The following is a 57,671-nucleotide window of genomic DNA, read 5'->3' on the forward strand; positions in this document are numbered from 1 at the left end:
GGACCTGCAGGCAGGTACTCTTGAACTTCAGCTTTCCATGGTCGGATATGATGATATCAATGAAACAGATGCGGAGGACATATCAGCTTTCCATAAGATTCAGGGTGCGTGGAGCCTGGAACTGCCGTTTGAAGTGGACACGGAGGCAGTAAAGGAGATACCTGTAAACAAAGAGGAAAACGGATACAGCCTGAATAAAGTATTTGTATCGCCGTATCAGGTGATCACATATACAGACGCGCCCTATACGGAGAGAGAGATCACCAGGGAAGAGTACGAATCTGTTATGAGGGAAAAGACAGGAGGTTCGGATGATTTCGGCATTACATATGAAGAATTTGCTGAGCAGATGGGCCGGACATACGAGCAGTGTCAAACCATCATATTTAATCAGGACGGGGAGAGACTGACACCCACGGCGGAATTTTACGGGAAATCTGTGAATGCTGTCCGGGGAATGGATATATCGGAACTTAAAATTTATGTTTTCGATGACATGGATCTGTGGGTACAGGCAGCAGAAGAGGGCGCAGACAGTGAAGCGTTGAATCAGGCGGTTTTATCAGCGGATATTGATGTAGAATCCCTTCGGTAAACTAACAAAAATTTCTCCATTTCTTTAGTTCTTTTTTCTATTGACGATTGTCAGCATTTGGTATATAAAGGGTGAAAGATGCATGATGATCGGAAGGATAAGGATGAGATGAAACGGATAAAGAGTGTGCAGGTGCGTCATCAATATACACTGCTTCAGTGTTTTTACTGGGTATCAAGCTGCGCGATCATGGGATTTGCAGCGGTGTTTCTGCAGTATAAGGGATTATCCAACACGCTTGTGGGAATGTCCGTGGGCGGTGCGGCATTTATCAGCATATGGATGCAGCCGTTTCTGGCCGGAGTGGTGGAAAAGGTCCGGGGGCTGAGCTTAAAGAAAATGATCCTGCTGATCATACTGGCAGTGACGGCGGGGTATCTTGTCCTGGGGACGGTACCCCTGCCGAAAATGGCCATTGTAGGGCTGTATCTTGTGCTGAACACCCTGTACAACTCTATTACGCCGCTGATCACGGCAATGGGAATGGAATACATGAACCAGGGATACGAGGTGAATTTCTGCATTTCCAGAGGGCTTGGCTCAGTCAGCTATGCTGTCAGCGCCGTGATCCTGGGGCAGCTTGTGGAACATTTTTATCCGGGGATTCTCACCTTTGCCTTTGCAGGTATGGAATTTCTGCTTTTTGTGGTGGTGCTCTCCATGCAGGACCCCAAATCTTCCGTGGTCAGGGAAGAACAGGAGCCGTCCAGCAGTGTGATGGAGATCCTCAGGGGAAACAGGCCTCTGCTGCTGTTTGTAGCCGGGTTCGGAATCTGCTATATGACAAGCTCCATCCTCGGTACCTATATGATCAATATCGTGCGTGAGCTTGGGGGAACGGACGGTACCTTCGGGATCGCAGCGTTCTTCTGTGCAGCCAGTGAGATGCCCGCCATGTTTTTGTGCAATTATCTCATCCGTAAGATATCCTGTAAGAAACTGCTGAAGCTGAGCAGCGTGTTCTTTGTTCTTCGTCCGCTGGTGATTTTTCTGGCGCCGAATCTGGCGGTGGCATTTCTGGGATTTGCGCTGCAGTCACTGTCCTTTGGTATCTTTACACCGGTCTCTGTGTTCTTCATCAACCAGGAATTGAAGGAGAAGGACAGGATCGTGGGACAGACCATCTTTGGTATGGTGACAGTCGGAGTGGGAAGCTGTGTGGGGAATCTGGCGGGCGGGTTTCTCATGGACAGGATCGGACTGAGACCCACGCTGGGGCTTTGCGTTGTGTTTGCCGCTGTGGGATTTTTGATCACCCAGAGGGTAAAGGTGGAGGATACAGGTCCAAGGCGGAGAATTCTTCAGGTGGAAACAGCAGGGCCGGGAAAAGAGAGAGGCAGGAGATAGCAGAGGGAGTATTTCGGCAGATAAGAGTCAGAATACGCTTCGGTAGGATATTTCATAGAAAGGGAGAAAAATGAACGATAATATCTGGAAAAAATGTGTGGAATTTCATGGTCATGAGTGCGGCGGCCTTACCATTGGCTATAAGGCAGCTCTTTACGCCATGGAACTTTTGGACATTAAGATGGGGAAAGACTGCTGTGTCTCCCGGGATGAACAGCTTGTGTGTATTTCAGAAAATGACGCCTGCGGCGTGGATGCCATTCAGGTAATACTGGGATGCAGTGTGGGAAAGGGGAATCTGCTCTTTCATATGTGCGGAAAGCAGGCATTTTCCTTCTATAACAGAGATACCGGCAAATCCGTACGCCTGGTTCTGAAACCACGCCCGGAAGGCCTGAGCAAAGGGGAATCCTTCCGGTATTATCAGGCGTGCAGTTTTGAGGAAATGTTTGATGTAAAGGAGACAAAGATTGCACTGCCGGAAAATGCAAGGATCTTCAAATCCATCTGCTGTTCCCGCTGCGGGGAGACTGCATCGGAAAATATGATGCATCTGCAGGGGGATGAGATTCTCTGCAGGGACTGTTATCGTGAATATAACAGATTTCAGGTTTGACAAAGCCGCGTCCGGCGGTTATAATGCAGGAAGAACAGTAACGATTCAGCAGGTCTGCCCGTAACTGTAAGGCCGCTGAACAGTTACAGTAAATAAATATCAATTTAGAAATGAGGTGTCTTTGTGCTGAGGGTTTCCGTAGTGGAGATTACAGAATAATCGAATAATCTGTAGGGATAGTATATCATTTTTTCTGATACCCTATCCTTGTATCAGTGTACCCTGATGGCTGATACATTCGCTTACGAACCCTTATCATACACTTCAAATATATTGGAATGATGGAGAGAATACAGTGCTTGGCTGCTTTGAAGGCGGCTTGTTTTTGCGCTGCTGTATGGATTTTTCTCATGGAAGACCACAGAAGTCGTATACCCGTTCGGGGCGATGTATCTGTGGTCTTTTTGTAATAGTTCAGACGGGTCTGTGTTCAGCTTGTCGGAACGGTTACGTCTTTTTTAGAGAGGAAAAAACATGAGCAGAAAATCATTGGAAACAATTGGATATTATCATATATTAGAAAAATTAAAAGAATGCGCCGCCACAGAGAATGCGGGAAACAGAATCATGGAAATGGTTCCCATCCTGTCAGAGACGGAATTGAGAAAGCAGCAGCGGGATACCACCCAGGCGAGAGCTATGATAGAGCTGGCGGGAACTCCGCCCATACCGGCCATGGAGCATGTGGAGGAATATCTGCAGAAGGCGGTCAGAGGTGATATGCTCCTGCCGGAACAGCTTGAGGAGACCGGCATGTTCCTGAGTGCCGTGCGGCGGCTGAAATCCTATCTGCTAAGAGGTGAGGAGGGACGGATCAGCCTTGCCTATTATAACCAAAACCTGGCCTTTCCTGAGGAACTGCAGGAAGAGATAGAGCGCTGTATCAGAGGCGGAAGAGTGGATGACTATGCCTCCGCCTATTTAAAAGATATCAAAAAACAGATTCAGATCCTGGAGGAAAAAGTAAGTGAGAGGGCAGAGAGGGCACTGAAAACCAACAGGCAGTATCTGAACGACTCCTTTGTAGTCACCAGAAACGGAAGATTCTGTATCCCTGTGAAGAAAGAGTGCAGGTCCATGGTTCCGGGCAGCGTTGTGGAGCAGTCTTCCACAGGCGCCACACTGTTCATAGAACCGGAGGCAGTGGCAAACCTTCGGGAGGAGCTGGAAATATACAGGATCGAGGAGGACGCGGAGGAGCGGAAAATCCTGTACACTCTCACCAATATGACTGCTGAGAGGGAAGCAGAGCTGATGGAGGACATCCGGGTCATCCAAAAGCTGGACTTCATGTTTGCCAAGGGAAAACTGAGCCTGGAAATGGATGCCGTGGAACCGAAGATCAACCTGGAACAGTATATGGAGCTGAAAGGCGCCAGACATCCCATGCTGGAGAAGGAGAGCTGTGTACCGCTGGACTTTCAGATCGGCAGGGGAATCCGCGGCGTGATCATTACGGGACCGAATACCGGAGGTAAGACGGTGGCTATCAAGACAGTGGCGCTGATGAGTGCAATGGCCTGCTCGGGCCTGCACGTTCCCTGCAGGGAAGCCGATATATGTATGCAGAACCAGATCCTGTGTGATATCGGTGACGGGCAGAATATTTCGGATAATCTGTCAACCTTCTCAGCCCACATTAAAAATGTGCTGGACATTTTAAAACGGGTAAGACCGGACAGCCTTGTGATCATGGACGAACTGGGTTCCGGAACAGATCCTCAGGAGGGAATGGGAATCGCCATTTCCATACTGGAGGAACTGCGCAGGAGCGGTGCTCTCTTTCTGGTCACCACCCACTATCCTGAGGTGAAAGAATACGCGGACAGGTACGGGGACGTGCAGAATGCCAGAATGGAGTTTGACAGAGACAGCCTGAAGCCTTTGTATCGGCTGAAAGTCGGAGAGGCGGGGGAGAGCTGTGCCCTGTATATTGCAAAGAGACTGGGATTTCCGGACAAAATGCTGGCTTCTGCAGCCAGGGAGGCATATGGGGAGAGAAGTGAGGCTCTGATTCAGAATATGCACCTGCACGGCGGCAGCAGCAGGCTGGAAAAGCTTCACGCGCCGCGTATTGAAAAAGCAGCCGTGGTCAGGGACAGCATGGACGCTGTGCGTAAATTTACCAGAGGCGACAGTGTGACCATACTGCCGGATGAAAAGATCGGAATTGTGGTGAAACCGGCAGACAAGAACGGAAATGTCCTGGTACAGCTCAGAAATGAAAAGATGCTCATCAGCCATAAACGGCTTAGGCTGAAGGTGGCAGCTGCGGAACTCTATCCTGAGGACTATGATTTCTCCATTATATTTGACACTGTGGAGGTCAGAAAGGCTCGTCACAAGATGGGAAAACACCACATGGAGGGCCTGGAAATAGAAGTGGAGGAATAGGGAATAGGCTGCAAACCTGAGGGAAGTTTCTTTGATGTTTACTGAGGAATCTGTTATAATCCTTGATAAAGTATAAAGTACCAGGAGATTTTTATGCAGAGAATACTAGTGATAGAGGATGACACGGATATAAACAGGCTGCTGTGCCGAATTCTTGCGAAGGCGGGATATGAGACAACGGCTGCGTATTCGGGAACAGAGGCACAGCTGAGGCTTGAGAGGGAAACGCCGGACATGATCATGCTGGACCTGATGCTTCCTGGAATCAGCGGGGAGGAGATTATCAAAATGGCGCGTACGGAGATGGGACTGCAGATTCCAATCCTTGTCCTGTCTGCCAGGACTGCCCTTAAGAACAAGGTGGAGACCATCACGCTTGGGGCAGATGATTATATCACAAAGCCCTTTGAGCCGGAGGAGGTGCTGGTACGCGTCATGGCTGCTTTCCGGCGCTGCGGCAGTCCGGGTGCCGGAACGGAATCTGAACGATACACGTATAAAGACCTGATACTGGATCAGGCATCCAGAACCGTCACGGTAAAGCAGAGGGAGATTTCCCTGACCAGATACGAATATGAGATTCTGTGTATTCTGATACAGCAGCCCCGGAAGGTATTTTCCAGGGAAAGCCTCTATGAACAGGTATGGAAAAACGGGTATTACGGGGAGGATAACACCGTCAATGTCCATGTGAGTAATATCAGGAAAAAGATAGCAGCCATAGACCCGGAGGCGGAATATATCCGTACAGTCTGGGGCATCGGATTTAAAATGGCGTGAATCCGTCTTTACGATTTCTTTAAAGTTTCTTGAAGACTTATTAAAAAGCGGCCGATTATAATATAGCCACATGAAGAGATAAGTTCAGGAAAGGATGAAAAAGATATGACAGCATATGCAGCGGAAGCGAGAAAAGTCACCAAGCGGTACGGCAGTTTTACTGCACTGGATAAGGTTGACATAACTGTAAAAAGAGGAGCCGTTTACGGATTGGTAGGGGACAACGGGGCAGGAAAAACTACATTTCTGAAACTGTTGTCAGGCCATATTTATGCGGATGAAGGGGAACTTACCTTATTCGGCTGCCACAGCCGGAAGGATATGGAGGAACAGAGGAGAAGGACCGGAGCTGTCATAGAGGCGCCGGGATTCTATCCCCAGATTTCCGTGGAGAAGAATCTGGAGTATTACCGGATATTAAAAGGGGTTCCGGGCAAAAGGGCAGTGGATGAAGTCCTGGAGCTGGTGGGGCTTGCTGACCGGAAAAAGAAGCGGTGCAGGGATTTATCCCTGGGCATGAAGCAGCGGCTTGGCCTTGCCATTGCCCTGATCGGTGAACCGGAGCTGCTGATCCTGGATGAACCGATCAACGGCCTGGACCCAAGCGGGATCATAGAGATCAGGAATCTGCTGCAGCGGCTCAGCCGGGAGAAGAATATTACCATTATCCTGTCCAGCCATATACTCACAGAGCTGGAGCAGCTTGCCACAGTCTATGGGTTCCTTACGGACGGAAAACTGGCTGAGCAGATCACTGCGGAGGAGATAAAAGAAAAGTGTTCGGACTACATTGAGATCAATGTGTCAGAACCGGAGCGGTATACTGCTGTTTTGGAAAAGAAATTTCACACGGAAAGCTACAAGGTCCTTCCGGACAAGACCATTCATATTGTCAATCCCATGATGGATATCGGCGCGTACAGCCGCCTTGCCAGCGAGAACCGGATGGATATCTCAAGGCTGGAGAGAAGACAGGTGACGCTGGAGGAGTATTATATGGATTTGAAGAACGGAGGGCGGAAATATGCTTAATTATATAAAAGGTGAGGGATACCGCATTACACACAGCAGGGGAATGTACGTGGCAGCAGGAATCGCATCAGGGCTGCTGGTGCTGATGAATCTGGTGCTGTATATAAGCAATCAGAATATTACAAATTTTCCATACGGCCTTATGAGCTTTTCACTGAATAATCTGATCGCTAATCTGCAGATTCTGTTTATATCGGGTTTTGTCGTAGCGGCGCTGCTGTTTGGTGATGAGAGAAAAAACGGTACTTTGAAGAACGTGGTGGCTTATGGGATTCCAAGGACACATATTTTTATCGGAAAATGTGTTGTCAGTATCGCCACAGCTCTCTGCTGTATGGCAGTTATCCTGGTCTTTTACGTGGGAAGTGCCTATCTGCTGCTGGGTGGTCCCGCGGCCGAGCCTGTGGGAAAGATGGCAGGGGGAATCGGAGCGGCAATGCCCAGTGCCTTTGCGGCTGTGATTCTGGGTGTGGCTTTACTCACCCTTTTTGAAAAGGATGTGGTGGCTGCGATCGTCTGGTTTGCGGTTATGAATGTGATTCCTGTCATCTGTTATTATGCGGGGTTTAAGGTGGAAATTCTGCGTAAGATCGCTGGATGGATGCCCTGGAACATCTTCCGCTTTGAGGTGAGTGCCAATATGTCAGGATACCACTGCCTGTGGGATACTCCCTCCGGACTGACAAAATGCATTATAGCAGGGGCTGCCGGGATTCTTATCTTTGGCGCAGCGGGTATTTTAGTAAGCAGGAAAAAGTAAATCTGATAGGGATTGTCCGAACTGTGTGAAGGAAAGGGGTGTGGAAAGTTTGCTGTATTTCGTGTTAGGCCTGCTGAGTCTGGCTTCTCTGTATTTTTTCCTGCGCTGCAGAACCATGGCAGGAGCAGTCAGACAGACCAATCGTGCGCTGAAGGAAATCAGCGGCGAACTGGAGGCCAACCGGGTGCTGAAGCTGCCTGCGCCTGACCGAGAGATGGAGGAACTTCTTGTTACCATCAATGATGCGCTCAGGAAGATTCGGGAGCAGCACCTGGAATATGCCAAAAGAGAGCAGGAATTCCAGAGACAGATTGAAAATATCAGCCATGACCTGCGCACGCCTCTTACCTCCATGATCGGATATCTGGATATTATGGACAAAACAGCTCTGGACCCGGAGGACCGGGAGGCACTGGAGGTGGTAAAACGAAAAGCCCGCTTTCTGCAGCAGCTTGTGGGCCAGTTCTATGAGTTATCCAGGTTCTCTGGGGAAGACTACACCCCCAGGGTGGAACATGTGGATATTGCACGTCTTCTCAGAGAGACCATTGTGGATTACTATCCGGAATTGACTGCCAGGAATCTTCTGGTTGACATAAATATTATGGAGGGGCCGGTGAATGTCCGGGCAGACAAGGACGGGTTAGAGCGCGTGTTCCAGAATCTTCTGCAGAATGTATGCAGATATGCCGGAAGAGAGCTGTCCGTCCGCCTGGATAGAGAGGGCGGCAGGGCAGTCATATCTTTTACGAACGATGCGGAGGGAATGTCAGAGGAGACAGCGGGAAGGCTGTTTGAGCGTTTTTACACTGCGGACAGTTCCAGAAACCAGGGAAGCACAGGGCTGGGACTCACCATCGCCAAATGTCTGACAGAGAAAATGGGAGGTACGCTGACGGCTGCAAAAGAAGGAAAGTATTTAAAATTTATATTGACGTTATAAAGGTATGCGATTCTTTCGTGTACCTTTTTGGCGGCTGAGACAGCAGACATTCTGCCATAAGAAAGGAGAGAAAAAACTTGAAATATATTCTCATACTGGAAGACGACGCAGATCTGGCAGCGGGGATGGAGATGGCACTCATGAGTGATGACTTTTCCTTCACGATCTGCAGTACCATAAAAGAGGCAGAGGAAAAGTTCCGTCAGCAGACATTTGATCTGCTCATACTGGATGTGAACCTGCCGGACGGCAGCGGCTTTGAACTGTGCCGGAAGATAAGGAAGAGCAGCAAGGTATCCATTATCCTCCTCACTGCCAGGGATATGGAGCTGGATATTGTGCGGGGGCTGGAATGCGGCGCGGATGACTATATCACAAAACCATTTTCAACCATGGTCCTGCGGGCAAGGATACGGGCGCTTCTTCGGAGGACGGCCCCGGAACAGGAGACGGATTATGCACAGGGACCATTCCGTTTTCAGTTCGCAACCATGGAGTTTTTAAAGAACGGGATACCCGTAGATTTGAGCAGGACAGAACAGCGCATTTTATATCTGCTGGTCTTTCATCCGGGACAGATTCTGACCCGGGAACGCCTGATGGAGTGGGTGTGGCCGGACGGTACGGAGTATGTGGAGGACAATGCTCTTTCTGTCGGAATCCGCCGCCTCAGGGATAAGCTGGAGGATAATCCCTCCAAACCGGAGCATATCAAGACCGTATATGGAAAAGGATATCAGTGGGAGAACTCCTTATGAGCGGGGCGCTGATATCTGCCGTCGTCCTTTCCTGCGCTGCATTTGCGGGGGCTGCCGGTTATACTTTCCGGTACCGGAGGCGTATCAGAAGGCAGATGGACACAGTGTTGGAGCAGCTTGACCGGGCAATCGGCGGAACCATCCAGGAGTGCAGTTATGATGAATCTATGGATTCTGCTGTCATACAGCGGCTGAACCAGCTTGTGGAGATGTCACGGATGAACTGTGAACAGGCGGACAGAGAACGGAATCTGGTAAAGGCACTGATCTCAGACATTTCCCATCAGGTACGTACGCCCCTGACGAATATTATGCTCTATGCAGGTCTTCTGGAGGAACAGGAGCTTCCGGAACAGGCGGGGAAAATGGCTTCCCAGATTCACAGACAGGCCGATAAGCTGGACTTTTTTATGAAGGAACTGGTGCGTTCCTCCTATCTGGAAACAGAGATGATCGCCGTACATGTGGAGAAATCTCCCGTGGATGAGCTGATCGCCAGGGCATGTCAGGCTGTGGAGATGCAGGCACTGAAAAAGGGGATTGTCATAGAGGCGGAGTCTTCCCCGGAAAGCGCATTCTTTGATATGAAATGGACTGTGGAGGCACTGGTCAACCTTCTGGACAATGCGGTGAAGTATTCACCGGCCCAGTCTGTGATCCGTGTCCTGTCGGTCCCCTATGAATCCTTTTTGTGTGTTCGTGTGAAGGATGAGGGAATCGGCATATGTGAGGAAGAACAGGGACTGATCTTTCAGAGGTTCTACCGATCCCCGGAAGTATCCGGGGAAAAAGGCCTTGGAATCGGTCTGTATCTTGTGCGGGAAATCATAAAAAAGCAGGGAGGTTACATCAAGGTAAAATCAGAACCGGGCAGCGGAGCGGAATTTTCTGTTTATCTGAGAAGGAATTGAGAATAAATTGAGAATATTACAATCTTGTCATATTTGAGAAAGGATGTGGAAAGCTTTCTCTGTTATATTGTAGGGGAATCAAGAACGAGGAGGACTTTTCATATGGAAATACTGGTTACGGAAAATCTGAGGAAATATTACCAGTTGGGAGACGCAACAGTCAGGGCACTGGACGGAATCAGCCTTACGGTGGAAAAAGGTGAATTTATAGCCATTGTAGGCAGGTCCGGGAGCGGGAAATCTACTTTACTCCACATGCTGGGCGGTCTGGATGTGCCCACATCCGGAACGGTGATCGTGGACGGCAGGGACATATCCGGTATGACAAAGGATGAGCTGACCATATTCAGGCGCAGAAAGATCGGGTTTGTATTTCAGAACTACAATCTGCTCCCGCTTATGAATGTATACGAGAATATCATACTTCCCATCCAGCTTGACGGCATCAAACCCGACAGGAAATTCGTGGACAATATTCTGGAGATGCTGGGTCTGGGAAAGAAAAAGTTTGCCATGCCGAATCAGCTCTCCGGCGGGCAGCAGCAGAGGGTAGCCCTTGCCAGGGCGCTGGCAGCAAAGCCGGCCATTATCCTGGCTGACGAACCAACCGGCAACCTGGACAGCAGCACCAGCCAGGACGTCCTGGGACTCATCAAGGTATCCGGCGAGCAGTTGGGCCAGACGGTGGTCATGATCACCCACAACGAGGAAATCGCCCAGATGGCAGGCAGGATCATACGTCTGGAGGATGGAAGAATCTGCGGAGGTGATGTTGTATGATGAAGGTGAACAATCGGAAAATCATCGCCTCTGTGGCAATGAGGACTTACAGGGCAAATAAGAAACGGAATGCGCTCACTGTTTTTGCAGTTATCCTCACTACATTTCTGATAACGGCAGTGCTGGGAATCGGTATCAGTTACTGGGATGCCGTATCCCAGCGCGCTATCCGCATGAACGGAATGGATTTTGACATGGAACTGACGGAACCCCGCGCAGACCAGGTGGAGCTGGTAAGGGATATGGAATCCGTAAAGTATGCGGGAGTCGCTGTCAAATGTGCCATTGCTGAGACATACCGGGATGTATCCCTTGATAAAACAAGGCTTTACTGGGTGGACGATACCTGCTGGGAAAAGCAGTGCATTCCGGCATACGAGTTTTTTAAAGGGAGTTATCCGAAAAAAGAGGAGGAACTGGTACTTTCCACTGCAGCTCTGGAGGACATGGGAATCAAGGAGCCGGAGATCGGAATGGAATTACCCCTCACCTACTATTCTTTAGCCGAGGACCCCGAGAGACAGGAGCTGGAAGATCCGGTGTCTGCACAGCAAAATATCAGCAAAACGTTTATTTTAAGCGGATATTACAGGGACTATTCCGGAAAGCAGTATGGCTATGTGTCACAGGCGTTTTATGAGACGACAGGTGTGAAGCAGACAGATTTTACCCAGGGAGTGCTGAAGATCACCTTAAAGAAATCTCTTTATTCCGCGAAAGATATTATGAACATACAGAAACCCCTGGATTTGCAGGACAGGCAGATGCTCATAGCAGATGACCATATTATGCAGAATTTTATCAGGATGGCAGTGGGCGTTGGGGGACTGCTTGTGATGATTCTTATAAGCGGCTATCTCTTTGTCTATAATACGCTTTATATCTCTGTCTCAAAGGACATTCGGTATTACGGGCAGCTTAAGACTCTGGGCATGACCTCTGTGCAGTTAAAACGTCTGGTCTATCTTCAGGCGCTTTGGAATTCCTGTATGGGCATACCGGTTGGGATGGCGCTTGGAGCAGCGGTTTCGGCCGGACTCATCCCCACGGCGCTAAGATTGATAGACCCCGGAATGTCAGGAATGAAGATTGTTACGGTACATCCTCTTATTTACGTGGGAGCGGCCCTGTTTTCGTCAGCTACAGTCATTGCCGGCTGCCGAAAACCGGCTGTTATCACAGGGGAGTGTTCCCCCATTGAAGCTGTCAGCTACACGGGGCTTACAAAAGGCAGGGAGAAGCAGAAGGAGCGGGAGAGAGGTCTGAAGGACATGGCCCGCAGGAATATGTTCCGGGACAGGAAGCAGGCCGCCGTGATCCTGGGCTCTTTTTTCGTAGTGCTGACTGTATTTCTCTGTGTCAATGCAGTGATCAGGGGAAATGACGCGAAAAATATCCTGAATCAGATCCGTTCGTGTGATATTACGGTTAATAATCAGACAACCCTGGAAGAAAAACTGCCTCTTATTACGGAAGAGAGACTGGATGAGATCCGCGCCATAGAGGGCGTGAAGGAGATAAGGCCGGTGACTACGGCACAGATGATTGTCCCATATCAGGAGGAGTTATTAGGTCCGTATTATAAAAGACTATATCAGAGCAGATACTCACCGGGGGACTATGAAAAAGATATAGAGGAATACAAAAAAGATCCGCGTGCGTTAAACTGCATATTCGACGGGCGTTTCGTGGGAATCAGTCCCGAGGAATTCCGGAAGATAAATGATACTCTGGGAGGGAATTTAGACGAGGAAGCCTTTGAAAAGGGAGAGACTGCCATCGCAGTGCCATTCTGGGCATCTGCAGAGGAGGCAGTAGGAAAAAAAATTCGTTTTTTCCTTCCGGATGGTCAGGAGCCGGAGAAAGAGCATGAGATAACTGTTGCAGCAACCGGAGAAAGCAGTATGGACGGAGGAAATGTAATAGATGACCCGTCTGAATATTCCGGAGGCTATTGCCCGAATCTGCTGGTCAGCAATACTTTGGCGAAGAAACTTATGGGGGATAATATTTTAACTGAAGTGGTACGGATAGAGTATGAGAAGCCGTATGACAAAGAGACGGAGAAAGCAGTAAAAAGTGTCTTCCGGGATGAAAAACAAATTTCCTTTGATTCAAAATTGACCCGGTACCAGGAGATGAAGTCATCGGAGCAGCAGGTGAAAGTCCTGGGCGGCGGACTGGGCATAATCCTGGCAGTGCTCGCCATTCTGAATTATATCAACATGATGGCAGCCGGTGTCCAGAACCGGGCAAAGGAGTTTGCCACTCTGGAGAGCCTGGGCATGACGCCGGGGCAGATAAGGAAGGTATTGGTCCAGGAGGGACTTGGTTACGGAATACTGTCTATCCTGCTCTCTATGGCCGTGGGACTGCCCCTTAGTTATATAGTCTTCCAGAGTGTAAAGGTGTACAATATGGGGTACTCTCTGCCTGTCCTCTATAACCTGATCTTATTTGCGGTCATCATCGCGGTATGTGTTATGGTTCCGCCTCTTATTTATCAGATGACACAGAAGGAAAGCGTGATTGAGAGGCTGCGGGCGGATGTGGATTAGCTACAGAGCGTTTCCGATGAGTATGACCACGGTAAAAGAGGTATCATCATAGGAAATGTGCAGTGTTCCATTGTATTTTTCCACAGTCCTCTGTACATTGGAGAGACCCAGGCCGTGTTCGGATTTGTTTTTCTTATCTGAGATATAGTTTCCTTTTTCCATGAGGACTTTATTTCGCTTTTCATTTTTGATCTCATAGCTGAAGAATCCGTTGTCCGCTATTCTGGCCTTGACGGAAATGCTGCGCTTTTCCGGTTCAGGTATTTTCCGTGAGGCCTCAATGGCGTTGTCCAATGTGTTGGCGAATATGGAACACAGGCTGACCTGGTCAATGGCTGTGACTTCCGGCAGATCAATGTGGAAAAAGCAGTCAATGCCGCTGTCTTCAGCCTGGCTGTATTTGGCGTTCAGTACGGCATTCAGAACGCTGTTTTTACAGAAGCACCGGTTTTTGGGCGTTATCTGGGATTCCAGTTCCCGAAAATAGGCATGGGCGGCCTCCCTGTCTTCCCGGTCAAACAAATCCCGGATGACCAGCAGTTGGTGGTTCATATCATGGCGGAATCTGCGTATTTCTGTCTGGTTTCTCTCCAGTTCTTCATAATAAACACGCTGAAGCTTCAAGTTGTCCTGCTCCATTTCCTGTTGAATGGTATTCACAAAATACCCTGCCAGATAGAGGCTGCCTATATTAGTTGCCATGCAGGCAATGGCGCAGGGCCATATTTTATAGGTCTCCTCCGGGGGATAATAAATATACCCTGTGATGCTCACAAGGGAGGCAAGGCAGATGATTCCCAGAAGAATCCAGGTATTGCGGCTGTACAGTCGGCTGGCCTGCCGGACTCTGCTGACAAAGGTTCTGTAGATTAGATACCAGAAGAGAATGTGAATACAGCCGTCCAGGAGAGTGACTGCCAGATCTACCGGGAAACTCTTCCCGCTGGCAAGCCAGATGCTCAGGGAAATGTCGGATACCAGGAAGTTCAGGGCAATGATCAGAGGATAGATGACAGCCGTCACAGAGAACTTGGAGACTACAGAGCCTTTAAAGCAAAAAAGCGTCAGAAGCAGCAGCCAGACCAGATCCAGTGTGACATTGAACATGTCCTCAGGGTCAATGACCATGCCGGGAATGAAAATGCCGGATATAAAAATGAGAATATCATAGAAACGTCCCTCTTTTTGAGGGAGGATACAGCAGAGCATACGGCAGAAGAAAAACGACGTGACCACATACAGCCCCATGCTTATGAGCCGCCCTGCGCTTTCCATGATGATTTGACTGTCCATACTTTTTCCCTCCCTGTTTTATTTCAGCATTGCCCTGGCAAAGGCCGTTTCCAGTTCCTGCCGGAAGGCCCTGCTGACCGGAAAGGAACGGCTGCCCAGTATGCACCGGTCCCTCTCCAGCGTAGTCACATAATTCAGATTTACGATATACCGGTTATGGATCCGTATAAAGCAGGAGGGAAGTTCCCGGCATACTTCATCTATCCTGCCGTAAAAGGCAACAAAGTCTTCCTCCAAAAGGGCCTCCACCTTCCTGCGGTCGCTCTTAAAGGCAATGGTCTGACTGAGGGGGATGCGGATGACTCTTGCTTTCTGTTCTATTACGAAATACCGTTCCTTTGACAGATCCAGCTCATGCAGGGCCTGTCTGAGAACCTCTTCTATTTTTTCTTTCCGGTAAGGTTTCAGAATGTAATGAAAGGCATGGACTTCATAGCCCTGGAAGACAAAATCCGGGTATGCGGTTACGAATATGATAATGCCTTTCATCCCCTTTCTGCGCAGCAGTTTGGCTGTCTCTATGCCGTCCAGGCTCCTCATTTCAATATCCAGAAAGAGAATGTCAATATCAAGACAGGAGATTCCGGCAGTGAGTTCCTCACCGGATTCCGATTCAGAGATCAGATATTCCACGCCCTGAAGCTGTAAGACCTGTTCCAGTATTTGACGGAGAGGTTTTCTCATCTCCGGTTCATCATCACAGATCCCTATTTTTACCATAGCAAGTCACTCCTTTATAATCCTGTTATCTGCATTTTACAGGAAGTCCGGGCGGTTGTCGATTCTTTCCCGGAACTTTACAAAATCAGTGTCAAACTTTACAATGGGCCGAATGCGGGTTTTTCCTTTCTGTATTACCATTTAAAGTGTAAACAGACAGCAGGTTTTTTATCAGTGAAAGGAGAATATTATGCTGCAGGTGGAACATTTGTCAAAGAGCTACAGGATTGGTAACCAGGTATACCCGGTTCTGAAGGATATATCCATAGAGGTGGAGAAGGGGGAATTTGTGGCTGTCATGGGGCCTTCCGGCAGCGGAAAGACCACCCTTTTAAACTGCATTTCCAGGTTCATTCCTTATGATGAGGGGGCAGTTCTTCTGGGAGGGGAGGATATATCCAGACTGAAGGAGGATGAACTGGCTAAGGTGAGAAACAGGAAGATGGGGTTTGTCTTCCAGGATTTTATGCTGCTGGACGGCCTCACTGTCTTTGAAAATATCTGTCTTCCCCAGATCATTGATGAGCGTCCGGCTGCCCAGATGGAGTCAAAGGCGGAGAATATCTGCCGGGTATTCGGGATTGATAAGATCATGCAGAAGTATCCGGCTGAGATATCCGGAGGGGAGAAGCAGAGGACCGCTGTGGCAAGAGCGCTTATGAACCACCCGCTGGTGATTCTGGCGGATGAGCCAACGGGAAATCTGGACAGCAAATCCTGCAGGGCAGTGATAGATGCGTTTCTCAAAGCAAGGGATACCATGCAGGCAACCGTATTTATGGTGACCCACGACAGCTTCGCGGCTTCCTTCTGCGACAGGGTCATTATCCTGAAGGACGGACAGGTCAGCGGAATACGGGAGAACAGAGGAGACAGAAAAGCGTTTATGGATGAGCTTTTGGATACGATACGTGTATTGGGAGGGGACTTTGATGACAATGAATAAAATTATGGGGCAACTGCGGCGGCACAATAAGAATCAGTATACCCTGCTGGGAATATGCGTGTTTCTCTCCGTGCTGCTGGTGACTTCCTTTACACTTATGTATTTTTCCCCCACCGTGCAGGGGCTGCTGCCGGAGGGAGGAGATACCAGAAAGCTGTCATGGCTTATGATGGGAGTCACATTTGTGGGGTGTACGGTTTTTACGGTCTACGGTGCAAATCTGTTTTTCCGGCATAAGAGCAGAGAAATCGGAGTGCTTTTAGCCCTGGGCGAGAGAAAAAGAAAATTGGGAAAATGCCTTGCCGTGGAAGTGGGGATAGTGACGGCCCGGTACGCGCTCGGGGGGCTTGTGCTGGCGGTTCCCCTCTCTTTTCTTATATGGAAGGGATTTGAGGCACTGATCCTCACCCAGGCAGAGATGAAATACCGGGTGGGGCCTGGCGGACTGGTTATCGGCATTGTATTTGCACTTTTTCTGGTCCTGTGCATTTTTTTGCTGGGTCTGCGATTTATCCGGCGGGTCAATCTTATAGATATATTAAATGAACAGAGGAAGACAGAGATGGTGAGAGAGATAAAGCCATGGACGGGCAGGGCCGGCATCTTTCTCATCCTTGCAGGGCTTTTGCTGGCAATGGCGGTGCCTGCAGTCTGCATGAGATGGTTTCTGTTTGTCATGCCCTCTTTCTGGAATGTCACTTACTGTATCAGCGCGGCCGGATTGTATCTCTTTATGCTGAGTGCGATAGGGCGCACAGGAAAGGGCAGGAACCCGGAAAAATACTATAAGAATATTGTGTCTGCCAATCTGATGCGTTTTACGGCAAGACAGACGACAAAAAATATGTGTGTGATCACACTTCTGGTATTTGTGCTGCTCTTGTCCGCGTTTTGGGGAGCCATGTATTACCGTTCTGCCTATGCCGGGGGAGAGGACGCGCCGTATGACTATTCCATGCATTATCCCGCAGAAGAAAAGCAGATCACCAGGGATGATATTTTCGGGCTGGCGAAAAAGTATAACGTGGATATAGAGACATATGAGGAGGCAGAAGCAGTGGTGCTGTATGTGGATTACCGGATGCGGGATTTGACAGACAGCGGGAAATATGTGGATCTGAATTCCGGGAAACTGGCCTCGTTTGTCCGGGCATCTGATTTTTCCAGGATTGCCGGGCGCGGGACAGAGCTTAAACCCGGGGAATACAAGACCATCGTTCCCAGCGGATACCACCCGTCCATATGGGTGAAACCGGACTGTCTGCTGTCTGTAGAGAACAGGGAACTGTCCTATCAGGGGACGGAGGAGTTCGATAATTTGACAAATACCAGTGAGCCTTTTACTTTTATCCTTTCCGATGAGGATTACCGGCGCTTTGCGGAAGCGGGTAAAACCGACAGGGAGAAGCTGGTCTTCTTCCGTGTGAAGGATGTATACAGCACATATGAGTTTGCCGTGGAACTGAAAAAGGAATACATTGCCCATGCGGGAGCACTGTCGGACCATCTGGCGCTGTACGATGCCTATGAGGAAAAATGCGCCGAACAGGAGGGACAGGAATACTTTTACAGCGGAGAAGCCGGTCTTTCCGTGGATAATGCGGAGCTTATGAGTGACTGGAAATATGCACCCTTTTTTAAAGTACTGATAAAGGCTGATGCCATGCAGATGGTTGCTGTTTTTGTGCTGCTGAGTGTGTATATTGCGGTGATCTCCCTGGCAGCCGTGGGTGTTATGACCTATGTGAGAAGCGTGACTATCGCAATGGACAACAGGCAGCTCTTCAGCGATCTGGGAAGACTTGGAGCGGACAGGAATTATATAGAAAGGGTGATTCGCCGACAACTGCGGAAGATCTTCACATATCCGACGGCTGCCGGGAGCACGATTGTTCTTGTGTTTTCCATGCTGCTGATTTATTTTAATGATATGCACCTGGATGCAGCGGAGGTACAGTTGTTTGTGATGGAACTGGGGCTGATTTTTGGAGTGGCATTGTTTATGTATGTGATGTACAGGGTGTCACTGCGGAGGATGGAGAGGATTGTATTGTGACGGACTGTTCCGTATTGACCGGAGATGAACAGAAATATATAATGTACTTGTAGGTATATTGCCATGTCATAACAGGGAAGGCGGTACAGGGAGTGTCAAAGGAAAAGAAATGGCAGTTTGAACTGGAAAATTATATTCGGCAGGGAGAACCTGATAAGGCAGAGAAAAGTGAGTCCTGGCAGACTGCTATTGGTCTTCAGGATGTAGACGGACTTAAGATATCGGAATATTTGTTGGAAACAGCAAAAGAACATATTGAGGGAAAAATAAATATTGATGCAGCGCAAAAGAGAATTCAAAGCTACTATGAAGAGCGGGACGAACGCAGAGACTTAGAAGATGATACAAAAGAGGCGGATATTGTTTCAACACGGATCACAAGAATTTTGGGCGAGCATACTTTTCAGTTTTCACCTGCTGAATGGCTGACGATACATCGACGTCTATTTGAAGGTGTATTTGATCATGCCGGGAAAATCCGACCATATAATATTACAAAAAAAGAATGGGTGCTAAAAGGAGAGACGGTATTTTATGCATCATGTGACAGTATAAAAGATACATTGGACTATGATTTTAATATGGAAAAACGGTTTTCTTATGAGGGAATGACTGTATCAGATGCAGTGAAACATGTTGCAAAGTTTACATCTGATATTTGGCAGATTCATCCCTTCTGCGAGGGAAATACCCGGGCAACAGCAGTATTTATTATAAAGTATCTAAAGACTCTGGGATTTGAGGTAAGTAATGAAGCATTTGCCGAACACTCATGGTATTTCCGCAATGCTTTAGTGCGGGCTAATTATAATGATTTAAAAAATGATATCCATGCAACAACGAAGTATTTGGAATTGTTTTTTGAGAATTTTCTGATGGACAGGCATCATCAATTAAAAAATCGTTATCTTCATGTAGATTATTCAGATGAAAAGGAAATCAAAAGTGCAGCAGAAGAGATTTCAAGGTGCAAAAATTGCACTTTGGATTGCACTTTGGATGAATTTGAAATTCTCAGAAACATTTCTAAGAATCCTGTTATAACGCAGAAGCAGTTAGCTGAAAAGCTTGGAAAGTCAGAACGAACCGTGAAGAACAGGACAAAAGTGCTGCAGGAAAAGGGTTACATCAGACGGCTGGGCGGAAAGCGGAATGGCAGATGGGAATTGCTGGTGGAACTGCAAAGATAAATATCCTACAGCTTGTCAGTATGAATTTTCAAACACGCTCTTGTACATTGAAGCACTTTGTATCAAAAGATACAGAGTGCTTTTTAGTGCGCCCGGCGGGCGCGCGTTCTATAGGGTGAAAGTCTCGAAATCCGCCCGGTAGTGGGAAGGATAAGCCCAACCCAGTCCGAAGGGTAGAGATACCGACGGTTGTAGACCGTGTCATTCAACAAGCAGTCACGCAGGAACTGACCCCGTTGTTTGAGCCCCAGTTCTCAGAGAACAGTTATGGGTTCAGACCGGGAAGAGGTCAACACGACGCACTGAAAGCCTGCGAGAAGAACGTGGAATAAGCAATGAAGACCGGAGGCAGACGAATGGCTACGGAGAAAAATCCGAACCATGTACTGGAATTAATGGAAAAGGTAAAGACAAAATAGAGAAATTTGAAAGCCTTGAAACTGCCGGAGTGGAAGGTGCATGAACTTGCAAACAGCCGAAAAGGATATTGGAGGATGGGGCAGGTACTTAGCTGTGGCCTGACGAACAAAATAATAGCCCCAGGTGGTGTGGGAGGTCGGCTAATTCATCCGCAAAATATGATATACAATACGTGGCACACTTGCTGGGCCTTAAGTTACGGGATGCCATTAATGGTATATGGTATAATCAAAAAGAAAAAATTTCACGTTTTCTGTAACGAAAACTCTATTTCCCGGATATATGAGTAAAGAGAGGTGAGGAAGAGATGTTAGACATGGATGTCATTTACAGGGAATACGCAGATTCGGTGTTCCGTTTCCTGATGACCCTGTGCCGTGAGGAGTGTACCGCGGAGGAGCTGACCCAGGAGACATTTTACCGGGCAGTGCGCTCAGCCCATAAATATGACGGAACCTGTAAGGTGTCTACCTGGCTCTGCCAGATCGCCAAGCATTTATGGTATCAGGAGCTGGACAAACGAAAGAGAAAGGGTACATCCATGCTGGAGGAAAGTATGGTCTCCGACAAGGCCGGACCGGAGGATGAGCTCTGTATCAGGGAAGAGAAGATGGATGTGTTTAAAAAGGTGCATATATTGGACGAGACTGCAAAGGAAGTGGTGCTTTTGCGCATAACAGGTGCATTTTCTTTTAAGGAAATAGGGGAGATATTCGGTAAAAATGAAAATTGGGCCCGCGTGACTTTTTACAGGGCAAAGCAGAAAATCGTGAAAGGAAGGTAAGATTATGAAGTGCGAAATTATCAGGGATTTGCTTCCAAGCTATGTGGACGGGCTGACCAGCAGGGAGAGTGACAGGGCGATTGAGGAGCATTTGAAGGACTGCAGGGAATGCAGGGCGTATCTGGACGAGATGAAACAGGAAGTGCAGAAACCGGAAATGACAGAAGCGAATAAGAAGGCAATCCGACCGTTTAAGAAGGTAAAAAGGATAATCTGGAAGGCCGTCGGACTGACGGTTCTCATATGCGCGCTGATATTCGGCGGACTCAGTTACTATTACGGAAAGAGCTGGAATGTAAAGTCCGGGGACGTGAACCTTTCAAAAGAGTATGTTGGAAAAATTGTGACGATCAAGTTTGCGCCAAAGGATAAAAATATATGTCTTTATGCGGAGACAGAACCGGGAGATACCAATGTGATAACCGTCAGGGCTTCCCGAATAAACCCACTGAATAAATCCAATCACAGAAATGCATACTGCGGTTATACCTTTATAGATGAGGAGACAGTTCTTACACCGGAGGGAAAGGCAGAACAGATTTCAGAGGACGATGTTCTGCGGATAGAGTATGGGGATAAAACAGAAGAACTCAGCCTGAAAGAAATGGCAGAGGAGGCGTGCAGGGAGAAGCTGGCATCTTCTGAAGACGTGGAAATGACATACAATAAGATGGAGAATGGCATGGTGTCCATTGACTTCCGGCCAAAACTGATGGGGCTTACCCTGACAGCAGAAAAGAAAGGGGAATATGAAATAGCGATCATAGAGCACTATGATGATACCGGAAATCTTCCGGATAACAGAGGCGTATCCTGCGGCTATACATTTACGGATGGAAATACGATTCTGGGAGCAGACGGTGAGGAAATAAAGCTGACCGGACAGGAAGTGCTCACAGTGAAATACAGAGATAAGACAGAGGAGATTTCCATTAAGAAACTGGCAGAGGAAAATGCGCAGTAACATTCAGCAGGACAGAGAATATCACCGGTGGGGTTTTGACCGGTGATATTTTGCTGTTTAGAATCTGTAAATCTTTACATCAGATACAGCAAAATGTGATAGAATACTTGTAACGGAATATGGATGAGGAGGGGCAGCATGAACGATAACAGGATCACATTTGAGGAGGAGCAGACAGAACTTCTCAGAAAACAGTTGTTTGTATCAAGGATGATCGCTGTACTGCTTGGAATCATAGCAGTGGTGTTGATCACAGTGGGCGTGGTACTGGTCATCAATATATCGGGGCTGGTGACGGATCTGCGGCAGACCTTGAAGACCTTTAATGACTCTGTAGTACCCGCTCTGGAAAACCTGGATATAGACAGCCTGAACCAGGCAATCGAGAATCTGGGAGAGGCTTTGAAACCACTTTCCGGGCTGTTTGGAAGATAGGTGAGAAATGTTGATTGATACGCACGCACATTACGATCATAAGAGGTTCGACTGCGGGAGATACAGTCTGCTGGAGGAAATAATTTCTTCAGGGGTGGGAAAGGTTGTAAATCCTGCAATAGCATTTGATTCCAATTATGTCATGCGGAAATTCTTTGATGATTGCCCATGGCTCTATTATGCCGTGGGAATCCATCCCAACTGTCTCGGTGAAGAAAATGCAGAGCAGGATACAAAGTGGGAAACGGAACTCAGGGAACTGGCAGAAGATAGTAAGACAGTTGCCATTGGTGAAACCGGGCTGGATTATTATCGTGTTCAGGACACAGAAATGAGAGCCAGGCAGAGGGTCTGGTTTCATAAACAGCTTGAAATTGCCCGGGAGATAAAACTTCCGGTGATCCTTCATATCAGAGATGCGGATGACGAGGCTGTTCAGATATTAAAGGAACATCCTCTGCAGCATTCAGGTGTGGTACACTGCTTTGGCGGCGACACTGCCAGAGCGGCGGAATATATGGATATGGGACTTTTTCTCGGAATCGGAGGCAGAATTACATATCCGCAGGAGGAAGCAGTAAGAAATGCAGTCAGGCAGATACCTATGGAGGCGATTTTGCTTGAAACGGATTCCCCCTACGTAAAACCCAAAGAAGCCCCCGGGAGCAGAAATACTTCCCTGAATCTTATGGAAGTCGTAAAAGCAATTTCAGATTTGAAACAGTTAACTTATGAGGAAGTCATAACTATTACAACCGGGAATGCAGAAAGACTGTTTAATTTTCAAGATTAGCCCTCAAAATGCCGCAGGAGCAGATGCAGGAAAAAGGGAGAGCGGAACGGATACAGAATAAAAAGCACATATAAGGAGAAGGCATGAGCGAGAGATGTGATTGGTGTAAGGACAATGGGATTTTACAAAAATACCATGACGAGGAGTGGGGAATTCCCCTCCACGATGACAGGAAACAGTTTGAGTTTCTGATGATGGAGGTCATGCAGTGCGGGCTGAACTGGAATATGATGCTGAAAAAACGCCATATATTCCGCCAGTGTTTTGATGACTTCGATTACAGGAAGATTGCTGAGTATGATGATGGAAAAATACAGGAAATTATGGAGACACCCGGAATGATCCGTTCCCTCCGTAAAATTCAGGCAGTCATTAACAATGCGTGCAGGTTCCGGCAGATAATCGAAGAGTTTGGCAGCTTTGACACCTATCTGTGGTCCTGGACAGGGGGAAAGACACTTATCTACAGAAGTCATCAGACTGAGGGTGCCGCGAAAAATGAATTATCCGACGCGGTCAGTGCTGATCTGAAGAAGAGGGGTTTTAAATATCTGGGCTCTATTACCGTGTACTCCCATTTACAGGCATGCGGGATGATAAATGACCATGATGAGAATTGCTTTTTGTATGATGAGATATGTAGGAGATATCCGGTGGAATACAGAGAATAAAATATTTACCATAGGGGAAATAGATACACATATTTCCATGCAATTAAGTGCATATGATTATTAAATATTTGCAATAACAAAGAAAAAATAAAGATTAGTCTCTTGACATAAAAACTGCATTTGTATATAATAATAGTTAGAAGAAAAGCGCGCTTTTCTAGTGGGCTAACACTTAAATCTGAAATATTTGTCAATCATGTTCATATGATTGGCCGTTGGCGGACAACACTAAAATCCGATATGTTTACCAGTCTTTTACTGGTCGTTGGCAGACAACACTAAAATTAGCCATGAAAAGAGGGTATGTAACACAATGGTGTTATTACTCTCTTTTTAAATTTATGGAAATGTAGGATTAATATATGAAATATACAAAAGAGGAAGCTAAAAAAATGGTTCTGAACTGTGCAAAACAGTACAGGAAGAGGTTATCAAATAAAAAATTTTTGATTATTTATCGTGAGAGGCAGGATAATTGCATACGATGCATAGAGGTGGCCTTCTATGAGAGAAATTACCAACATCTTACAGGAGTAGAGTTAATTGAAAGAGATGGTCGAGTATTACATAATCAATCGGTAAACTTCTATAGAAAGTGTATAGAAAATAAATTAAGCGTAAATGAGTTTCAATTTAAAAAGGATGGAACTACATATTTAAAATTGGCAGCCCTGCCTTCGATAATGAATATTACAAAAATAACAAAGATTACCGGGGATTATAATAATGTGCGCCCTTATCTCTTTGTTGATAAAGTGGTGGGCAATGTGAATTTCTGTCTGGGTTTAAGCAGGGAGGGTGATCACTATGTACCTTCATCGGCGTTGCTTGAAGACATTAAGAAACTGACAGCGTTTCCATCTCAGGTTCTTGCTATATTGGAAAAAGATATGGACACAGAAATATATAGTGTGATTAAGCATGTGGCAAAAGGCCTGAATCTTAATCATATTATTCTGCCGGATAAGATAAAGGCGAAAATATGCCTTAATGATTATATTTATAAAGGTAATGAATTATAACGCAATCGATTCAAGCGGACCGGAAACGTTCCTGCAGTCACCTTTCTTCATTCTATAAAGAAACTTTATATTCTTCACTCATATCGACATATCCCCCCATAAATGTTAAAATAAATATAAATGGTTTAGTGTCCTCACAGTTACAAATAAATACAGATTAAAAAGCAGTCCAAAGGCGGGGTGAAAAGGTATATGAAAAAGGGAGTCCGAGTCCTGGCAGTTATGGGACTGGCCATGGTTTTATCAGGCTGTGTGCAGAGCAGGCAGGCTCACACAGAAAGCGCAGCAGCCTTTGACGAGCCCCAGTATGACTGGGGCAGCATCAGCGGCGAAAAGCTGGTGATCTGGGGAATCTACCCGGAGATGGAGCGCAGTTACATAACAAAAGCCTTTGACCGCTATCAGGAATTCACGGACAATGAGCTGGAAATTGTCCAGATACCAAAGGAAGAATTTGAACAGCAGGTTCTGGCAAGCGTGGCGGGGGAGATTGAGAAGCCGGATATTCTTTTAAGTTACGGCGGAACCAATATTGAAGCCTTTCAGCCGGATGAGAACTTTTACGACTTTTCCGATGCCGTCTGGGTGGATGACCTGACCGATACCTCCATTAATCAGACAGTATACAACGGGAAGATCATCGGTCTTCCCCACTGGGAGGCGTCGGTTTCCGGCACCTTATACAATAAAGAAATCTTTGAAAAATATAACCTGGAAGTCCCCGGTACGCAGGAAGCGTTCCTGCAGGTCTGCGAGACCCTTATGCAGAACGGGATTACCCCTCTGTATATGCCCGGAAAAGAGATTTCCATGCTTCTCTACCAATTTCCTATGGATTGTCTGGTGGAGGATACGGACATACTGAATGGCCTGAACGACGGCACTCTGGGCTATGACGATCTGCCTCAGATGAGAGAGGTGGCAGACTGGTACAAAAACATGGCGCAGAAGGGTTACCTGGGAGAGACTTACCGGACAGATGACTGGAACGGAATGAGCGAAGCCATGGACAGCGGAAAATACGCCATGATGCTGTGCTGGGATACCTGGCTGTATACGGATTTTACAGGGGATGCCTCCCGATTCGGAATCATGCCTGCTTTTGTAGGGATACCGGAGGAGGGAACCTTTGAGGGACCGAATCTTGGCCTTTTTATTGTAAATAAGAACAGTGAACGGCTGGATGCCGCATTGGATTTTATCACATTTCTTGCGGACCCTTATAATTACAATGCTGTATTTGAGGGAATATACACAGCGCCTGTGTTCAAAAATCAGGTGGCCAGTATTTCCACGCCGCAGTATTTGGAGGCGGAGCGCCTGATCGAGCGGCATTACCGGGATTCAACCGCATGGCTGCGCATACGCGGGTTCTCCCAGATGGATGCCTCCTGTATTCTGGAATATATGGATGCGGATGGGAAGGAAACCGCGGAGGAATGCCTGGCAAAGATGGAGGCGCTTAGGCAGGAACGGCTGAAATGTAAATGAAGTGAGGGGGAAATCCCGTGGGAAAGAAAAAGACAGAGGCCCGGAAACGGATGCCGTTTGTGGCTGTATTGGCAGCTTTGCTGGCAGTGATTCTGCTGTTTGCAGCATTTGCCGCAAGCTATATCAGAAAATTTGACAGTACCATCAAAGAAGAGAACCGGGCACATCTGGCAGAGACGGCGGACCACATTGTCTCCTACATACAAAACGTGGTGCAGGATACTCAGGTTTCCCTGGAGACCGCCGGGAACGCACTGCCTGCCATACCGGAGGAAAAACGGCTCCCTTATCTGCAGGATATTGCCAGGAGACATAAGTTTGCCTATGTGGGGTACGCGGAGGCAGACGGTATGCTGAAGGCCACGGAATCTTCCAGGGATGGGGACGTATCCGGAGAAGCCTATTTTCAGGCAGCCATGGAAGGGGAGAGCCAGATCAGCGGTCTTGTCAGGCATATCCTAACGAACCGGGCTGTATCCGGTATTATAATGAGTGTTCCTTTGAAGGACGAAGCAGGAAAACCGGCAGGCGTTCTGGCCGCCATGCTGGAGGCCTCAAAGCTTCAGGAGGTGCTGGGCATAGAGAGCTACGGCGGGGAAGGCTATTCCTACATCATAGACACGGACGGCAGTCTGGTTCTGCATAATAAGAGCATGGATTACAATAACTTCTTCCGGGTCCTGCAGAATGCGGAGATCAGGGAGGGTGCAGACCTCTCCCGGACGGAAGCAGATATAAAGGCAGGAAAATCCGGCATGATCCTCTATGAACAGTTTGGAAGCAGTCGGTATGCATATTACTGTCCCCTGGGAATACATGACTGGACGGTTGTGAATATTGTCTCCAAAGAGGCTATCACCGCCAAGACAGATCTTTTGACAAAGGAGCTTGCCACGATCAGCATCACGGCGGGAGTGGTCTTTCTGGCGCTTCTGGCTGCTACGGCTGTGCTGTGGGCGCTCTCCCAGAGCCAGAGACATGCGGCGCAGGCAAAGTCAGAATTTCTTGCCAACATCAGCCATGAGATACGGACTCCCATGAATGCCATTGTGGGAATGGGGGAACTTCTGATGCGCACTGCCCTGGACGGCAAGCAGAGGGAGTATGTGCGCAGTATCCTGAACTCCGGTAAAGGTCTGCTGGCGATCATCAACGATGTACTGGATTTTTCAAAAATAGAGTCCGGAAAATTTATAATCCGGAATGAGGAATATGAGCTGGAGGATATTCTTTACGACCTGATCTATATGGCTGCCATTAAAATAGATGAAAAGCCTGTCCGCTTTTTTGTGGATGTGGATGAATCCGTTCCGGCCCGTCTGACCGGTGATGCCGCACGTGTCCGGCAGATCCTGGTGAACCTTGTGGGAAATGCCGTGAAATTTACGGAAGAGGGACATATCCGCCTGACTCTTTGCTGCCGGCAGGAGGGAGAGAATGCGTTCCTGACCATGCGTGTGGAGGATACCGGCGTGGGTATCAGAAAACAGGATATGGACAAACTGTTTGTGAGTTTCAGCCAGGTGGACAGCAAATACAGTCATAATGGGGAAGGAACCGGATTGGGTCTTGTCATAACCAGTGCTCTGTGCAGAATGATGGACGGTCATATTTCTGTGGAGAGTGAATATGGAAAAGGTTCCGTATTCACAGCCTGCATTACGCAGAGGGCAGAGAAGAAGGGGACCTCCCTTCTGGAACCGGGGTTTCCCCAAAAGAGAAGTGTGCTGATACTGGAACCGGACTCCCTGATGAGGGAGTATTATGAAGAATGCCTGAAACGTATGAATATGTCTTACAGAATCTGCACAGATCATGAAACGTTTGTGCAGGAGCTGCGGGCGGGGGAATACAGATATGCCATGGCAGACAGAGAGACCATACAAAATCTGGACCGAAAGGAAGTGCCGGCCCAGGTGTCCCTGATCACTTTGCTGAAAATGAAGGAACATACTCTGATGTCAGTACAGGTACAGGATCTGACCATATTTGTGCCTCTTTTCAGTATACAGGCTGCAGCTCTGCTGAAAAAACTGGAAGCATCCGGACCCGCATCCGGAACCGCATTATCCACGGAGACGGCCCCGGACTATGCGTATACCAGGGTGCTGCTGGTGGATGACAATGATTTAAATCTGCAAATCGCAGAGGAGCTTATGAAACCTTACGGCATGCAGGTAGACTGTGTACACTCCGGTCAGGAGGCAGTGGATGCGGTCAAAAAGGAAAGGTATGATCTGGTCTTCATGGACCACATGATGCCCGGAATGGATGGTATGGAGGCGCTGAAAAAGATACGCGCGCTGCCGGACAAGAACTGCTGCAGCATTCCCGTAGTAGTGCTTACAGCAAACGCGTCCGGCAGTGCACAGGCCATGTATCTGGCAGAAGGATTCAGCGACTTTCTGGCAAAACCCATTATGCTCCAGAAGCTGAGTGAGATTTTGAAAAAATGGCTGGCACCTGTGGACGAGAAGAGAAGGAGAGAATATAGAAACCGCCGGAACCAGAAAGCAGATGGAGGACAGGATGAGAAACCGGGGAAGTGAAACGAAACGTAAACCGCGTGCTTTAAAATCATATATTCTTATGGCAGGGCTGGGATGTCTGGCAGGAATCCTGACCAGACTTACGGATTTTTTTCCGTATGACAGTTTATGGAGCCTGAGTTCCATCGCAACGTTGTTTGGCTTCTGGATGGTAACGGTTACCCTTGTGGTGCTTTTCAGCCGTTCCAATCGGAATGCCGCGGTGAATGTGATGCTGTACCTCACGGCTATGAATATCAGCTTCTATTTACTGAAATATATACTGGGTCTGTTTCTTCCCATGTTTGACAACGAGGGATTCCATTGGAATCTGCTGGCACTTTATACGGCGCTGGCGTGCCTCTGCAGTATAGGGGGATTTGTACTGTACTTCTGGAATAAAGGGGGAAGCCCCGGCAGTTTTCTGTACGGCCTGCCCATTGGAGGGCTTGGAGCTGAGACTGTGGCGGTGGGAATATATCTGTTCCATAATAAGACATTTCTTTTTCAGTTCCTTTTTGATTTGGCCGGGATGGCTGCTATCGGGTATGTATTTTGGAAAAAGGCGGAAAACAAAATTCTTTATACAGGAACTGCAGTTGTTGTGGCTGCAGCGGGTTATTTTTGTTTTTATAGGCTTTTCCTATGAGAGGAAGCTGAAAAGATGCACAGAAAACGGGAACCAGAGCGTTAAGAGCTGCTGGTTCCCGTTTTTGTCAATTCTATTCGGAAACAGGCACCGCCTCCCGGGGTGTCCAGGACCGTAAGGCGGCATTTTAACTGGCGGGCCAGTTCACTGGCAATGGACAGGCCCAGTCCGAAATGTTCCTTTTTGCTTCGGGAGGGGTCCCCCCTGTAAAAACGGCGGAATACGGCCTCCTTTTTTTCATCCGGAATGCCCGGTCCGTGGTCAGTGACGGACAGGGTGATATGCCGTCCGGACTGATGGGCAGACAGTTCTATCACGGGCTTTTCCCCGGAAGGCGGTATGCCGTAGGTTATGGCGTTCTCCAGCAGAATGGACAAGAGCTGGTACAGATACGCCGGGTCTGAGAGGACCGGCGGCAGAATATCATCCGGCATATGGAGTTTGAGGGAGATATCCTTCTGTCTGCAGACTGTCTCATAGGATTCAAACAGGCGGAGAAGCAGGGCGTCTGCCTCCACCTCCTCCAGTTTCCTGGAGAGTGTTCCCGAATCTGAGGAGGCCAGAAGCAGCAGGTCACGGATAAGCTTCCCGGAACGGCTGCATTCCCGTCGGATGATTTGGGACATGGCTGCTGCCTGTCCCGGGTCGTCCTCTATGACAGAAGCGCTGGTCTGGATGACGGTGAGCGGGGAGCGCAGTTCATGGGAGGCAGCGGAAATAAAGTCAGTCTGTCTCTGCTGATATTCCGCGATCGGCTGCATGGCATGCCCAAGGATCAGGCGGGCCGCCAGAAAAAGCGCGGCAAATCCGGCCAGATCCAGCAGCAGAAAGAAGATACCCAGGGAAAGCTTTCGCTGCCTCATCTCCGTAATATCCTGCAGAAGTATCAGGGCCTTTGAGGTACTGCCTGAGGGCATCAGGAGGGCTGCCGCCTGGTAGATATCCCCCTTTTCCCCCTCAATCTGCATGACAGAAGTCTTCCTCATGGAGGTAGTGAGGGGAGGGCGGCTGATATCCACCTGCTCATCTAAGGCTTTTTTTCTGGCCTTTTCAATCAATTCGCTGCGGCTGGATGCCGGTTCCCAGGAGCCGGGGAAAAACAGAGGAACGCGGTTCTCTTCTATATGAATGATCAGACGGTTCTCCGCCTCCATCAAGGCGAGCCAGTTATCTGAAAAATGAATATCAGCTTCCAGCTTAGTGGAAAGTTCCAGAAGATAATTCTGAAACAGATTTTCCTGCTGTGCCTGGTACAGATGGTTCTGGTACACCCAGACAATGAGGAATATGACAGTCAGGATCAGGCTGGTGGTCCCGGCAAAAAGCAGGGTCAGCCGCCTTCGGAAGGTTGTCAGCATGGCGGGCACTCCAATCGATAGCCGATTCCGTGTGCGGTGGTGACCTGGACACGGCTTTTCAGCTTTTTGAGAATTTTGCGGAGATAATAAATATAGGTATCCAGATTCCCGTCCTCCACCTCCCCGTCAGGCCCCCATACCCGGGAATACAGCATCTGTCTGGAAATGGTCTGGTCCGGATTCTGCAGAAAATACTCCATAAGCATGGATTCCCTGCGGGAAAGCTGCTGTGTCTGCGCTCCGCAGGTGAGTTTTAAGGTGGCAGTGTGGTAGGTCAGATCCCCGTATTCCATATTTTGGTGGTCCTCCATGGGTTTCGGTCGTCTGATAAGCGCCCGGATACGTGCCATGAGTTCCTCTATATCATAAGGTTTTACAATATAATCGTCAGCACCGCAGTCCAGGCCTGCGATCCGTTCCGGTACGGCATCAATGGCAGTTGCCAGAATAACAGGGGTGGTAATATCACTGCTCCTGATCAATTTTAAGAGGGAAAGCCCGTCCATGCCGGGAAGCATACGGTCTAAAATGATCAGATTGTAAACCGGCTGCAGGGCATAATACAGCGCATCGGTTCCGGTCAGGCAGATATCCGTCTGATATCCGGCCTTCTCTAAAGAAATCTTCAGCACATGGCAGAGTTCCTGGTCATCCTCTATCAATAAAATTCGCATGGGTAATCATTCCTTTCCTTTTTAAGTACGTTTCTTTTCTCTCAAATATTATACCATTCATTTCTCAAAAAAATCTTTAAAAATTCTCACAGGCTTTAAATGTCTTTTTGAGATTTATCTGATATCCTAAATGATGAAGGGGCCGGGTAATCAGACAGAATCACCGGCAGAGAGGAGTTTTTAATATGAAGTGGAGAAAAATACTGGCCGCAGGAATGGGCCTTGTGATGGCAGCAGGCCTGATGTCAGGATGCGGCGGACAGACAAAGGAAGCGGACAACAATAAAAAGGACAGCCAGGAGAAGGCCATGGGGCGCTATGTGGAGGAGGATTTAAAGCCGCCTGTACAGGATGGGGAAACGCCTGTGGGGGCATATGAAAAGGATGGAACCCTCTGGCTGTATACTTCCGGCGGAAATGCGGAAACAGGTCTGAAGTATTATTTCTATCAGTATCAGGATGGAAAATGGTCTGAAGCCCAGGAGGAAACAGGGCTGACATCTGCAGAGATGTATGTAAACCATATTGAGTATGGACAGGACGGAAACCTGTATGCAATGGGAACCCCCACGAATACATCTGAGGATGTTCCCTATGGCTGGCATGTATTAAAAAATAATTCGGATGGGGATACATGGGAAGATATTACCCCTGAAAATCTGCTGAAAACAGATGAGAGCGGGAATGCAGCCATGCTGGTAGATATAGATGCGCTGGCAGACGGAAGTCTGTGTGTGGGAAATGGCAGTTCAGGGCAGGCTGAGATTTACAAAGACGGGGAAAAAGTTTTTTCGGCTGATATGGAACCCATGATGTCAAATTATCAGAATACGATCTGTGCATCACAGAACAGACTGGCCGTGACGGCAAAGGATGGAAAGAGTGTTGATTTCTATGACACAGAGGATTATTCAGCGGTGGGAAATGTACCGCTTGAAGAGAAAGGGGAGTCTTATAATATTGCCGCCGGTTCTGACGGGACATGGTACTCACTGACCGAGAAAGGGCTTATCCGCTTTCAGGAAACAGGCGATCTGATAGAGACACTGCTTGATGGGTCTTACGGGAAAATGGGGGCATCAGAGGTTGGTGTTTCGTCATTTTTCTGTGGGGAGGAAGATGATTTTTACGCTCTGTACAACGAGTATGACAAGGGCAGACTGTATATGGCACATTACACCTACAACAAGGAAATGCCTGTTTCAGCGGAAAACACACTGACCGTTTACAGCCTGAAAGAGAACAAAACCGTAGAGCAGGCCATAAGCCTGTTCCAGACCCAGAACCCGGATATAAGAGTGGACTACAGCTACGCGGTCGGACAGTATGAAAAGCCAAATTCGGATGATATCCGCAGCCTGAACACAGAACTTTTAAACGGTGAGGGTGCTGACGTGCTGATCTTAGACAGACTTCCGGTGGACTCCTACATAGAAAAGGGAGTCCTGATGGATATAAGCGGTCTCAGGGACGAGCTGGTAAAAGACAGCGGTATGCTGGAGAATATCGGAAAGGCGCTTGACAGAGACGGGAAGGTCTACGGCATTCCGGCCCGTGTGGGACTTCCGATTATGGCCGCCAAGGATGACAGCGGCAAAGCTCTGGAGAGTCTGGAATCCCTGACTTCTTATCTGAATGAGAATCCGGATGCCCAGGTTCTAGGAGATTCGATACACACCCCTGCTGCGGAGTCACTGCTTTCTATCATGTATCAGGACCTCGTAAAAGAAGATGGGGGCATTGATGAGGAGAAAATGACACAGTTTTTAGATGACTGCTTAAAGATTTTTGAAAATATGGATACGAAAATGCTGGAGGAAGCTTACGGATATGATCCGGAGGAGAACGAAGACAAGAATGTGTATTTTTCAGCGGGTTATTTCAGCGCATTAAAGGATGGAAGGGTATCATTATATGAATTACAGGGTTACAGCAGTATGATGTATCCTGCCTACAGCATCAAGAAAGCAGGGATTGAACCACAGACTATCAATAACTGTTATGTGCCGTACACCATTGCGGGAATCAACGCATCGTCCAAGCAGCAGGAGGCAGCAGAGTTATTTATAAAAGCGCTTCTGGCGGATGATGTGCAGGGCAGCGAGACAATGGACGGCTATCCCGTTACAGAGAGCGCATTTAAGAATATGCTGGCATACGCAGATACAGAAGCTGCGCAGCAGGACGTTGTAAGCAGTTCCTTCAAAGATCCCAAGACAGGGGAGGAAGTCATGGAGGAATACGGGAATGCCGATAGCCAGACCCTTCAAATCTATCTGGATTTGATCCGTACACTGGATAATCCTTTCATTCCAAACCGGACACTGTATGACACAGTTATGGAAGAAGTGGAGAAATGTTATGAAGGTACAGAGACATCCGCAGAAGCGGCAAAGGCAATTGTCCAGAAAATGGACACCTACCTGTCAGAATAAAACAGCATACGCATTTCTGGCACCCAGTCTGCTGGGCCTGCTGGTCTTTGTCCTTCTGCCTTTCGGAGATGTGATACGCCGTTCCTTTTTTCAGGCAGTGGGCGGGCTTTTTGTGGGGATGGATAATTACAGACAGGTGCTGGAAAACGGTGCTTTCAGGCAGGCACTGGGCAATACGGTGCGGTTTCTGTGCATCTGTCTGCCTCTGCTTCTGGCATTGTCATTTGTGGCGGCGGTTTTCTTAAACAGCATCACCGGATTTGCCAGGGTACTGCGGGCAGGATTTCTCCTGCCCATGGCAATCCCGGTGGCTTCCGTGGTGGTTTTCTGGAAGCTTTTATTTGACCAGAACGGCGCTGTGAATCAGATGCTGGGAGTGCTGCATCTGACCGGGCAGGACTGGATGAATACAGGATATGCTTTCTGGATCCTGGTGGGGTCTTATCTGTGGAAGAATATGGGGTATGATATTGTGCTGTGGATCGCCGCGCTCTCAGCTATTCCGGAGGAGCAGTATGAGGCGGCCAGAGTCAGCGGTGCCGGGGCATTTCAGTGCTTTCGGTATATTACGCTGCCCCAGATGAAGGGCAGTATTTTCCTCATAGGGGTCCTGTCCTTTGTAAATGCCTTCAGGGTGTTTCGGGAGGCGTATCTGATCGCGGGGGACTATCCCCATGAGAGCATTTATATGCTGCAGCACCTGTTCAATAACTGGTTTACCAAGCTGGATATACAGAAAATGAGCGCTGCGGCAGTTTTAATGGCAATTGCGGTGAGTGTGATACTGGTATTGGTGGAATGGTGGAACGAAAGGCAGGAGAGCAGTGAATAAAAAAAAGACAGTGCGCACGGCAGTGCTGGCCATGTTCTGCCTTCTGTTCTGGGTGCCGGTGCTGGTCATGTTTCCAAATTCATTTATGGGACCGGAGGAACTGAAGGCAGCCTACGGCGGGGTGCTGGGCGGAGGCGGGCAGGCGGTTCAGATGGAACTGCTGCCTGTCTATCCCACGTTAAGACCCTATGTGGAATTGCTGCTGGATTCCCCGGATTTCTTCGTGATGTTCTGGAATTCGGTCAAACAGGTGGTACCTATTCTGCTGGGGCAGGTGCTGGTCGGTATGCCGGCGGCGTGGGCATTTGGCAGATACCGTTTTACAGGGCGGAGAATTTTATTTTTATTATATATGATCTTAATGATCATGCCCTTCCAGGTTACCATGGTATCCAGTTATCTGGTGCTTTCCAATTTATCACTCATGGATACCCACCTGGCGATCATTCTGCCCGGGGTTTTCTCGGCGTTTCCGGTGTTCATCATGCAGAAGTTTTTTCATTCCATACCGGATGCCCTTGTGGAGGCAGCCATGGTGGACGGAGCCGGGCAGCTTAAGATTTTTCTTCATGTGGGAGTGCCGCTTGGGATGCCGGGAATCATGGCATCAGTGCTGCTGAATTTTCTGGAATACTGGAATGCCATTGAGGCACCTATGACATTTCTGAAGACAAAGGCAAAACTGCCGCTCTCCCTCTATCTTCCGCAGATCACAACGGATCAGGTGGGAAGTTCCTTCGCGGCATCTATTGTGATGATGCTGCCGGCAGTGTTGATCTTTTTATGGGGGCAGGAGTATTTGGAGCAGGGAATCGTGGCATCGGGGTTAAAGGAGTAGTTATGAGAAAAAAAGCGGGAAAAGCAGTGATATATTTTTTAGTGCTGATGCTGTGCTGCACTGTGGTGGCAAGGGCAGCCTCCTCCATAACCGTTGCTAAGGTAAAGACAGCCAAGGTGGGGAAAGGGGTGCTGACCCAGACGGTGACGGGCAGCGGAACGATCACAGCAAAGGAAGAGTACAGCCAGTCTCTGCCTGAGGGACAGAAGATAAAAGAGATTCTTGTGAAACCACAGACAGCAGTGGAGGAGGGGCAGGCACTGGTACAGTTGGATATGGATTACCTGGCAGAGAAGATAGAGACAAAGAACAGGGAGATCGAAAAGCTGAATCTGCAGCTTGAACAGCAGAAGCTGGCAGGACAGGAGGATGCCCGTACACCGGAGACTGCCCAGGCACAGATTTCCCTCAATAATGCGGAGGAACTGCTGGCCCAGGCACAGGCGGACTACGATCAGGCAGCCGCGGAGTATGAGGAGCTGGCAAATAACCCTCCGCCTGCCCAAACCGGCAATATACCGGACACTCCTCCGGCTGCAGACAGCGGTACAGAGGGAGATGACAGCCGGAATGACGCCCAGGGAGAATATCCCGATACGGGAACCGGAGCGCCTCAGAATGAGGACACTTCTGTGTCGGAATACGCACAGTGGGAACAGAAAGTGCAGGCAGCAGAGGAAAAAATGCAGGGTGCGGCAGACGCCCTGAACAATCAGGTCATCTCCTATAACCAGGCGGTTGAGCAGTATGATCTGGCCAGCCAAAATGAAGCCAACGCGCAGCAGAATGAAGAAAAGAAGAAAAAGTCAAACAGCCTCAGTGTGGAAGAAATCCAGGTGGATATCCAGGGCGCAGAAGCGGAACTTAAAAAGCTGACAGATATCCAGAGTGCAGATGGGGTTGTAAGTGCCGGCGCCTCCGGTATCTTTCAGTCAGCAGGTGTGACACAAGGCGCTGTGACCGCCGGTACGGAACAGATCATAATTGCGTCTGAAACCATGGAGGCAAAAGGTCAGATAGCACCTGAAGATGCAGGTAAGATACAGGAAGGTGATAAGATCAGCGTCAAGCTTTCGGGGAGTACGGAGGCTGTGACAGTGAGGGCGGAGCGTTTTGAACAGGCATCCTCTCAGAATACAGCATCCCCGGCAGGAGAGAACCAGACAGAATCCGGCGGAATGGTCTGGTGCGGACAGATAGAAGGAAAACAGCTGAAGCTTGGCACAGCCTTCACGTATGAGGCATCCAGGGAATCCGGTTCCTATGAACAGGTGATTCCCCTTGGCAGTCTGCATGAAGCACAGGGACAGGCATTTGTGCTGACAGCAGAGGTAAGAGACGGCATCCTGGGCAAGGTTTACACCGCAGTGTCCGTTCCGGTAACTGTTTTGGACAAAGACGATAAAAATGCGGCAGTGAAGTCAGCAATAGGCAGAAACAGCCTTATCATAACAGAATCCAGTAAATATGTGGAGGAGGGGAATCAGGTACGGTTAGAGTGAGAAGAAAAGATATAAGTTTTCTGCTGGCGGTTGTCATCCTGGTATGCTTCGCGGGTATGGGCCTCTCCTGCAGCAGCGGCCTTAAAAAACATGCCGCCGGGGAGCTTGGCCTTGTGTACCGCAATGCGCCCATAACCAGAGAGCAGATGGAAATTTGGTGGAAGAACGCCGGAGAAAATGAGAAGAGATATATAAAAGATATAACGCTGTGGAAGGACCCGGAGGAAGTGAGTGCGGCAAACGCGTCTTTGGGACAGAGGACAGAAGCGCAGCTTATCAGAGCAGCAGGAAATATGAATTTGATCATGCCCGGAAAACTCTGTGCAGGAAGCCTGGTATCCTCCGGTGACCGGGCCGGATGTGTGATCAGCAGAGGACTTGCCGGGAAGCTTAACCTGGATGGAACCGGGGGAGTGTTACAGGTACTGGGAAGAGAATACCAGATCAGGGGAATTCTGGATGCGACAGATGCTGTATGTATCATTCAGGGAGACACCGGAACACAGTACAGCAGGGTGCAGGTGAAATATGAAAATATGCCTGCGTCCGGTGCGCTGCAGACGCTTTTGGGGCTTCTTCCGGGGGAACCGGAAGTGAAGTCAGAGGGTGATCTGTTCTGTGGTCTGGGGGGCCTGTTCCTCATGGCTCCCCTGTGGGTCTTATTTGTACTGGCCGCAGCCAGGCTTCGGCGGACATATCGCAGTGCAGAGTGGAAGAGCTGGGTAAAGGAAATCTGCAGTATCTGTTTTCCTGTGGCAGTGATTGCCGGAATCAGCATTCTGGTGTTTTTCAGTTTCCGCTTTTCCGATGATTATATACCCGGAGCCTGGTCAGACTTTTCTTTCTTTGCCAATCTGGCGGCAGAGAAGGCCGGGGATATCAGTAAGCTTATGACCCGGGCCCTTGACTGCCGCGACAGGGAGATGCTGCTTCAGACAGCAGGCTGCATGCTTTCCGGCAGCGCCTGTTCTGTGATTATTCTGAAGTTTCCTCGTCCACCCTTCGGTTTTTATAATAATAGATCAAATCGTCATCCGTAATTTCCCGCAGAACTCTGCATGGGTTTCCCACAGCAATGCAGTCTGCGGGAATATCTTTTGTCACAATGCTTCCGGCTCCGATGACCGAGTTATTGCCAATGGTCACTCCCGGCATGATAACAGCACCGCTTCCGATCCATACATTGTCCCCGATGGTGACAGGGAAGGAGTACATTTCTCCGTGGGTGCGCAGTTTATGGTGTACGGGATGTCCGGTTGCGCTGATGGTGACATTGGGGGCAAAGAGCACACCGCTGCCTATTTTTATGGTATAGTCATCCACAAGAGTCAGATTCGAGTTGATATATGTGTTGTCCCCGATGGAAACTGTCTTGCCGAATGCCAGGGTAAGAGGCGGCTCGACCCATACGTCTTTTCCCAGAGAGCCGAAGATCTGCTGCAGCAGTTCCATTCTCTTTTCTTTCTCCTCAGGTCTTGTGTGGTTGAAATCATAAACCAGTCCCCTGGCTCTCGCCTGGGCTTCCATGGCCTCCGGTGTGTCTGTCCAGAGCAGTCCTTTTGCTTTTCTTTCTTCCATTGTCATGGTGTATATCCTCCTTAAAATTAAATAGTAATATTTTTCAGCCATTTTCTGCCCTTATAATGTTTCAGGACAAACGGCGTCTTAACCAGTTCGTGCAGATTCATAATTATGTAAACTGTGACCGGCGGCAGTTTCCAGACAAATCCCAGAAAAAGTCCGATCAGTACAGAATAACCCCACATGACGAGAAAATCACAGTACAGCCCGAATTTCGTATCCCCTCCGGCACAGAAAATGCCGCAGATGGCGGTATTGGTGAAGGAGGCCAGCACTGCGTTTAATGCCTGCAGCAGATACATACTGTTCAAATAGATGAGGGCCTGAGGTGACAGGCGGACCATATCTGTGACCAGTGGTTTTAAGAGCAGCATGAGCAGAGCGCCGGCAGCACCGCTCAGCAGGGCAGCCTTCATAAGCTTTGACGCATCGGCTCCTGCCTTTTGGTAATTGCTTTTTCCCAGTTCTTTTCCGAGCAGAACCGCACCGCCCTCGGCAAACCCGAAACATACCACGGTAGCCAGTCCCTGTACCACGGAGGCCACGGAGTTGGCGGCCACAATGTCAGAGCCGAGATGTCCCATGATAGCGGAGAGAACAGCAGTGGCGCCGCCCCATACAAAGCCCTCGGCTGTGACGGGAAGGGAATATTTCAAAAAGTTTTTAGTCAGAACAGCGCCTGCGTCATGAAAATCCACACGGGAAAGGCGGATCTTCTTTACCAGGCCCGCATCCACTGCGCACAGACCAAGCTCCGCCGCTCTGGAAATGACTGTGGCTATGGCAACTCCGGTCACCCCAAGTCTGGGGAATCCCAGGAGGCCGAAGATAAAGACGGCATTTAATAATACATTGGCAGCCAGTGTGAAAGAACCGATGACAGCGCTTCTACCCACCTGCTGGATGGATTTCAGGACGCAGAGATAGATCTGTGACATTCCCATGAAGAGATAGGAGAAAGCGATAATGCGCAGATACTCTGCCCCTGTCCGGATCAGCTCCGGCTCTGATGTGAAGATATGCATAAGCTGCCTTGGCATACAGAAGGCCAGCAGAAAGAAGAGCAGAGAAACGCCCATGGAAAAGCGGAGTACAACCAGGGTAAGGCGCCGTATGGAAGCTGTGTCATGCCTGCCCCAGTATTGGGCTGACATGGCCGTTGTGCCTGTCCGAAGCCCCACGTAAACCAGATTCAGTACAAATTGTACCTGGTTGGCCAGTGAAACCGCAGAGAGCGCAGTTTGATTGACATAACTAAGCATCAACACATCAGCCGAGCCTACGGCCGTGGTGAGCAGACTCTGCAGAACAATGGGAAACGTGATAAACAACAGGGATTTTATGAAATCATCTTTTATTTTCAATGTTTGCTCCTTGTGTAAAAAAATATTTATAGATATAATTATATTAACTTTGCATATGAAAAACTTTAAAAATATCGGTTATTTATTGCAAAATATTGATGAAAAGAGGAAAAATCATGTTGGATAAAATCGTACCTGTGGACAAGGATTTGTGTTCTACGCTTCTGCTTGGCACATACTCCTTTCCGGCTGAAATTTTCTATGACAATCTGGATGAGTATGCCAATAATTTTGTGAACTGGCACCAGCAGAAGCAGGTGGAGATATCACTGATCCTGGAAGGGGAGGCAGAGGTACAGGTTCTGGAGAAAAAGACAAGACTTAGGGCGGGGGAGGCCTTTTTGATATTTCCGGATGCGCTCCACACGCTGAAAAAGGGAAGCGGGCAGACGGTCAGATACCGCACCATTATATTTGATCCGGTTCTGCTGTATGGGTATAAAGGGAGCTTTTATTATGAAAAGTATTACCGGACATTTGCGAAAGCCCGGCCCTTCTATCATTTTGCCGATACGGGAGAATGCTGGGAAAAAGAGGCAGTGGAGAATCTGTCCTGGATCTTTGCCCATTTCGGAGAGGCCTCCCCGCACAGGGAGCTGCTGGTCTGTGAGCATCTGCAGCGTCTGTGGCTGCTGCTGTGTGAAAATCTGTTTGATGCCGGGGGGAAGATTGATTACAGCGCGCAGGAACAGCAGCGCACAGCCGTACTGCTCAATTTCCTGCATGAACATTACAGGGAGAAATTCACCCTGGAGCAGCTTGCGGCCTCTGCCCATATCAGCAAAGGGGAGTGCTGCCGTTTTTTTAAGAAGATGGTGCACATGACTCCCTGGGAGTATCTGCTGGAATACCGGCTTTCCCGGAGTATGGAACTTCTGGAAAAGAAGGATTTGAATATATCGGAGATCGCGGAGATGACAGGGTTCTGTACAGTCAGCTACTATATTACGGCTTTTAAGCGAAAGACCGGGGATACGCCTCTTGAATACAGGAAAAAAAGAAGCATATCTGCACTATCGCAAAACGTGCTGCCGGGTACGGAGCGAACAGTGACGCTGACAAAATAGTTTTGTGTAAAAATGAAGCAGTGGGGCTTTACAAGAGGGGCGGATAGTGATACTATATAGATGAACGATATATAGATTATCTATATAGTGACGGACAGCGACAGATCTTCATTTCTGCCTCTGCAGTCAGGGTTGAAGAAAGGGGATGAATGCTTATGAAAACCAGGACGGGAAAAATCATATTGAGTGCAGCCGCTCTCATCTTCAGTATTTTGGCGGCGTGTATCGGAATGGGACTTCTGGCAGACTCGGGCCTGACATTTGTGATGCGGCTGCTGTGCGGCCTTTGTTTTATGTGGGTGCCCATATTCGTGGCAGCTATGATCGCCACTCTGTTCAGAAAGTGAGTATTGCGGCGCTGCAGACGGCATCATCTGCTGAGAGGAGGAACAGTAATGGAAGCAAATAAACTGGATAAAAGCCTGCTGTCAGGCAGTACAACGCTTTTGCTGCTTCAGCTTTTGTCGGAGCGGGAAATGTATGGATATGAGATGATCGAAACGCTGAGGGACAGGTCGCAGAATGTATTTGAACTGAAAGCAGGCACCCTTTACCCGCTTCTTCACGGACTGGAGGAGAAGGGATTTCTGGAGGCGTACGAGAGGGAAGCAGGCGGAAAGACAAGAAAATACTACAGGATCACAAAAAAAGGGCACAGACATCTGGACGGAAAAAAGGAAGAATGGGAGACATACGAAACGGCAGTCAGACGTGTACTGGGAGGGCCGGCCTATGAAGGTTCATGAGTATCTGAAGACTGTGGAAGAACAGATCCGCTGCAAGAGTATATGGGAAGATATCAGAACGGAGCTGCTGGGACATATTGAGGAGGATACGGAATATTTCCGGAGAAAGGGAATGAGCCGGGAGGAGGCTGTGGAAAGGGCCGTGGAGGAGATGGGCGACCCGGTGGAGACGGGGATTGAGCTTGACAAGGTGCACAGAACACGGCTGGATGTAAAGCTTCTGCTGTTTTTTATAGGGATTGACCTGCTGACTGTAGTGCTTGCGATTGCGTATTTTAAGGGTGAAATGCCGGACGACGTTTCTAAGTATATGCTATGGCGCGGTACCGGGCTGTTTTTTCTGCTCATGTTCTCTTTTGGTGGTTACAGGAAGGAATATTTCTCCAAGCCCTATCAGCTCTGGCTTCTCTTTTTTATAATCAGTGCCGTATTTATGATGATAAGTGTCTTCGGCGGTGCGGCTGTTGAGGATTCAGGCTTTCATCTGACCGACACGGCATATCAGACCATGCTGTTCAGTAACGTGGCCGGATTTGGCGGGCTGGCATTTTATTACCGGAAGGGTGGATATGGTGAAGTGCGCCGGCTGCTGGCAATTGCCGGTGTGGTGTGTCTGCTCAGTATGATTTCCCGGCAATACTTTTTTACGTTCATGGTCGTACTGGCGCATGTAATCATCTTAACGATTGCTGTACGCAGGGGATGGTTCCGGATAAAAAGGCGTGAGTTCCTTATAAAATTATGGAGTCTTCCCGGGCTGCTGGCGCTTTTGGGGGGTCCCATGGTATACAGGGCCATCCGGAACCACAGGATCGCACAGAGTATCCGAAAATACCTGGATATGGATGATACCCCGGGAATGCTTCTGCGGTTATTCGGCAGTGCGGGAATATTGGGGATATTTGTTATGATCCTGCTGATCATCGGTGTTTTTCTGTGGATGCTGTATGATATCAGGAAGCTGACGAACCAGTATTGCAATATCATATGCACCGGTGTGCTGACCGCTTTTAGTATGATGGTATTATATTCTCTTCTGGCGATGATGGGATTTGGGGATATCAGCCAGGTGTTTTTTCCGTTTTTTTCTGTCAACAGGTTCAGCAATGGGGGTGCCCTCTATCTTTATTATATTCTTCTGGGGACGTTTCTTCATATGCACAGGCACGATAAGGTACTGCCTAAGGCGGAGCTGCCCACAAAGAGAGCAGCTTGACTGCGCAGTATACGGCAACAGCCCGGGATGTTCGGAAAGAGACATGCCGGGCTGTTTCATTTTGACGGGGGATTTGTTATACTGTGATTTACAGCAGATACTTAGCAGGAGGTATGAATGGACAGAAAAAATATCTATAAAGTATTTTATGGTTTTGCCGTGCTGCTGGCAGTGGGGTTCTGTGTGGGAAGCAGTGTGGATTTTTATCAATATGATGAGATGAGTAATTCCGCTCCGTTTCGTCTGTTCGTGGCTGTAAGGGGGATTGAGTTCCTTTTGCCTGGGCTTATTTTATTCCTGGCGGGCAGGGCAGTTAAGCGGAAATATAATAAGTAAGAGCGGGCAGCAATTTCAGAAATTTGAGCGTGTCAAAATATAATGATTGACATGAGATAGTATTAGTATATAATAGTATTTAGTAATACTAAGTGTTATAAAAAGGAGGACAGGTATGGATAATAAGTTTGCGCAGCAGCTTAAAAAAGGTGTCCTGGATATGGTGGTCCTCAGATTGGTGCAAGAGAAGAGCACTTACGGATATGAAATTCTTCAGAACCTGGAACAGAGAGGAGAAGGATTTTTTGATTTGAAGGAGGGTACCCTGTATCCTGTTCTCTACCGTCTGGAAGACAGCGGACTCATAGAATCTTTCTGGCAGAACGGAGAGGGGAGAGCGGCGCCGAAGAAATATTATACCATAACAGAAAAGGGCCGCGAGACATACGGGGAGTACAGAAATTTGTGGACCCATTTCCAGAGCTGTATCTCAAAATTATGCGGGGAGGGAGACGAATGACAGAGGACCAGAAAAAAATCAAAAAGTATGTAAACGCAGTGGAGCGAAAACTGAAGGTTCCTTTGAAAATGAAAGTCAGGATCAATGCGGATCTGGGCACGGATATCCATGCCAGAATGGAAGCCGGTTGGACCGTGGATAAGATACTGGAAGATCTGGGAAGCCCGAAAGAGGTGGCGGATCGGTTTAACGCGGAGCTGGGAGCGGAGAGAAAACCCGGCGGTTTCAGATATATATTTTTAGTGCTCGGTGCAGCGGCGGCTGTTTATGCAGTATATATCCTTGCTATGAACCTTTATATGAAGAGTATGGTTCAAAGGCAGTTCAGGGAGTCTGTCAGTCTGATTGGCGGTGCGGATGGCCCCACTTCCATATTTGTCAGCTATACGGTAGGCATGATTGGAAATTGGATGATGTCAGGCGGTTTTGTTCTGGCATGTCTGGATATGTATCGTTTTCTGGGAAGCAGGAAGACAAACCGCCTGCTCTTATCCATAATCTCCGCAGGACTTGCTGCTGTCGGGACTGTCTCCTGGATTTATAACAACGGAGAGATTTTCAAATACTGGGAATTTACCTGGGAGTTTCATTTCCCTGCCCTTATCATGCTGGCTGAGATTGTATTGCCATTTGTATTGCTTGCGCTTCGTTACAGGAGAAGGAGTCGGGAAAAAGAGGAACAGAGGAGGATGCTGTGAGACTGCACAGCATCTCCCTTTTGGCATTGGTTTATTTCCTGCAGTGATCAGTTCAAACACGCTCTGGCGGGCGGCGAGACCTAAAAGTTAATTCTTTTACCACATCTGAAAATATGATACAAAAATCCCACCATCCATTTATATAAGAAGAAATAATCACGTTTACTATGCACATTCACGATATTCCCCTCCCCCTCTTGCTCCTTTGTGTTTTAGCGTGTATAATCTGCAGTATAGAAAAATAACTAATTGGTATACATACTGAAAGGGGGATACAATGCACCGAGACAGGTTTTATCTTTCAGACCGAATCCGGATGTATATAGAGAACAGCCATCTGGAAGGAGGCGGGCGTCTGCCGTCCAATGAGGAACTGGCAGAGCGGTTCAAAGTACAGAAGGGGACTGTGCGGGCAGCGCTTGAACGGCTGAAGGAGGAAGGAATCGTATACAGTGTAAAAGGGGTGGGAACCTTTGCCGCGGAAAAGAAAATACTCAGGCACATGGAGCGTTTTGAATCTTTTTCCCAAATGGCACAGGAAAACGGAAGTACCGTGACCACAAAGCTTCTGTCCTGCAGGGTGATTCCGGCAGGGAACGCGCTGACGGAGGAATTTGGGCTGACGCCCCGGTCAGATATCACAGAGACCGTCCGCCTGCGCAGCGTGGACCGGGAGGCGGCAGCCCTTGAAATCTCCTATATTCCCGTCTGCATTGCCCCGGATCTGCAGACAAAACCATTGACCGGTTCCCTGTACCGCCTTCTGGAAGAGGAGTACGGAATACACTTGATCCGGGGAAAGCAGACTATGAGCGTCAGGGCAGCCGATGCAAGGGAGGCGGGGATTTTAAACTGCAGCCGGGGAGATGCCCTGGCAGTGATGGAAATGCGGGCATTTGATGAAAACGGAGTTAAGGTGGAATATGCCTGCTCTCTCACAAGAGGTGACAGATGCAGATTTACCAGTATTTTAAGGATGGAGGAAGATTATGAGGCTGGCAGCGATTGGTGACAACTGCGTGGATTTCTATGAGCGGCAGGGATGGGCCTATCCCGGCGGAAACGCGGTGAATGTGGCTGTCTACGGACGGCAGCTTGGCATGGACACCGCGTACCTGGGCTGGATCGGCACAGATACCTTTGGTGACATGATGCAGGAAAAGTTAAAGGAGCAGGGGGTGGAGACTGTCCGTATGCAGAGAAAAGAGGGGAAGACAGCAGTCACATACATAGAACTTGTGGATGGAGACAGAAAATTCGGGGGGGACTTTCTGAATGTTCTGGAGGGATTTGTGCTGTCTGACGAGGATCTGCAGTATCTGGCGGGCTTTGACTGTGTACATATGGCAGTCTGGGGACAGTGTGATGCCTGTCTGGGCAGACTGCCGTCCAAAGTAAAAACATCTTATGATTTCTCAAACAAATATGACGCCCCTAAGATAGATTCTCTGGCTCCATATATAGATTATGCCTTCTTCTCCTGCCGGGAAGACAACACATTTACCAGAAACCTTTTAAAACGCGTAAAAGAACAGGGGGCAGGCTGCGTAATAGCAACACTGGGAGAGAACGGCAGTGTTGCCTACGACGGAAAAGAATTTACAGCCATTGGCATTACGGGCGCGCAGGCGGTGGACACCCTGGGGGCGGGAGATTCCTACATTGCAGGATTTTTAAGCAGAGCATTAGAAGGTGAGCCGCTGAAACGCTGTATGCAGGCCGGGGCAGACAAAGCAGCCCTCACGATCGGCCACTTTGGAGCCTGGTGATATGGCGGGGGGTGACCGTTTCGTATACGCCGGCATAGCCGGGGCTATCCGAAAGAAAATAGAAGACGGGGAATACCCGCTGGGCAGCAGACTCCCTTCAGAGCGGGAATTAGCGGAAGAATTTTATGTAAACCGAATGACCATACGCCGCGCGCTTGCCGTTCTGGAAAGTGAGGGCATGATAAAGCGGAGACAAGGTTCCGGAACTTATGCCTCCTCAGTCCCCAGAAAAGGGGATGTGTGCCGCCTCTGCGGATTTACCCAGACAATGAGAGAACAGGGCAGAAAGGCCGGCAGCAGGATTCTTTCATGGAGAATGCTGTCCTGTGCGCCTCTGTATTCCCATATGGAGATGCCTGCACAGGGCGGGGGAATCCATGAGATCGTGAGGCTCCGTCTGGGGGACGGCCTTCCCGTCTCTGTGGAATACACCTATGTTCCGGAAGAGATACTGGGGGAGGTCCGTTCCTGCAGTCCGGAGGCGTCTTCTCTGTATGAGATCATGGAACAGAGAGGCGTCCGTCTCCACGAATCCAGACAGGAAGTGACGATTGTCAAAGCAGGGAAGAAAGAGGCAAAATGGCTTGAAATACCGGAGGGCAGCAGTGTTTTTCTCTTTACGTTCCAAACATACGACAGGCAGGGAAAGGTGGTGGAATACTGCAGGGCCTATATGCGGACGGACAAAGTGAAACTGGAAATAGAACTGACACAGTGACTGAAGAAAGGAAAAGAGATATGTTGAATCTAAACAAAGAAGAGGTACATTTTTTAGTAACAGCAGACATGAAAAAAGAGGTGGCGGATTTTCTGGAGACAGCGGACGCTAAAATAGCCCCCATTCTGGCTTATATCAAAGAGAATCAGGTGGAGCGTATCTGTTTTGTCGGCTGCGGAAGTTCCAGCGCTGCCGGCAGTACAGCAAAATACCTGGCGGACAAATACACGACACTGGCAGTAAATGCCTACACCGGGTGGGAATTCATAGATTCCATGCCGGTCTATGGTGACAGAAAAATGCTGGCGGTATTCATATCCCAGTCAGGCACCACGGAAGAAATCGTAAAAGGACTCAGAAAAGCCGGAAAGCAGGGCATCATGACAGTGGGTGTCTGTAATCAGAGGGAGGAGAATCCTCTGGGTCAGGAGGCAGGCTTTGTGGTGGATTATCACGCAGAGGCCATGTGGGAATGCCAGCTTGCGGCACTTTACACCCTGATCGCCCGGACTGCCATAGACCGCGGCGAGAGCACAGAGGTTATGGAAAAAATACTGTCCGATATGAAGCGCCTGCCCGAGGTGCTTGGATACCACATTGAAAACTTTGAAAAGAAGGCCCTGGAAATGACAAAACCCCTGCGCAGTCTGAAGGGATTTTACACAGTATCAGCCAGCTCCATGGTCCCTCTTGCCTATAAGGAGGGCGTTATCACCGGCATGGAATTTCTCTGGTCTCACGGGGCGGTGATCCAGGCCGGTGAATTCCGTCACGGTCCCCTGGAGATCGTGGAATCAGGCGTTCCGTTTTTATTTTTGGTTCCCACAGATTCTGCCAGGGAGATCACACAGAGGGCACTGCAGTTTGTGGAGCGGTGGAAAGGAACCGCCATTGTGCTTGACTATGCGGATTTCGCTATGGGGCTTCACCCGGACCTGGCACCCTTTGTCATGTTCGTGCCGCTGGAGTGGTTCTGTTACTATTTCTCCGTGGTGAGGGATCACAATCCAGATGACCGCAGATATTACGGTGTGGTGGAATACTGATATAGTAAATAAATTTACTAACTGCATAAGAAAAGGGCTGTTTACCATGGAAAACAGCCCTTTTCTTTTATGTATATTTACTAAATATATGGGGTAGGAATTTATATAAAAGTCATAAAAATATCAGATATGCACAACAAATGCGGGAAAATACGAAATATATTGTTGACAAACCCCATTAATTCAAGTATTGTGAGGATGTAAGGAAGATACATATATTTACTAAACAAATAATATATTAACTAAACAATACAGGCGTTAAGTAAATAAGAGGTGGGGATATGGCTACAATACGGGATGTTGCACAGAGGGCCGGAGTATCAGCCGCATCCGTATCCAGGGTTTTGAAAAATGACACTACTTTCTCGGTCTCACAGAAGACTAAGGAAAGAATCCTGGAGGCGGCAGGCGAGCTGGGATACAATCGGTGTTTTGAATATTCCGCCATCCAGGGCACGAGAGGCACCATAGGCGTCATGCTCCTGTACGGCGAGACAGAGGAAGTGGAGGATAGGTTTTACCAGGTCATCCGCATGAACATTAAAATGGAGCTGGAGAAAAACGGTTTCAAGGTAAAAGAGGTGTTTGAGCCCATGCTGGATGCCAATGCATCCAGGATTTCAGGGTACCAGGGGCTTGTCTTTGTGGGTTACTCAACGCTCTGGTATCAGAAAAAGATATTCCGCCGGGCTGTGCTGGACTCCGGGCTGCCGGTGGTATGCGCTGACTTTCAGCTCAAAGACGAGAAGCTGGAGGCCGACTGTGTGGTAAATGATTTTAAACAGGCTGTGAAAAAAGCGCTGGACTTTTTTCTGAAAAAGGGATTTGACACCATTGGATATATGGGTACTTATGGGCTTGAAGTCAATGGAAAGCTCCACAGGGATGAACGGTTCCTGTATTTCCGCCAGATCATGAAAAGCCTGGAAAAATACGATGAAAAATATATTTACCTGGCCCAGTCCAATCATACCCAGTTCGGTTACCGTCTGGGAAAAGAGATCATCCGGAAGGGAAGGCTCCCCAGAGCTGTGTTTGTGGAGAACGACACCATGGCGATTGGCTTTTTAAAGGCTCTGGAGGAAGAAAAAATAGCAGTTCCGGGTGACGTGGCGATCATCGGCTGTAATGATGACCAGGCAGCGTCCTTTGTGACACCGGCTCTCTCCACAGTGAAGCTGCACAATGACCTGATTGGTATGATGGCAGCCAAAACACTGATGGAATGCCTCTGGACCGACAGGGAGCGGGGCTTGAAAATAGTGGTCCCGAATCAGTTGATACTCAGGGAAAGCTGTCCTGAATAAAAGAAGGGGGAAGAAATGGAATACTTATACAGACACAGGGATTGGAGCAATGTAGAGGTTCTTGGCAGGAACCGCCTTCCGGTCAGACCGTTTTACTGCGGTTATCCGGACAGGGAATCAGCCGTGAAAGGAAAGAGAGAGGAGAGCGGAAATTTCCGTCTGCTGAACGGACAGTGGAAATTCGCATATTATGAGTCTCCTTTCTATGTACCTGAAGAATGTGTGGAGGAAACTTATGATGACCGGGAATTTGCATTTATGCCGGTTCCGGGACACTGGCAGTTAAATGGCTGTGATTTTCCCCATTACAATGACGCCATAGCACTTTTTCCCATCCTGGATGACCCGGGGATACAGGCGGACAATCCCACAGGCGTCTACCGCCATACCTTTTGTGAAGAGAAGCAGAAGGACAGGGAATATATCCTGCGGTTTGACGGTGTGGAGAGCGCTTACCATGTATGGCTCAACGGCATTTTTATAGGATACAGTCAGGGCTCCCGCAATACGGCGGAGTTTGATGTGACGGAGGCCTTAAAGGACGGGGACAATGTTCTGGCAGTAAAGGTTTACAAATTCTGTGACGGCAGCTATCTGGAAAACCAGGATATGTGGTGGTTTGCCGGAATCATCAGGGATGTATCTTTGATCAGCAGGCCGAAAATACACATGCTGGACTGCCGTATCACATCAGAGCTGCTGACGGAACAGCAGGACACCTGCAGTGTGCCGGGAAAGAGAGGGAAGTTCCGGCTGGAGGCTGTCTTTGAGAACCATACGGAAGATGAGACAGAGCTTTCCGTAGAGACAGAGCTGCTTGACGGGGAACAGGTTATTTTTAAAGACACCCGCCGGATACGCGGCAGCAGAGGAGAAACAGACTATCTTGCAGAGGCAGGACCTGACAACATACGGCCCTGGTCAGCGGAACAGCCGAATCTGTACCGGCTGGTCATCACGCTTAAGAGAGAAGATGAGGTGGTGGAATCCTACGGCGAATGGGTGGGATTCAGAACGATTTGTCTGAGGGACGGCCTGTTTTGGGTAAACGGCAGAGCAATCAAATTAAAAGGCATAAACCGGCATGACTGGAATGAAAAGACAGGCAGATGCATTACAAAGGAAGATATGCTGGCAGACCTGTATCTGATGAAACAGTATAACATCAATGCCGTACGCACGGCTCATTATCCGCCGCACCCGGACTTCCTGGATCTGTGTGACCGTCTCGGCTTTTATGTCATGGAGGAGGCTGACCTGGAATGCAACCAGATGGCTTACACCAAAAACATGAACCGGATCAGTGATGATACCCTGTGGGAGAAGAGCTATGTGGACCGGGCTGAGCGCATGGTGAGAAGAGACAAGAACCATCCCAGTATCCTGTTCTGGTCACTGGGAAATGAATCGGGATTCGGAAGCAGCTTTGTTGCCAGCGGAAGGTTTATAAAAGCGTATGACCCCACCAGACTGGTGCACTATGAGGAGGACAGGGATGCCTCCATTGCAGATGTTTACAGCACTATGTACACCAGGCACAAAGCGTTGGAAGACCTGGGAAGAGACACTACCAGGAAGAAACCGCATGTGGTCTGCGAATATGCCCATGCCATGGGAAACGGCCCCGGCGGGCTGAAGGAATACTGGGAGATCTTTGAGCGGTACCCAAGGCTGCAGGGCGGCTTTATCTGGGAATGGATTGACCACGGAATCAAAAAATATGACAGGGAAGGCAAAAGCTGTTTTACATACGGCGGAGACTACGGGGATTATCCAAACAGCGGCGCGTTCTGCTGTGACGGCCTGGTGCAGGCAGACAGAAGACCGACTCCGGCTGTCCTGCAGGTGAAAAAGGTGATGGAGCCGGTGACCTTTTCCGGGTTTGATAAGGACACCGGAGAGATCACAGTACACAACAAATACGATTTTACGGATCTGTCCCATCTGGAAGGAACCTTCCGGGTCCATACACTGCAGGGAGTTCTATTGGAAGGAAAAGCAGATCTGGGCGGAATTGCCCCTCACGGTAGCAGGCGCATTGCGCTGTATGACCCGCAGACTGCAGAGGACTGGACAGAGACACAGGATATCTGGCTCACAATATCCGTACGCTTCAGAGAAAAGCAGGAGTGGACCGAAGAAGAACACTACGAAGCAGCCTTCCATCAGGAGTGCATAAAAGAGGCAGAACCGGCAGCACATCCAGTTTCGGAGGGAACAGAATCCGGCGGTCTTTGTCTCACGGAAAAATGCGGAACCATCTATATAGAAGGGAAAAACTTCACCGCCGAGTTTGACAGAATCCACGGATATCTCAGCGGCTATACAGTAAACGGGGAGCGCCTAATCAGAAAGGGACTTGGCCTGAACTTCTGGAGAGCTCCTGTTGACAATGACAAGAACGCAGCACAGATCTGGGAAAAAGGCATGCTGAAATCTATGACGAACATGGTGGAGAAGGTGACGGTGAGAGAACAGGAACAGGCTGTTTCCATCCTGGTTTCCCAGATATACGCGCCCATTACCGTGGACTGGAAAGTAATCGTGGAGGCGGAATACCGCATCACACCGGACGGACTGGTGACCGCCAGATACAGCGGTGTTCCCACAGGTGTCCAGCTTCCGGAGAGTTTCCCGCGGATCGGCATGCGGTTCGTGCTGGACAAATCCTGTGAGCAGGCTGTCTGGTATGGAAGAGGACCCCTGGAGACATACCCGGACTGCAGGGATGGAAATCCGGTGGGCTTATGGGAAAAACAGGTGGAGGATTTTTACTTCCCCTACGTGGTGCCCCAGGAGACAGGAAACCATCAGGATACCCGCTGGGCCGCGTTTCTCACAGATTCAGGCAGCGGAATCTGCATAGCATCAGAAGAAGTATTCTCCTTTGGCGCACTGCACTACACCCAGGAAGATCTGACACAGGCCTCCCACACAAACGAGCTGCACAGGACAGAACATATCCAATTGTCCGTAGACTATGCACAGCATGGGCTTGGAAGTGCGAGCTGGGGCGCTGAGTGTCTGGAAAAAGACAGGCTTTATCCCGAACCCTTTGCATTTACCTGGAAGATTTTCGGAGCAGAGCGGGAAGGCCTTGCTAAGAAGGCGGAGCAATACAGGAGAAGGTAAGAAAGGAAGAGAAAAATGGCTGGGGGAAAAGAAAGAAGAAGAAACTTTGTGAACAAAAAAACGGCGCCGTACATATTTTTACTGCCGATGATAGTCCTGTTCGGGGTGTTCATGGTCTATCCGGTGATCAAATCGCTGGCGCTGAGCTTCTATGATTTTGAGGGCGGGGAGTACCTGTTCTGCGGAATCAACAACTATGTGACCATGTTCAGGGACCCGGTGTTCTGGAAGTCCCTGGGCAATACATTTATCTATCTGGCGATCCAGGTGCCTGTTATGGTGATCCTGTCCCTGATCCTGGGAGTTCTGGTGGAAGAGAATTTCCTGAAATTCAGGACCTGTTACCGAATCAGCGTGTTTCTGCCCTCTGTGACAGCACTGGTTGCCTATGCTATGATCTTTAAACTGCTGTTCAACACCGATTTCGGTCTGGTAAACCATTTTCTCCGCTCTGTAGGATGGAGCGGTGTGGACTGGCTGAATTCCGTGTGGGGCGCAAGGGCTGTTGTCATTATGGGCATCACCTGGAGGTGGACCGGCTATAACACCATTATCATGATCGCCGGGCTGAAGGGAATCCCCACAGAGCTTTACGAGTCAGCGGATATGGACGGGGCCTCTTTTTTACAGAAGTTTTTCCGGATCACCATTCCCATGGTAAAATCCATCATCCTGTTTGTAAGCATTACCTCCACGATCGGAACCCTGCAGTTGTTTGATGAGTCCTTTGTACTGACAAAAGGAGGGCCGGACAATGCCACCATAACCATTGGGCATTACCTGTACAACACCGGATTTTCGTATTACAAATTCGGGTACGCGGCAGCACTCAGCTATGCCCTGGTGATCATTATCGGCATACTGTCCTTTGTCCAGTTCAAGGCTACAAATGGAGGTGACAATTCGTGAAAACAACAGGAAAGAAGATAAGCGGACGCAAGGTTTTCACCTATGTGTTCCTGACCATAGCAGCACTGATCTCCCTGTTTCCCTTTTATTTCATGTTCGTGTCAGCCACGAACACCAATGCGGAGATCCTGAGCGCAGCGCCGAAACTGTTTTTCGGCTCCCATCTGGCAGAGAACTTTGCGAACCTGAACAAGAAAATGGACCTTGTGAGGATCCTTACCAATTCTACCATCATGACAGTCAGCTACACGGCCCTTGCCATAGTGCTGCACTCCATGGCGGGATATGCGCTGGCGAAGTTTGAATTTAAGGGAAAGGGCCTGTTGTTCGGCCTTATCATGATAACCATGATGATTCCCGCACAGGTAATGTATGTGCCGCTGTTCACGCTGATGAACAATATCGGCTGGGCCAATACCTATCAGGCGGTTGTGCTTCCCGGTCTTGCCGGAGCCTTCGGTATTTTCCTGATGCGGCAGAATATGCTGGCGTTCCCAACCTCCCTTATTGAGGCTGCCAGAATAGACGGCTGCGGGGAGATCGGTATTTTCCTGAAAGTGGTGCTCCCCTCACAGAAACCTGCGGTGGGTGCCCTGGGAATCTATATGTTCATGAGTATGTGGAACAATTTTATGTGGCCTTTGATCATTCTCAGCACAAAATCCATGTATAACTTCCCTGTAGCCCTGGCTATGCTGGATGGTGTGGCGTGGAGAAAAGACTACGGTGTGATCATGCTGGCGACCGTCTGCGCGGTTCTGCCTATTATGATCATCTTCCTGGTATTCCAGAAGCAGTTCGTGGCAGGCGTCATGGGCGGTGCGGTGAAAGAGTAGTGTATCTGATTCTGTAAAAAAATTTAAGGAGGAATAAAGAAATGAAAAAGAAACAAGCAGCGGCATTGGTAACAGCAGCAGTGATGGCATTGTCCCTGACAGCCTGCGGCGGGAGCGGCGGAGCGAAAAAGGAGGCTTCCGGTGATAAGGAAGGCGCACTCTCCGGTGAGATCACGATCTGGAGCTGGGACGTGGCACTGGCCCATCTGGAAGAGTGGGCGGAAAAGTTCCAGGAGGAAAACCCGGATGTGAGTTTTAACTTTGAGGAGATGGGCGTAGATCAGGTGTATCAGAAGATGACCACATGCCTGCAGTCAGGTATCGGACTTCCTGACATTGTGTCCATTGAAGGCGAACAGATGGCAAAGTTCGGAGAGAAATTCCCGGGAAAATTTGAAGAGTTCACAGATATGATCAACCCCGATGATTTCTTCCCCATCAAATTGTCAGAGTGCACGGTTGACGGCAAAGTTATTGCCTATCCCTGGGATTCCGGCCCGTGCGGCATGTTCTACAGAAGTGATCTGTTCGAGCAGGCAGGGATCAAGGCAGAGGATATTGTGACCTGGGACGATTTCATTGAGGCAGGAAAAGTTTTAAAAGACAAGACAGGAGCTGACATGCTGTGCATGGCGGAATCCAGAAATGATACCACATACAGGCTTCTCATGATGGAGGGCGGCGGCTTCTACTTTGACAAGGACGGCAACACCCAGGTGAATTCAGAAGCTTCCATCCAGGCTATGGAGACCTGTAAGAAAATGTACGACGCGGGCATTACCTTCAACAACTCCTCATGGGATGACATGGTAGCCGGCATGGGCGCAGACAAGTTCGCATGTATCGCAGACGCTGTCTGGATGGTTGGTTCCATCAAGGATGCGGTTCCCGACCAGGACGGCAAGTGGGCAGTTATGCCGCTGCCGAAGTTCCAGGCAGACTCGGAAAGTCAGGGCGCATCAAACGGCGGTTCCGTTCTTGCCGTGCCTTCAGCCAGCAAGAGCGCTGAGGCGGCAAAGGCATTCGTAAAATACGTCATGGAGGACGTGGATGCCAATGTGGAAGGATTCCAGAATTACGGCCTGTACCCCTCTTACTTAAAAGCGCTGGAATCTGACGTGTTCAAAGAGGGAGATGAGTTCTTCGGAGGCCAGAAGATCTTTGACCTGTTCACAGAGATAGGAAAGACTGTCCCACAGGTAAATTACACAGCCAACTTTGCAGAGGCATTGGAAATGTCCAATAACTCCATGGCAAAGGTTATGCTGAACAACGGTGACCCCACAGAAGTTCTCAATGCGGAACAGGAGGAAATGAAAGCAAAATTCGGCAAATAAAAGAATAGACAGCACATAAACTGGAAACGGGTGCCTTATGACACCCGTTTTCAAAAGGATGGAGGTTTCTGTGTACGGAAAAAAGGCTATAAAACGGGAAATTTATCAAATCATTATTCCGATGATACTGGAAAACATACTTCAGATCTCAGCTAACCTGGTGATCACGGCTATGGTGGGACGACTGCTTGCAAACGATATTTCCGCACAGGGAATCTGTATCCGGATCACGGATACCTTATGGTGCTTTTACAAGGGCGTGGCAATCGGTGCCACGGTCCTGATCGCCCGTGCATACGGCGCGGGGAGACATCAGGAGTGCAGGAAGATCGCGGAGCAGACCATGCTGACAGAGCTGATCATTGTACTTATCTTTCAGGTGGTGCTGTATTTTCAGGCACCGCTTTTTCTGGGATTTTTTTCAAAAGATGCCCAGATTCTGTCCCTGGCTCAGGGATATATGAAGACCATTGTGTTTGGATTTCCCTTTGTGGTGATCATGACCGTGGTAACGGCATCTTTCCAGGGGTACGGCAATACCAAGGTGCCCATGTATATTGCGGTGCTCATGAATGTGGTCAACATTGTGTGCGGATACTGCTTTATCTTCGGCGCTTTCGGCGTTCCAGGCATGGGAATCAAGGGGGCTGCGGCTGCCCTTGTGACTGCTCAGGCGGTGGGGGCGTGCACCGGGCTTTATCTGCTGTATAAAAAGAAGGGCGGGCTGTTCCGGAAAATGCCTGCAGCGCACCGGTTTTTCAGCTTTGACAGAAGGTGCATTTATGACATATACACAACAGGGATTCCGGCAGCGCTGGAGAGTATGTTCTGGCAGTTCTCTGCCATTATTTTAAGCAAGGTGATCCTGTTTTACGGAAATCAGGCGTTTGCCGCATACCAGCTCGGCATACAGGCAGAGGAGATCACGGAGATGCCGGCCATCGGCTTCAGCACAGCATCCACCACACTGGCAGCGAGAGCCATCGGCAGGCAGGATGAGGAACTGCGGAAAATATATTTCAAAGAACTGCTGAAGGTCGGGGTTGTGATCAGTTCCATTACCTCTCTGCTTCTCATTTTCCTGCCCAGGTTCTTTATGACGCTGATGACAGACAAGCCGGAACTGCAGGCCATTGGCGTTGTGTATGTGTTTGTCATGGGATTTATCCAGATTCCCCAGAACCTGTCCAGGATATACAATGGGACCATCAGGGCCATGGGCTACAAAAATGCCCCCATGCTGGTGGCGGGATTCGGTATCTGGATCGTCAGGATCCCGCTGTGTATGCTGGCGGCCTATGTGTTGGGACTGCCGCTTACGGCTGTCTGGCTGATCATTGCAGTGGACCAGGTATCCAGATTCCTGCTCAGTGCAGTCCTGTATTACCGGATCAATAAAAAGCGGGAGCGAGCGCTTCAAACAGTGTAGAGGAAAGGAGGAGAAAATGAGCAGAGAATTTTTATATGAGCTGCTTTCAACAGCATCCGTCTCAGGGTTTGAGGAGGATATACAGAGAAAAGTTATGAAATACGCGGAGGGATTTGCGGATGAGATCTATACGGATGAGATCGCCGATGTGGTGAGTGTCATCAATCCGGCATCCCAAATTAAGGTCATGCTGTCCGCCCATATGGACGAGATCGGCCTGATGGTATCACATATAACGGAGAAGGGAATGCTCCATGTATCAAAAGCCGGCGGTATCTATCCCGGCACATATCCGGGGCAGAAAGTCAGAGTCATCCATAACGGAAAAGTTGTTTTCGGCGCAGTCCGCAATCACAGCTCCCTGAACAAGAAAGAGCCGGAGATCACGGATCTTATCATTGATATCGGAGCGGTTTCCAGGGAGGACGCCATGGAGGCGGCAGCACCGGGGGATCCGGTGATCTTTGACACAGATTACAGAGAGCTTCTGAATGACAGGCTCTGTGCCCGCGGACTGGATAACCGGCTGGGCGGGTACATTATACTGGAAGCAGCCAGAAAGGCAAAAGAAAAGGGCTGTACATGCGGCGTCTATGCAGCGGCCACGGTGGGTGAAGAGCTTACAAAACACGGCGCTTCCTGGTG

Annotated in this window: 53 protein-coding genes (2 of these 53 cut by a window edge); 47 read left to right on the forward strand and 6 right to left on the reverse strand. The window is 48.9% G+C overall.

Going from position 1 to position 57,671, the window contains the following annotated elements; translation table 11 throughout:
- From WMO65_RS15720 to WMO65_RS15775, 12 genes are all read left to right on the forward strand, one after another.
- Positions 1-595: the final stretch of a DUF4179 domain-containing protein gene (locus WMO65_RS15720; RefSeq protein WP_187370545.1), read on the forward strand. 602 nt of this gene lie to the left of the window's left edge; 595 of the gene's 1,197 nt are visible here — the last part of the coding sequence; its start codon lies off the left edge, out of view; the stop codon is at positions 593-595.
- Positions 596-703: 108 nt separating this feature from the next.
- Entirely contained in the window at positions 704-1,942 is a 1,239-nt protein-coding gene (locus WMO65_RS15725; RefSeq protein ID WP_187370546.1) for an MFS transporter, read from the forward strand.
- Positions 1,943-2,012: 70 nt separating this feature from the next.
- Positions 2,013-2,558, forward strand: coding sequence for an FmdE family protein (locus WMO65_RS15730; protein ID WP_148391874.1), 546 nt, complete (start codon positions 2,013-2,015; stop codon positions 2,556-2,558).
- A gap of 474 nt (positions 2,559-3,032) precedes the next feature.
- Entirely contained in the window at positions 3,033-4,952 is a 1,920-nt protein-coding gene (locus WMO65_RS15735; RefSeq protein ID WP_148391875.1) for an endonuclease MutS2, read from the forward strand.
- Positions 4,953-5,045: 93 nt separating this feature from the next.
- On the forward strand, positions 5,046-5,732 hold the full coding sequence (locus WMO65_RS15740) for a response regulator transcription factor (protein ID WP_033139929.1): 687 nt from the start codon (positions 5,046-5,048) through the stop codon (positions 5,730-5,732).
- Positions 5,733-5,837: 105 nt separating this feature from the next.
- Positions 5,838-6,764, forward strand: a complete 927-nt coding sequence (locus tag WMO65_RS15745; protein ID WP_033139928.1) for an ABC transporter ATP-binding protein — start codon at positions 5,838-5,840, stop codon at positions 6,762-6,764.
- The gene (locus tag WMO65_RS15750) at positions 6,757-7,524 is read left to right on the forward strand and encodes an ABC transporter permease (protein ID WP_148391876.1); all 768 of its coding nucleotides are present in this window, start codon (positions 6,757-6,759) and stop codon (positions 7,522-7,524) included. Before WMO65_RS15745 ends, WMO65_RS15750 begins: the two co-directional genes overlap by 8 nt.
- A 40-nt stretch (positions 7,525-7,564) precedes the next feature.
- Positions 7,565-8,467 carry a sensor histidine kinase gene (locus WMO65_RS15755; protein WP_148391877.1) on the forward strand — a complete coding sequence of 301 codons (903 nt, stop codon included), beginning with the start codon at positions 7,565-7,567 and terminating at the stop codon, positions 8,465-8,467.
- A gap of 77 nt (positions 8,468-8,544) precedes the next feature.
- On the forward strand, positions 8,545-9,225 hold the full coding sequence (locus WMO65_RS15760) for a response regulator transcription factor (RefSeq protein WP_033139926.1): 681 nt from the start codon (positions 8,545-8,547) through the stop codon (positions 9,223-9,225).
- Positions 9,222-10,136, forward strand: coding sequence for a sensor histidine kinase (locus WMO65_RS15765; protein WP_148391878.1), 915 nt, complete (start codon positions 9,222-9,224; stop codon positions 10,134-10,136). Before WMO65_RS15760 ends, WMO65_RS15765 begins: the two co-directional genes overlap by 4 nt.
- Positions 10,137-10,238: 102 nt before the next feature.
- A complete protein-coding gene (locus WMO65_RS15770; protein WP_148391879.1) occupies positions 10,239-10,916 on the forward strand; it encodes an ABC transporter ATP-binding protein in 678 nt (225 codons plus the stop codon).
- The gene (locus tag WMO65_RS15775) at positions 10,913-13,474 is read left to right on the forward strand and encodes an ABC transporter permease (protein ID WP_148391880.1); all 2,562 of its coding nucleotides are present in this window, start codon (positions 10,913-10,915) and stop codon (positions 13,472-13,474) included. The genes WMO65_RS15770 and WMO65_RS15775 overlap by 4 nt, the downstream gene beginning before the upstream one ends.
- On the opposite strand, the gene WMO65_RS15780 is transcribed toward WMO65_RS15775, so the two are convergent.
- A complete protein-coding gene (locus tag WMO65_RS15780; RefSeq protein ID WP_148391881.1) occupies positions 13,475-14,767 on the reverse strand; it encodes a sensor histidine kinase in 1,293 nt (430 codons plus the stop codon).
- Between the two features lie 18 nt (positions 14,768-14,785).
- On the reverse strand, positions 14,786-15,487 hold the full coding sequence (locus WMO65_RS15785; RefSeq protein WP_148391882.1) for a LytR/AlgR family response regulator transcription factor: 702 nt from the start codon (positions 15,485-15,487) through the stop codon (positions 14,786-14,788).
- Positions 15,488-15,677: 190 nt separating this feature from the next.
- On the opposite strand from WMO65_RS15785, the gene WMO65_RS15790 reads away from it, so the two are divergent.
- The 12 genes from WMO65_RS15790 to WMO65_RS15850 all read left to right on the forward strand — a co-directional run bounded on the left by WMO65_RS15790 (position 15,678) and on the right by WMO65_RS15850 (position 29,436).
- On the forward strand, positions 15,678-16,433 hold the full coding sequence (locus WMO65_RS15790) for an ABC transporter ATP-binding protein (protein WP_148391883.1): 756 nt from the start codon (positions 15,678-15,680) through the stop codon (positions 16,431-16,433).
- The gene (locus tag WMO65_RS15795; protein WP_148391884.1) at positions 16,420-18,489 is read left to right on the forward strand and encodes an FtsX-like permease family protein; all 2,070 of its coding nucleotides are present in this window, start codon (positions 16,420-16,422) and stop codon (positions 18,487-18,489) included. The genes WMO65_RS15790 and WMO65_RS15795 overlap by 14 nt, the downstream gene beginning before the upstream one ends.
- 92 nt (positions 18,490-18,581) lie before the next feature.
- A complete protein-coding gene (locus WMO65_RS15800; protein WP_349064459.1) occupies positions 18,582-19,679 on the forward strand; it encodes a winged helix-turn-helix transcriptional regulator in 1,098 nt (365 codons plus the stop codon).
- A 727-nt stretch (positions 19,680-20,406) separates the two neighbouring features.
- Complete coding sequence (locus tag WMO65_RS15810) at positions 20,407-20,883, forward strand: RNA polymerase sigma factor (protein WP_054351407.1); 477 nt, start codon at positions 20,407-20,409, stop codon at positions 20,881-20,883.
- Positions 20,884-20,887: 4 nt separating this feature from the next.
- Positions 20,888-21,847 (forward strand): anti-sigma factor family protein, encoded by a 960-nt coding sequence (locus WMO65_RS15815; RefSeq protein WP_148391886.1) that lies wholly within the window; start codon positions 20,888-20,890, stop codon positions 21,845-21,847.
- 138 nt (positions 21,848-21,985) lie between these two features.
- Positions 21,986-22,282: a hypothetical protein gene (locus tag WMO65_RS15820; protein WP_033139912.1), complete on the forward strand. Its 297-nt coding sequence runs from the start codon at positions 21,986-21,988 to the stop codon at positions 22,280-22,282.
- Positions 22,283-22,289: 7 nt separating this feature from the next.
- A complete protein-coding gene (locus WMO65_RS15825; protein ID WP_148391887.1) occupies positions 22,290-23,075 on the forward strand; it encodes a TatD family hydrolase in 786 nt (261 codons plus the stop codon).
- An 83-nt stretch (positions 23,076-23,158) separates the two neighbouring features.
- Complete coding sequence (locus WMO65_RS15830; protein ID WP_148391888.1) at positions 23,159-23,746, forward strand: DNA-3-methyladenine glycosylase I; 588 nt, start codon at positions 23,159-23,161, stop codon at positions 23,744-23,746.
- 362 nt (positions 23,747-24,108) lie between these two features.
- Positions 24,109-24,768, forward strand: coding sequence for a PBECR4 domain-containing protein (locus WMO65_RS15835; protein WP_148391889.1), 660 nt, complete (start codon positions 24,109-24,111; stop codon positions 24,766-24,768).
- 192 nt (positions 24,769-24,960) lie between these two features.
- Positions 24,961-26,259, forward strand: a complete 1,299-nt coding sequence (locus WMO65_RS15840; protein ID WP_118743586.1) for an ABC transporter substrate-binding protein — start codon at positions 24,961-24,963, stop codon at positions 26,257-26,259.
- A 17-nt stretch (positions 26,260-26,276) separates the two neighbouring features.
- Positions 26,277-28,808, forward strand: coding sequence for a hybrid sensor histidine kinase/response regulator (locus WMO65_RS15845; RefSeq protein WP_148391890.1), 2,532 nt, complete (start codon positions 26,277-26,279; stop codon positions 28,806-28,808).
- Positions 28,789-29,436, forward strand: coding sequence for a hypothetical protein (locus tag WMO65_RS15850; RefSeq protein WP_148391891.1), 648 nt, complete (start codon positions 28,789-28,791; stop codon positions 29,434-29,436). The genes WMO65_RS15845 and WMO65_RS15850 overlap by 20 nt, the downstream gene beginning before the upstream one ends.
- 41 nt (positions 29,437-29,477) lie before the next feature.
- On the opposite strand, the gene WMO65_RS15855 is transcribed toward WMO65_RS15850, so the two are convergent.
- Complete coding sequence (locus WMO65_RS15855; RefSeq protein WP_148391892.1) at positions 29,478-30,794, reverse strand: sensor histidine kinase; 1,317 nt, start codon at positions 30,792-30,794, stop codon at positions 29,478-29,480.
- Positions 30,788-31,468, reverse strand: a complete 681-nt coding sequence (locus WMO65_RS15860) for a response regulator transcription factor (protein ID WP_033139907.1) — start codon at positions 31,466-31,468, stop codon at positions 30,788-30,790. Before WMO65_RS15860 ends, WMO65_RS15855 begins: the two co-directional genes overlap by 7 nt.
- 185 nt (positions 31,469-31,653) lie before the next feature.
- On the opposite strand from WMO65_RS15860, the gene WMO65_RS15865 reads away from it, so the two are divergent.
- The 5 genes from WMO65_RS15865 to WMO65_RS15885 are packed head-to-tail and all read left to right on the forward strand — an operon-like array spanning position 31,654 to position 38,115.
- Positions 31,654-33,903: an ABC transporter substrate-binding protein gene (locus WMO65_RS15865; RefSeq protein WP_148391893.1), complete on the forward strand. Its 2,250-nt coding sequence runs from the start codon at positions 31,654-31,656 to the stop codon at positions 33,901-33,903.
- Positions 33,830-34,735 (forward strand): carbohydrate ABC transporter permease, encoded by a 906-nt coding sequence (locus WMO65_RS15870; protein WP_243107817.1) that lies wholly within the window; start codon positions 33,830-33,832, stop codon positions 34,733-34,735. The genes WMO65_RS15865 and WMO65_RS15870 overlap by 74 nt, the downstream gene beginning before the upstream one ends.
- A 31-nt stretch (positions 34,736-34,766) precedes the next feature.
- Positions 34,767-35,573 (forward strand): carbohydrate ABC transporter permease, encoded by an 807-nt coding sequence (locus WMO65_RS15875; RefSeq protein ID WP_052099068.1) that lies wholly within the window; start codon positions 34,767-34,769, stop codon positions 35,571-35,573.
- Positions 35,574-35,575: 2 nt separating this feature from the next.
- On the forward strand, positions 35,576-37,075 hold the full coding sequence (locus WMO65_RS15880) for an HlyD family secretion protein (protein WP_118743582.1): 1,500 nt from the start codon (positions 35,576-35,578) through the stop codon (positions 37,073-37,075).
- Positions 37,072-38,115 (forward strand): hypothetical protein, encoded by a 1,044-nt coding sequence (locus WMO65_RS15885; RefSeq protein WP_349064465.1) that lies wholly within the window; start codon positions 37,072-37,074, stop codon positions 38,113-38,115. The genes WMO65_RS15880 and WMO65_RS15885 overlap by 4 nt, the downstream gene beginning before the upstream one ends.
- Here WMO65_RS15885 and WMO65_RS15890 read toward each other — a convergent pair.
- Both WMO65_RS15890 and WMO65_RS15895 read right to left on the reverse strand, forming a co-directional pair.
- On the reverse strand, positions 38,051-38,659 hold the full coding sequence (locus WMO65_RS15890; protein WP_118743580.1) for a maltose acetyltransferase domain-containing protein: 609 nt from the start codon (positions 38,657-38,659) through the stop codon (positions 38,051-38,053). The two genes, WMO65_RS15885 and WMO65_RS15890, sit on opposite strands and share 65 nt — an antisense overlap.
- Positions 38,660-38,679: 20 nt before the next feature.
- Positions 38,680-40,020: an MATE family efflux transporter gene (locus WMO65_RS15895; RefSeq protein WP_158588573.1), complete on the reverse strand. Its 1,341-nt coding sequence runs from the start codon at positions 40,018-40,020 to the stop codon at positions 38,680-38,682.
- A gap of 116 nt (positions 40,021-40,136) precedes the next feature.
- Between WMO65_RS15895 and WMO65_RS15900 the strand changes: the two genes are divergently transcribed.
- The 18 genes from WMO65_RS15900 to WMO65_RS15985 form a co-directional block, all read left to right on the forward strand.
- Positions 40,137-41,087 (forward strand): AraC family transcriptional regulator, encoded by a 951-nt coding sequence (locus tag WMO65_RS15900; RefSeq protein ID WP_158588572.1) that lies wholly within the window; start codon positions 40,137-40,139, stop codon positions 41,085-41,087.
- Between the two features lie 155 nt (positions 41,088-41,242).
- A complete protein-coding gene (locus WMO65_RS15905) occupies positions 41,243-41,434 on the forward strand; it encodes a hypothetical protein (protein ID WP_033139899.1) in 192 nt (63 codons plus the stop codon).
- A 48-nt stretch (positions 41,435-41,482) separates the two neighbouring features.
- A complete protein-coding gene (locus WMO65_RS15910) occupies positions 41,483-41,833 on the forward strand; it encodes a PadR family transcriptional regulator (protein WP_033139898.1) in 351 nt (116 codons plus the stop codon).
- Entirely contained in the window at positions 41,820-43,049 is a 1,230-nt protein-coding gene (locus tag WMO65_RS15915; RefSeq protein WP_118743577.1) for a permease prefix domain 1-containing protein, read from the forward strand. Before WMO65_RS15910 ends, WMO65_RS15915 begins: the two co-directional genes overlap by 14 nt.
- Positions 43,050-43,166: 117 nt before the next feature.
- Complete coding sequence (locus tag WMO65_RS15920) at positions 43,167-43,385, forward strand: hypothetical protein (protein ID WP_054351435.1); 219 nt, start codon at positions 43,167-43,169, stop codon at positions 43,383-43,385.
- A 115-nt stretch (positions 43,386-43,500) separates the two neighbouring features.
- Positions 43,501-43,845 (forward strand): PadR family transcriptional regulator, encoded by a 345-nt coding sequence (locus WMO65_RS15925; RefSeq protein ID WP_118743576.1) that lies wholly within the window; start codon positions 43,501-43,503, stop codon positions 43,843-43,845.
- Entirely contained in the window at positions 43,842-44,543 is a 702-nt protein-coding gene (locus tag WMO65_RS15930; protein ID WP_118743575.1) for a hypothetical protein, read from the forward strand. The genes WMO65_RS15925 and WMO65_RS15930 overlap by 4 nt, the downstream gene beginning before the upstream one ends.
- Positions 44,544-44,820: 277 nt before the next feature.
- Positions 44,821-45,555, forward strand: coding sequence for a GntR family transcriptional regulator (locus tag WMO65_RS15935; protein ID WP_118743574.1), 735 nt, complete (start codon positions 44,821-44,823; stop codon positions 45,553-45,555).
- Positions 45,533-46,312 carry a fructoselysine 6-kinase gene (gene frlD / locus WMO65_RS15940; protein ID WP_118743573.1) on the forward strand — a complete coding sequence of 260 codons (780 nt, stop codon included), beginning with the start codon at positions 45,533-45,535 and terminating at the stop codon, positions 46,310-46,312. The genes WMO65_RS15935 and frlD overlap by 23 nt, the downstream gene beginning before the upstream one ends.
- Position 46,313: 1 nt before the next feature.
- Positions 46,314-47,030, forward strand: coding sequence for a GntR family transcriptional regulator (locus WMO65_RS15945; protein WP_103731317.1), 717 nt, complete (start codon positions 46,314-46,316; stop codon positions 47,028-47,030).
- Between the two features lie 20 nt (positions 47,031-47,050).
- Positions 47,051-48,076, forward strand: a complete 1,026-nt coding sequence (locus WMO65_RS15950; protein ID WP_118743572.1) for an SIS domain-containing protein — start codon at positions 47,051-47,053, stop codon at positions 48,074-48,076.
- 281 nt (positions 48,077-48,357) lie between these two features.
- Entirely contained in the window at positions 48,358-49,383 is a 1,026-nt protein-coding gene (locus tag WMO65_RS15955; protein ID WP_033139889.1) for a LacI family DNA-binding transcriptional regulator, read from the forward strand.
- A 15-nt stretch (positions 49,384-49,398) separates the two neighbouring features.
- A complete protein-coding gene (locus tag WMO65_RS15960) occupies positions 49,399-52,515 on the forward strand; it encodes a glycoside hydrolase family 2 TIM barrel-domain containing protein (protein ID WP_118743571.1) in 3,117 nt (1,038 codons plus the stop codon).
- A 15-nt stretch (positions 52,516-52,530) separates the two neighbouring features.
- On the forward strand, positions 52,531-53,424 hold the full coding sequence (locus WMO65_RS15965) for a carbohydrate ABC transporter permease (protein ID WP_103731314.1): 894 nt from the start codon (positions 52,531-52,533) through the stop codon (positions 53,422-53,424).
- A complete protein-coding gene (locus WMO65_RS15970; RefSeq protein ID WP_081960153.1) occupies positions 53,421-54,260 on the forward strand; it encodes a carbohydrate ABC transporter permease in 840 nt (279 codons plus the stop codon). Before WMO65_RS15965 ends, WMO65_RS15970 begins: the two co-directional genes overlap by 4 nt.
- Before the next feature lie 41 nt (positions 54,261-54,301).
- Positions 54,302-55,597, forward strand: a complete 1,296-nt coding sequence (locus tag WMO65_RS15975) for an ABC transporter substrate-binding protein (RefSeq protein ID WP_118743570.1) — start codon at positions 54,302-54,304, stop codon at positions 55,595-55,597.
- Between the two features lie 70 nt (positions 55,598-55,667).
- Positions 55,668-57,026 carry an MATE family efflux transporter gene (locus WMO65_RS15980; protein ID WP_158587275.1) on the forward strand — a complete coding sequence of 453 codons (1,359 nt, stop codon included), beginning with the start codon at positions 55,668-55,670 and terminating at the stop codon, positions 57,024-57,026.
- Between the two features lie 16 nt (positions 57,027-57,042).
- Positions 57,043-57,671, forward strand: partial view of a M20/M25/M40 family metallo-hydrolase gene (locus WMO65_RS15985; RefSeq protein WP_033139885.1) — the 5' portion only. The gene runs 412 nt beyond the window's last position; 629 of the gene's 1,041 nt are visible here — the first part of the coding sequence; the start codon lies at positions 57,043-57,045; its stop codon lies off the right edge, out of view.

Origin of the sequence: Blautia caccae (assembly GCF_040095955.1) — a bacterium.
GTDB lineage: Bacteria > Bacillota > Clostridia > Lachnospirales > Lachnospiraceae > Blautia > Blautia celeris.

Coding starts and splice junctions, on each gene's coding strand:
- WMO65_RS15825 (WP_148391887.1), top strand. CDS start 22,290: ATGTTGATTGATACGCACGCACATTACGATCATAAGAGGTTCGACTGC.
- WMO65_RS15915 (WP_118743577.1), top strand. CDS start 41,820: ATGAAGGTTCATGAGTATCTGAAGACTGTGGAAGAACAGATCCGCTGC.
- WMO65_RS15810 (WP_054351407.1), top strand. CDS start 20,407: ATGTTAGACATGGATGTCATTTACAGGGAATACGCAGATTCGGTGTTC.
- WMO65_RS15775 (WP_148391880.1), top strand. CDS start 10,913: ATGATGAAGGTGAACAATCGGAAAATCATCGCCTCTGTGGCAATGAGG.
- WMO65_RS15900 (WP_158588572.1), top strand. CDS start 40,137: ATGTTGGATAAAATCGTACCTGTGGACAAGGATTTGTGTTCTACGCTT.
- WMO65_RS15945 (WP_103731317.1), top strand. CDS start 46,314: ATGGCGGGGGGTGACCGTTTCGTATACGCCGGCATAGCCGGGGCTATC.
- WMO65_RS15795 (WP_148391884.1), top strand. CDS start 16,420: ATGACAATGAATAAAATTATGGGGCAACTGCGGCGGCACAATAAGAAT.
- WMO65_RS15920 (WP_054351435.1), top strand. CDS start 43,167: ATGGACAGAAAAAATATCTATAAAGTATTTTATGGTTTTGCCGTGCTG.
- WMO65_RS15785 (WP_148391882.1), bottom strand. CDS start 15,487: ATGGTAAAAATAGGGATCTGTGATGATGAACCGGAGATGAGAAAACCT.
- WMO65_RS15975 (WP_118743570.1), top strand. CDS start 54,302: ATGAAAAAGAAACAAGCAGCGGCATTGGTAACAGCAGCAGTGATGGCA.
- WMO65_RS15850 (WP_148391891.1), top strand. CDS start 28,789: ATGAGAAACCGGGGAAGTGAAACGAAACGTAAACCGCGTGCTTTAAAA.
- WMO65_RS15955 (WP_033139889.1), top strand. CDS start 48,358: ATGGCTACAATACGGGATGTTGCACAGAGGGCCGGAGTATCAGCCGCA.
- WMO65_RS15950 (WP_118743572.1), top strand. CDS start 47,051: ATGTTGAATCTAAACAAAGAAGAGGTACATTTTTTAGTAACAGCAGAC.
- WMO65_RS15875 (WP_052099068.1), top strand. CDS start 34,767: ATGTTCTGCCTTCTGTTCTGGGTGCCGGTGCTGGTCATGTTTCCAAAT.
- frlD (WP_118743573.1), top strand. CDS start 45,533: ATGAGGCTGGCAGCGATTGGTGACAACTGCGTGGATTTCTATGAGCGG.
- WMO65_RS15815 (WP_148391886.1), top strand. CDS start 20,888: ATGAAGTGCGAAATTATCAGGGATTTGCTTCCAAGCTATGTGGACGGG.
- WMO65_RS15935 (WP_118743574.1), top strand. CDS start 44,821: ATGCACCGAGACAGGTTTTATCTTTCAGACCGAATCCGGATGTATATA.
- WMO65_RS15865 (WP_148391893.1), top strand. CDS start 31,654: ATGAAGTGGAGAAAAATACTGGCCGCAGGAATGGGCCTTGTGATGGCA.
- WMO65_RS15860 (WP_033139907.1), bottom strand. CDS start 31,468: ATGCGAATTTTATTGATAGAGGATGACCAGGAACTCTGCCATGTGCTG.
- WMO65_RS15930 (WP_118743575.1), top strand. CDS start 43,842: ATGACAGAGGACCAGAAAAAAATCAAAAAGTATGTAAACGCAGTGGAG.
- WMO65_RS15890 (WP_118743580.1), bottom strand. CDS start 38,659: ATGACAATGGAAGAAAGAAAAGCAAAAGGACTGCTCTGGACAGACACA.
- WMO65_RS15770 (WP_148391879.1), top strand. CDS start 10,239: ATGGAAATACTGGTTACGGAAAATCTGAGGAAATATTACCAGTTGGGA.
- WMO65_RS15905 (WP_033139899.1), top strand. CDS start 41,243: ATGAAAACCAGGACGGGAAAAATCATATTGAGTGCAGCCGCTCTCATC.
- WMO65_RS15830 (WP_148391888.1), top strand. CDS start 23,159: ATGAGCGAGAGATGTGATTGGTGTAAGGACAATGGGATTTTACAAAAA.
- WMO65_RS15840 (WP_118743586.1), top strand. CDS start 24,961: ATGAAAAAGGGAGTCCGAGTCCTGGCAGTTATGGGACTGGCCATGGTT.
- WMO65_RS15740 (WP_033139929.1), top strand. CDS start 5,046: ATGCAGAGAATACTAGTGATAGAGGATGACACGGATATAAACAGGCTG.
- WMO65_RS15960 (WP_118743571.1), top strand. CDS start 49,399: ATGGAATACTTATACAGACACAGGGATTGGAGCAATGTAGAGGTTCTT.
- WMO65_RS15725 (WP_187370546.1), top strand. CDS start 704: ATGAAACGGATAAAGAGTGTGCAGGTGCGTCATCAATATACACTGCTT.
- WMO65_RS15820 (WP_033139912.1), top strand. CDS start 21,986: ATGAACGATAACAGGATCACATTTGAGGAGGAGCAGACAGAACTTCTC.
- WMO65_RS15965 (WP_103731314.1), top strand. CDS start 52,531: ATGGCTGGGGGAAAAGAAAGAAGAAGAAACTTTGTGAACAAAAAAACG.
- WMO65_RS15925 (WP_118743576.1), top strand. CDS start 43,501: ATGGATAATAAGTTTGCGCAGCAGCTTAAAAAAGGTGTCCTGGATATG.
- WMO65_RS15745 (WP_033139928.1), top strand. CDS start 5,838: ATGACAGCATATGCAGCGGAAGCGAGAAAAGTCACCAAGCGGTACGGC.
- WMO65_RS15780 (WP_148391881.1), bottom strand. CDS start 14,767: ATGGACAGTCAAATCATCATGGAAAGCGCAGGGCGGCTCATAAGCATG.
- WMO65_RS15750 (WP_148391876.1), top strand. CDS start 6,757: ATGCTTAATTATATAAAAGGTGAGGGATACCGCATTACACACAGCAGG.
- WMO65_RS15790 (WP_148391883.1), top strand. CDS start 15,678: ATGCTGCAGGTGGAACATTTGTCAAAGAGCTACAGGATTGGTAACCAG.
- WMO65_RS15870 (WP_243107817.1), top strand. CDS start 33,830: ATGAAGGTACAGAGACATCCGCAGAAGCGGCAAAGGCAATTGTCCAGA.
- WMO65_RS15855 (WP_148391892.1), bottom strand. CDS start 30,794: ATGCTGACAACCTTCCGAAGGCGGCTGACCCTGCTTTTTGCCGGGACC.
- WMO65_RS15910 (WP_033139898.1), top strand. CDS start 41,483: ATGGAAGCAAATAAACTGGATAAAAGCCTGCTGTCAGGCAGTACAACG.
- WMO65_RS15730 (WP_148391874.1), top strand. CDS start 2,013: ATGAACGATAATATCTGGAAAAAATGTGTGGAATTTCATGGTCATGAG.
- WMO65_RS15735 (WP_148391875.1), top strand. CDS start 3,033: ATGAGCAGAAAATCATTGGAAACAATTGGATATTATCATATATTAGAA.
- WMO65_RS15835 (WP_148391889.1), top strand. CDS start 24,109: ATGAAATATACAAAAGAGGAAGCTAAAAAAATGGTTCTGAACTGTGCA.
- WMO65_RS15880 (WP_118743582.1), top strand. CDS start 35,576: ATGAGAAAAAAAGCGGGAAAAGCAGTGATATATTTTTTAGTGCTGATG.
- WMO65_RS15765 (WP_148391878.1), top strand. CDS start 9,222: ATGAGCGGGGCGCTGATATCTGCCGTCGTCCTTTCCTGCGCTGCATTT.